Annotated in this window: 51 protein-coding genes and 8 pseudogenes (1 of these 59 running past the window's edge); 25 read left to right on the forward strand and 34 right to left on the reverse strand. The window is 56.9% G+C overall.

The features are described 5' to 3' along the window. On the forward strand, positions 1-381 hold a 381-nt coding region (locus tag GSQ77_RS26995), incomplete at its 5' end, for an SDR family NAD(P)-dependent oxidoreductase (protein ID WP_158906857.1). Positions 382-1,356: 975 nt separating this feature from the next. Here GSQ77_RS26995 and GSQ77_RS27000 read toward each other — a convergent pair. Beyond that, positions 1,357-2,469, reverse strand: coding sequence for an FUSC family protein (locus GSQ77_RS27000; RefSeq protein ID WP_158906859.1), 1,113 nt, complete (start codon positions 2,467-2,469; stop codon positions 1,357-1,359). Between the two features lie 205 nt (positions 2,470-2,674). Here GSQ77_RS27000 and GSQ77_RS27005 point away from each other — a divergent pair. Beyond that, positions 2,675-2,773 (forward strand): annotated as a pseudogene (locus GSQ77_RS27005) (IS6 family transposase); the annotation flags it as partial. A gap of 13 nt (positions 2,774-2,786) precedes the next feature. Here GSQ77_RS27005 and GSQ77_RS27010 read toward each other — a convergent pair. The 8 genes and pseudogenes from GSQ77_RS27010 to GSQ77_RS27045 all read right to left on the reverse strand — a co-directional run bounded on the left by GSQ77_RS27010 (position 2,787) and on the right by GSQ77_RS27045 (position 10,531). Then, positions 2,787-3,395 carry an NIPSNAP family protein gene (locus GSQ77_RS27010; protein WP_158906861.1) on the reverse strand — a complete coding sequence of 203 codons (609 nt, stop codon included), beginning with the start codon at positions 3,393-3,395 and terminating at the stop codon, positions 2,787-2,789. A gap of 137 nt (positions 3,396-3,532) precedes the next feature. After that, positions 3,533-4,999 (reverse strand): aldehyde dehydrogenase, encoded by a 1,467-nt coding sequence (locus tag GSQ77_RS27015; protein ID WP_158906863.1) that lies wholly within the window; start codon positions 4,997-4,999, stop codon positions 3,533-3,535. Between the two features lie 98 nt (positions 5,000-5,097). Next, positions 5,098-5,514 carry a cupin domain-containing protein gene (locus tag GSQ77_RS27020; protein WP_158906865.1) on the reverse strand — a complete coding sequence of 139 codons (417 nt, stop codon included), beginning with the start codon at positions 5,512-5,514 and terminating at the stop codon, positions 5,098-5,100. Further along, positions 5,514-6,758 carry an alpha/beta fold hydrolase gene (locus GSQ77_RS27025; protein WP_254067843.1) on the reverse strand — a complete coding sequence of 415 codons (1,245 nt, stop codon included), beginning with the start codon at positions 6,756-6,758 and terminating at the stop codon, positions 5,514-5,516. Before GSQ77_RS27025 ends, GSQ77_RS27020 begins: the two co-directional genes overlap by 1 nt. Positions 6,759-6,850: 92 nt before the next feature. Continuing rightward, positions 6,851-6,970 (reverse strand): annotated as a pseudogene (locus GSQ77_RS27030) (carboxymuconolactone decarboxylase family protein); the annotation flags it as partial. 24 nt (positions 6,971-6,994) lie between these two features. Continuing rightward, positions 6,995-7,702, reverse strand: a complete 708-nt coding sequence (locus GSQ77_RS27035; protein WP_158906867.1) for a GntR family transcriptional regulator — start codon at positions 7,700-7,702, stop codon at positions 6,995-6,997. Between the two features lie 521 nt (positions 7,703-8,223). Next, positions 8,224-9,075 carry a shikimate dehydrogenase gene (locus GSQ77_RS27040; protein ID WP_158906869.1) on the reverse strand — a complete coding sequence of 284 codons (852 nt, stop codon included), beginning with the start codon at positions 9,073-9,075 and terminating at the stop codon, positions 8,224-8,226. A gap of 382 nt (positions 9,076-9,457) precedes the next feature. Beyond that, positions 9,458-10,531 (reverse strand): Gfo/Idh/MocA family protein, encoded by a 1,074-nt coding sequence (locus GSQ77_RS27045; protein ID WP_158906871.1) that lies wholly within the window; start codon positions 10,529-10,531, stop codon positions 9,458-9,460. A 224-nt stretch (positions 10,532-10,755) separates the two neighbouring features. On the opposite strand from GSQ77_RS27045, the gene GSQ77_RS27050 reads away from it, so the two are divergent. The 4 genes from GSQ77_RS27050 to GSQ77_RS27065 are packed head-to-tail and all read left to right on the forward strand — an operon-like array spanning position 10,756 to position 14,125. Further along, on the forward strand, positions 10,756-11,355 hold the full coding sequence (locus tag GSQ77_RS27050; protein WP_158906873.1) for a nuclear transport factor 2 family protein: 600 nt from the start codon (positions 10,756-10,758) through the stop codon (positions 11,353-11,355). Next, positions 11,355-12,434 carry a maleylacetate reductase gene (locus GSQ77_RS27055; RefSeq protein ID WP_158906875.1) on the forward strand — a complete coding sequence of 360 codons (1,080 nt, stop codon included), beginning with the start codon at positions 11,355-11,357 and terminating at the stop codon, positions 12,432-12,434. The genes GSQ77_RS27050 and GSQ77_RS27055 overlap by 1 nt, the downstream gene beginning before the upstream one ends. A 9-nt stretch (positions 12,435-12,443) precedes the next feature. Further along, entirely contained in the window at positions 12,444-13,316 is an 873-nt protein-coding gene (locus GSQ77_RS27060) for a dioxygenase (protein WP_158906877.1), read from the forward strand. Positions 13,317-13,327: 11 nt separating this feature from the next. After that, positions 13,328-14,125: a sugar phosphate isomerase/epimerase gene (locus GSQ77_RS27065; protein WP_158906879.1), complete on the forward strand. Its 798-nt coding sequence runs from the start codon at positions 13,328-13,330 to the stop codon at positions 14,123-14,125. 5 nt (positions 14,126-14,130) lie between these two features. Here GSQ77_RS27065 and GSQ77_RS27070 read toward each other — a convergent pair whose 3' ends face one another. Further along, positions 14,131-14,943 carry an IclR family transcriptional regulator gene (locus GSQ77_RS27070; protein WP_254067844.1) on the reverse strand — a complete coding sequence of 271 codons (813 nt, stop codon included), beginning with the start codon at positions 14,941-14,943 and terminating at the stop codon, positions 14,131-14,133. 156 nt (positions 14,944-15,099) lie between these two features. Between GSQ77_RS27070 and GSQ77_RS27075 the strand changes: the two genes are divergently transcribed. From GSQ77_RS27075 to GSQ77_RS29710, 5 genes and pseudogenes are all read left to right on the forward strand, one after another. Next, positions 15,100-15,921, forward strand: coding sequence for a sugar phosphate isomerase/epimerase (locus tag GSQ77_RS27075; RefSeq protein WP_158906881.1), 822 nt, complete (start codon positions 15,100-15,102; stop codon positions 15,919-15,921). Positions 15,922-15,944: 23 nt separating this feature from the next. Beyond that, entirely contained in the window at positions 15,945-16,820 is an 876-nt protein-coding gene (locus GSQ77_RS27080; protein ID WP_158906883.1) for an alpha/beta fold hydrolase, read from the forward strand. A 28-nt stretch (positions 16,821-16,848) separates the two neighbouring features. Beyond that, positions 16,849-18,231 carry an aromatic acid/H+ symport family MFS transporter gene (locus GSQ77_RS27085; RefSeq protein WP_158906885.1) on the forward strand — a complete coding sequence of 461 codons (1,383 nt, stop codon included), beginning with the start codon at positions 16,849-16,851 and terminating at the stop codon, positions 18,229-18,231. Between the two features lie 2 nt (positions 18,232-18,233). Then, positions 18,234-19,109 (forward strand): alpha/beta fold hydrolase, encoded by an 876-nt coding sequence (locus GSQ77_RS27090; RefSeq protein ID WP_158906887.1) that lies wholly within the window; start codon positions 18,234-18,236, stop codon positions 19,107-19,109. Positions 19,110-19,190: 81 nt separating this feature from the next. After that, positions 19,191-19,511 (forward strand): annotated as a pseudogene (locus GSQ77_RS29710) (alpha/beta fold hydrolase); the annotation flags it as partial. Here the strand turns inward: GSQ77_RS29710 and GSQ77_RS29320 are convergent. The 5 genes and pseudogenes from GSQ77_RS29320 to GSQ77_RS27120 all read right to left on the reverse strand — a co-directional run bounded on the left by GSQ77_RS29320 (position 19,502) and on the right by GSQ77_RS27120 (position 24,092). Further along, complete coding sequence (locus tag GSQ77_RS29320) at positions 19,502-20,356, reverse strand: CoA ester lyase (RefSeq protein ID WP_158906889.1); 855 nt, start codon at positions 20,354-20,356, stop codon at positions 19,502-19,504. The pseudogene GSQ77_RS29710 and the gene GSQ77_RS29320 overlap by 10 nt on opposite strands. A 3-nt stretch (positions 20,357-20,359) precedes the next feature. Next, entirely contained in the window at positions 20,360-21,556 is a 1,197-nt protein-coding gene (locus GSQ77_RS27105) for a CaiB/BaiF CoA-transferase family protein (RefSeq protein WP_158906891.1), read from the reverse strand. A 19-nt stretch (positions 21,557-21,575) separates the two neighbouring features. Next, the gene (locus tag GSQ77_RS27110) at positions 21,576-22,430 is read right to left on the reverse strand and encodes a MaoC family dehydratase N-terminal domain-containing protein (protein ID WP_158906893.1); all 855 of its coding nucleotides are present in this window, start codon (positions 22,428-22,430) and stop codon (positions 21,576-21,578) included. Between the two features lie 86 nt (positions 22,431-22,516). Continuing rightward, positions 22,517-22,874, reverse strand: a pseudogene (locus GSQ77_RS29870) (electron transfer flavoprotein subunit alpha/FixB family protein); the annotation flags it as partial. Positions 22,875-22,919: 45 nt separating this feature from the next. Continuing rightward, complete coding sequence (locus GSQ77_RS27120) at positions 22,920-24,092, reverse strand: acyl-CoA dehydrogenase family protein (RefSeq protein WP_158906895.1); 1,173 nt, start codon at positions 24,090-24,092, stop codon at positions 22,920-22,922. A 109-nt stretch (positions 24,093-24,201) separates the two neighbouring features. Here GSQ77_RS27120 and GSQ77_RS27125 point away from each other — a divergent pair, with 109 nt between their 5' ends. Continuing rightward, a complete protein-coding gene (locus GSQ77_RS27125; protein WP_158906898.1) occupies positions 24,202-25,131 on the forward strand; it encodes a LysR substrate-binding domain-containing protein in 930 nt (309 codons plus the stop codon). A 205-nt stretch (positions 25,132-25,336) separates the two neighbouring features. Here GSQ77_RS27125 and GSQ77_RS27130 read toward each other — a convergent pair. The 3 genes and pseudogenes from GSQ77_RS27130 to GSQ77_RS27140 all read right to left on the reverse strand — a co-directional run. Further along, a pseudogene (locus GSQ77_RS27130) lies at positions 25,337-25,546 on the reverse strand (ketopantoate reductase C-terminal domain-containing protein); the annotation flags it as partial. A 295-nt stretch (positions 25,547-25,841) separates the two neighbouring features. Further along, entirely contained in the window at positions 25,842-26,813 is a 972-nt protein-coding gene (locus GSQ77_RS27135; RefSeq protein WP_158906902.1) for a carbon-nitrogen hydrolase family protein, read from the reverse strand. Positions 26,814-26,871: 58 nt separating this feature from the next. Continuing rightward, positions 26,872-27,291, reverse strand: a complete 420-nt coding sequence (locus tag GSQ77_RS27140) for a VOC family protein (protein ID WP_158906905.1) — start codon at positions 27,289-27,291, stop codon at positions 26,872-26,874. Between the two features lie 106 nt (positions 27,292-27,397). Between GSQ77_RS27140 and gcvA the strand changes: the two genes are divergently transcribed. The 4 genes from gcvA (at position 27,398) to GSQ77_RS27160 (ending at position 30,856) form a co-directional block, all read left to right on the forward strand. Continuing rightward, positions 27,398-28,321: a transcriptional regulator GcvA gene (gene gcvA / locus GSQ77_RS27145; protein WP_158906907.1), complete on the forward strand. Its 924-nt coding sequence runs from the start codon at positions 27,398-27,400 to the stop codon at positions 28,319-28,321. A gap of 280 nt (positions 28,322-28,601) precedes the next feature. After that, positions 28,602-29,138, forward strand: coding sequence for a TetR/AcrR family transcriptional regulator (locus tag GSQ77_RS27150; RefSeq protein WP_254067845.1), 537 nt, complete (start codon positions 28,602-28,604; stop codon positions 29,136-29,138). A gap of 67 nt (positions 29,139-29,205) precedes the next feature. After that, positions 29,206-30,060, forward strand: a complete 855-nt coding sequence (locus GSQ77_RS27155) for a DMT family transporter (RefSeq protein WP_158906911.1) — start codon at positions 29,206-29,208, stop codon at positions 30,058-30,060. A gap of 46 nt (positions 30,061-30,106) precedes the next feature. Then, positions 30,107-30,856: an alpha/beta fold hydrolase gene (locus GSQ77_RS27160; RefSeq protein WP_158906913.1), complete on the forward strand. Its 750-nt coding sequence runs from the start codon at positions 30,107-30,109 to the stop codon at positions 30,854-30,856. Between the two features lie 63 nt (positions 30,857-30,919). Here GSQ77_RS27160 and GSQ77_RS27165 read toward each other — a convergent pair whose 3' ends face one another. The 4 genes and pseudogenes from GSQ77_RS27165 to GSQ77_RS29720 form a co-directional block, all read right to left on the reverse strand. Next, positions 30,920-31,264 carry a glycosyltransferase family 9 protein gene (locus GSQ77_RS27165; protein ID WP_216854960.1) on the reverse strand — a complete coding sequence of 115 codons (345 nt, stop codon included), beginning with the start codon at positions 31,262-31,264 and terminating at the stop codon, positions 30,920-30,922. A 9-nt stretch (positions 31,265-31,273) separates the two neighbouring features. Then, positions 31,274-31,609 (reverse strand): annotated as a pseudogene (locus tag GSQ77_RS27170) (YadA family autotransporter adhesin); the annotation flags it as partial. Positions 31,610-31,723: 114 nt separating this feature from the next. Then, positions 31,724-31,828: pseudogene (locus tag GSQ77_RS29715) on the reverse strand (hypothetical protein); the annotation flags it as partial. Between the two features lie 116 nt (positions 31,829-31,944). After that, positions 31,945-32,130, reverse strand: a pseudogene (locus GSQ77_RS29720) (LysR family transcriptional regulator); the annotation flags it as partial. Positions 32,131-32,669: 539 nt separating this feature from the next. Between GSQ77_RS29720 and GSQ77_RS27180 the strand changes: the two are divergent. The 3 genes from GSQ77_RS27180 to GSQ77_RS27190 all read left to right on the forward strand — a co-directional run bounded on the left by GSQ77_RS27180 (position 32,670) and on the right by GSQ77_RS27190 (position 36,438). Continuing rightward, positions 32,670-33,995, forward strand: coding sequence for an MFS transporter (locus tag GSQ77_RS27180; protein WP_158907071.1), 1,326 nt, complete (start codon positions 32,670-32,672; stop codon positions 33,993-33,995). Positions 33,996-34,088: 93 nt separating this feature from the next. After that, the gene (locus GSQ77_RS27185) at positions 34,089-34,823 is read left to right on the forward strand and encodes an SDR family oxidoreductase (protein WP_158906917.1); all 735 of its coding nucleotides are present in this window, start codon (positions 34,089-34,091) and stop codon (positions 34,821-34,823) included. A 73-nt stretch (positions 34,824-34,896) separates the two neighbouring features. Further along, a complete protein-coding gene (locus tag GSQ77_RS27190) occupies positions 34,897-36,438 on the forward strand; it encodes an amidase (protein ID WP_158906919.1) in 1,542 nt (513 codons plus the stop codon). Positions 36,439-36,443: 5 nt separating this feature from the next. Here GSQ77_RS27190 and GSQ77_RS27195 read toward each other — a convergent pair whose 3' ends face one another. Next, positions 36,444-37,367 (reverse strand): LysR family transcriptional regulator, encoded by a 924-nt coding sequence (locus GSQ77_RS27195; protein WP_158906921.1) that lies wholly within the window; start codon positions 37,365-37,367, stop codon positions 36,444-36,446. A 117-nt stretch (positions 37,368-37,484) separates the two neighbouring features. Here GSQ77_RS27195 and GSQ77_RS27200 point away from each other — a divergent pair, with 117 nt between their 5' ends. Then, positions 37,485-38,360, forward strand: a complete 876-nt coding sequence (locus GSQ77_RS27200; RefSeq protein ID WP_158906923.1) for an oxaloacetate decarboxylase — start codon at positions 37,485-37,487, stop codon at positions 38,358-38,360. A 128-nt stretch (positions 38,361-38,488) separates the two neighbouring features. Here the strand turns inward: GSQ77_RS27200 and GSQ77_RS27205 are convergent, their stop codons facing one another. From GSQ77_RS27205 to GSQ77_RS27245, 9 genes are all read right to left on the reverse strand, one after another. Then, positions 38,489-39,076 (reverse strand): ANTAR domain-containing response regulator, encoded by a 588-nt coding sequence (locus GSQ77_RS27205; protein WP_158906925.1) that lies wholly within the window; start codon positions 39,074-39,076, stop codon positions 38,489-38,491. A 1-nt stretch (position 39,077) separates the two neighbouring features. Further along, complete coding sequence (locus tag GSQ77_RS27210) at positions 39,078-40,280, reverse strand: transporter substrate-binding domain-containing protein (RefSeq protein ID WP_158907077.1); 1,203 nt, start codon at positions 40,278-40,280, stop codon at positions 39,078-39,080. 136 nt (positions 40,281-40,416) lie between these two features. Next, entirely contained in the window at positions 40,417-41,466 is a 1,050-nt protein-coding gene (locus GSQ77_RS27215) for an ABC transporter ATP-binding protein (protein WP_158906927.1), read from the reverse strand. Then, the gene (locus GSQ77_RS27220) at positions 41,463-42,464 is read right to left on the reverse strand and encodes an ABC transporter ATP-binding protein (RefSeq protein ID WP_158906929.1); all 1,002 of its coding nucleotides are present in this window, start codon (positions 42,462-42,464) and stop codon (positions 41,463-41,465) included. Before GSQ77_RS27220 ends, GSQ77_RS27215 begins: the two co-directional genes overlap by 4 nt. 22 nt (positions 42,465-42,486) lie before the next feature. Further along, complete coding sequence (locus tag GSQ77_RS27225; RefSeq protein ID WP_158906931.1) at positions 42,487-43,401, reverse strand: ABC transporter permease; 915 nt, start codon at positions 43,399-43,401, stop codon at positions 42,487-42,489. A 3-nt stretch (positions 43,402-43,404) separates the two neighbouring features. Continuing rightward, positions 43,405-44,382 carry an ABC transporter permease gene (locus GSQ77_RS27230; RefSeq protein ID WP_158906933.1) on the reverse strand — a complete coding sequence of 326 codons (978 nt, stop codon included), beginning with the start codon at positions 44,380-44,382 and terminating at the stop codon, positions 43,405-43,407. Between the two features lie 64 nt (positions 44,383-44,446). Then, a complete protein-coding gene (locus tag GSQ77_RS27235; RefSeq protein ID WP_158907079.1) occupies positions 44,447-46,048 on the reverse strand; it encodes an ABC transporter substrate-binding protein in 1,602 nt (533 codons plus the stop codon). Positions 46,049-46,145: 97 nt separating this feature from the next. Beyond that, on the reverse strand, positions 46,146-46,982 hold the full coding sequence (locus GSQ77_RS27240; RefSeq protein WP_216854962.1) for an HpcH/HpaI aldolase/citrate lyase family protein: 837 nt from the start codon (positions 46,980-46,982) through the stop codon (positions 46,146-46,148). A gap of 489 nt (positions 46,983-47,471) precedes the next feature. Further along, positions 47,472-47,984 (reverse strand): winged helix DNA-binding protein, encoded by a 513-nt coding sequence (locus GSQ77_RS27245; protein ID WP_254067847.1) that lies wholly within the window; start codon positions 47,982-47,984, stop codon positions 47,472-47,474. Between the two features lie 352 nt (positions 47,985-48,336). On the opposite strand from GSQ77_RS27245, the gene GSQ77_RS27250 reads away from it, so the two are divergent. The 3 genes from GSQ77_RS27250 (at position 48,337) to GSQ77_RS27260 (ending at position 53,634) form a co-directional block, all read left to right on the forward strand. Beyond that, on the forward strand, positions 48,337-50,484 hold the full coding sequence (locus tag GSQ77_RS27250) for a hydantoinase/oxoprolinase family protein (RefSeq protein ID WP_254067848.1): 2,148 nt from the start codon (positions 48,337-48,339) through the stop codon (positions 50,482-50,484). Further along, on the forward strand, positions 50,481-52,136 hold the full coding sequence (locus GSQ77_RS27255) for a hydantoinase B/oxoprolinase family protein (RefSeq protein WP_158906935.1): 1,656 nt from the start codon (positions 50,481-50,483) through the stop codon (positions 52,134-52,136). The genes GSQ77_RS27250 and GSQ77_RS27255 overlap by 4 nt, the downstream gene beginning before the upstream one ends. A gap of 124 nt (positions 52,137-52,260) precedes the next feature. Further along, positions 52,261-53,634: an MFS transporter gene (locus GSQ77_RS27260; RefSeq protein ID WP_158906937.1), complete on the forward strand. Its 1,374-nt coding sequence runs from the start codon at positions 52,261-52,263 to the stop codon at positions 53,632-53,634. A 93-nt stretch (positions 53,635-53,727) separates the two neighbouring features. Here the strand turns inward: GSQ77_RS27260 and GSQ77_RS27265 are convergent, their stop codons facing one another. Continuing rightward, positions 53,728-54,648 (reverse strand): LysR family transcriptional regulator, encoded by a 921-nt coding sequence (locus tag GSQ77_RS27265; RefSeq protein WP_158906939.1) that lies wholly within the window; start codon positions 54,646-54,648, stop codon positions 53,728-53,730. Between the two features lie 119 nt (positions 54,649-54,767). Between GSQ77_RS27265 and GSQ77_RS27270 the strand changes: the two genes are divergently transcribed. Together GSQ77_RS27270 and GSQ77_RS27275 are read left to right on the forward strand one after the other, a co-directional pair. Further along, positions 54,768-55,733, forward strand: coding sequence for a gluconolaconase (locus GSQ77_RS27270; RefSeq protein WP_158906941.1), 966 nt, complete (start codon positions 54,768-54,770; stop codon positions 55,731-55,733). 26 nt (positions 55,734-55,759) lie between these two features. Then, positions 55,760-56,437 (forward strand): glutathione S-transferase family protein, encoded by a 678-nt coding sequence (locus GSQ77_RS27275; protein ID WP_158906943.1) that lies wholly within the window; start codon positions 55,760-55,762, stop codon positions 56,435-56,437. A 370-nt stretch (positions 56,438-56,807) separates the two neighbouring features. Here GSQ77_RS27275 and GSQ77_RS27280 read toward each other — a convergent pair whose 3' ends face one another. After that, on the reverse strand, positions 56,808-57,025 hold the end of the coding sequence (locus tag GSQ77_RS27280) for a M81 family metallopeptidase (RefSeq protein WP_158906945.1). 1,303 nt of this gene lie beyond the right edge of the window; only the last 218 of its 1,521 coding nucleotides appear in the window; the start codon falls outside the window, past its right edge — the gene reads right to left on this strand; it ends in the stop codon at positions 56,808-56,810.

A 57,025-nucleotide genomic window follows, 5' to 3' on the forward strand; every position in this document is an offset into this window, starting at 1 on the left:
GTCGCCGCGACAATGCCACCACCGAATGCCCCCGAATATTCGGCGTGCAAGGCTGCTATGAACGCAATGACCGCGTCGATGGCAAAGGCGGTGGCGACAGATGGAGTCACGGTCAATGCCGTCTCTCCCGGCACGATACACAGCTCGGCGCTAGATCACCGTTTCCGTGAGGTCGCTGCAGAACGTAACGTGGCGGACAAGGACGCGCCATGGGAAGTTATCGAACGTGCCGTCCTGCCGATGTTTGCGCAGGTTCCTGTTGGCCGCGTTGGCCGACTGGACGAAATTTCGGATGCCGTCGCCTTCCTCGCCAGTCCACTTTCTGGATACATTACCGGCATGAATCTGCGAATTGACGGCGGCCTATCGCCCAGCCTATAAAATCATGACGTTCTACCGTGAGTGCTCGCTTATTGGGGCGGATTCAACCGGTCGAGGCGGTCATTCCAGTGCCGTACGGCGACCGGCGGAATGGGATCGACAAAGCGCCATTTCCAATGCGGTGCTGAAACAATGTCGCGAGTGGCCGCTTTTGTTAAGGGTTGTTCGATGCCTGCCCTTGTCTGCTGCCGCGTAAGCGCGCGATGGCGCATGGGGCCAGGCGTTGGACAAGCCTCGAGGGAGGAAACCGCAGAGTGGACCAACGTGGCGTGAGGCTTGAGCGGCTAGCCTCATACAGCCCAAGGTGCTTATGCACGCGATAGCAGCAAGGACGAAACCGACAAAGGCATAGTTTCATTCGTCCGCGCTCTACTGAGGTGTCGCTGCTCGGCTCTTCCGCTTCCCGCACGCAGCGGTGGCTCGTGGGATGGCTTCGCCCGCTTATCCAGGCACAGGCCACGCAGCCCAGCGAGGTGTGTCCTTCCATGATGAACGCCTTGATCTCAATCATACGGTCCACGTCGCTGTGGAGTCTACGAGAGACGACACAGTACTATTACCTTACGTTGTCACATGGAAGGAATTACGTCGCGGCAACTGCAGCCGCCCGGCTTCTGGCCGACTGATCGAGATCAAGGACGAGGAGCATTACCGCCGTTTTCTGTCCATCGTAGACATACCGCCCTGTGAAACCCCTAGGACCGCTATCTTTCAATTCCCAATCCCCGAGTTGAAGGAACCGGAAGTCGTCGGGCGCATCCTTCTCTGCAATCTTCTTCAGCTCGGACAACACCTCCAGAGTCGACGTCCAGAAGTTGTACGTTACATGAAAGAGGATCGGGGAGGATGAGTACGAAAAGAGCTGCTGAAAATGCTGTCGCAACCTGATCAGTGTTGTCTTGTTGCTCGGCTTTGCCCTGCAGACAACTGCTTCGATCGCCGTGAGTTCAATAGCCTATGGCCATGGCTGAACATTTATCTCCGAGAACGTCTGAATTGACGAAATGCAAGGCGCACCGGTTCAAGCAGCACCATCCCGAAGGCAATACCGAATAGACGATACAGCCCTGGCTGGATATCTACATTGAAATAGGTATCCGGCACCAGTACCACCAGGAACGCCAGCGCGAATTGCGTCCCGACATAGGCGACCCCGAGCTTGCCGTTTTCCACATGGCGTCCGACGATGACGCCGATGCACACCGCCAGCGTCATGGCGAGCGGCGAGTCGTGGGAGACCATCAGTATGCCGGTGGCCAGCAGCCCGCCTATGCTGCAGCCGATGAAGCGGTGGATTAGCTTTGAAGTCGCAGGATGATGCGCGGCTGAGAGGCTGGCGACCGGTACCATCATGACCGCCAGGATGGTGGTGCTGGACTGGCTGAGCGCTTCGATACCGAACCAGGCCCACACCCATGGAATCATGGCAAGGGCGATCGCGCCCTGCATGGCATTGTGAAATGCAGCTTTATGCCAAAGCGGGGACTTCAGAATGAGCGCCTCCTGAACGGATTGGCCGCCCGGCCCCAGGAATTTTCGGCGAATCGAGACCGCCGAAACCGCGCTGACAAGCACGGATGCGCAGGTGCCGGCCGACACCTCGATGAACCGCGACCTGGCGAAGACGCCAAGCGCCTCGCCCGGATGTTCCATGCCGTCGATGAGCACCATGGAGAAGGTCAATCCAGCAAAGAGCCACGCATAGCCGCTGCGGCGGATCAGTGCGAAATACAGCGTCACGGCGCCGACTACGGCCAACGCGGTGCTGAGCAGGATCGAGGAGTGCATGATACGGTCCGCCAGCAGCCATGCCAGCGCTGCGCCGGTGGCGGTCCCCATGACCCGCAGGCTGCCGCGCTTCAGGCTTTCAGAAAAATCCGAGCGGATCACCATGTATCCGCTGAATGCAGCCCATCCAACATTTCGGACACCTATGAGATGGGCGGCGGCGATTGCCAGGAGGACCGATACAACGCATTCGCATTCGTCGATGATGCGAGGGCCTCGTTCGGGCCAGGATACGAAATCGCGGGCGATGCCCGCGTTGAGTACACTAAAATCATCGATTGCTTTTCTTGTCCAAGACATGCGGTCTCCGGTCAGCGATGCGGCATCCTCGTATGCAAGCTGATCCAGCTCATCGGTGGTTACGTAAGATCGTCTTGGCGGTGTGCCGAGAGGCGGCGCCGTGCCGAACCATTCCAATTGCAGAGCAGTTTTAGCGGGCACCCGAAGAATGCATCTCGACTAATTTGGCGGCGCTGCGTGCGGTAACACGCAGCGCGAGACACCCATCAAGGTTCGTCAAGTCAAATATTTGAACAACATCGTCGAGCAGGACCATCGGGCCATCAAACGCATCACTTGGCCGATGCCGGGGTTCAAAGATTTCGGAACCGGTGGCCTCAGCAAAGTGGTGAGTACTCTTCCGGAATGCAGATCGTTGATGTCGCCCTTGCAATCTGTTCCGGGCCGCCTTTCGGTGGCCACAGGCCGTCGGCATAGTGACGTGCGCGTAGCGCAACGCGTTCCTCCAGGCTGGAAAACCCCCAGATATGGGTGATCCGGGGCGGCCCATCCAGAGCATACATATTGATCACCAAATGGCGGCTGTAGTCGTGAGCGGGACCCATGGCCTGCTCCCATCCCGCCAGGGTCGGTGGCAAGCCACCGGGCTTCAGATGGTAGGTTCGGAATTCATAGAATCGCCCGAATGCCAGGGGCTCGACGTCGGGCAGAAAAGGGAAGCGCGCGTACCGCTCCATGCTCAATCGGCTGGACGGGTCATCGATACCGAATGGATGGGCGCTCATGAGCGCCCGCAGCCGCTCCCTTTCGAACGCCTCGGCGGTCTCGAAGCTTCGCAATAGCTTGATCTGAAAGAGCTCGCCGATCTCTGTGCGCCAAGCGCCCAGGAGCCGACCTTCCCCATCCAGAACCCAGTTGCGCGCCGCGGTAGAGACGGCGGTTTGTTCCAGCGGTGAGCTGGAAATCGTAGTCAGTTCATAGAGCATGATGTTCTCCTTGATAACGCGACTGTCACGTTGCGTTGAAGCTTGCGCGGACAGCCCGGTGAGTCAAAACAACGATGTCAACCCGCCGGCGGTTGCTTGCTGGACTGATTGACTAGCACGCCGAAGAGCAGGTCCATTTAGCCAATGACAAACGGATCGCGGCTCTTGCCGGAGAGTTCAATCCAGATCGCCTTGGTTTCCAGATACGCGTGAATGGCATCAGCTCCGTTCTCGCGACCAATGCCCGAGTCACCGAAGCCGCCGAACGGGACCTGAGGTGCCACGACACGATAAGTATTCACCCAGACCGTGCCTGTGCGAAGGCGCGATGCGACCCGATGGCCCTGGTGAATGTCCTTGGTCCACACGCCTCCGGCGAGGCCGAACTTCGTGTTGTTGGCAATAGCGACGGCTTCATCCTCCGAATCGAATGTGATCACCGACAGTACGGGACCGAATATCTCCTCGTTCAGCGACCGAGCGTCTGGGCGCAGCCCGGTCAGCACGGTCGGTTGAACGAATAGAGCTCCGAGCTCGGGGACCTGTTTACCGCCACATGCGAAAGTCGCCCCCTCGGCTCGAGCAGCCTCGAAATGTTCAAGAACCTTGGCCAGTTGGCGATCGTTGGCTAAAGGTCCCATCTCCGTAGTCGGATCGGTGGGATCGCCCAACACGATGGTCTGAGCTCGCGCCACAATCCGTTTGACCAGTTCGTCGGCAATCGAGCTGTGGGCGATCAACCTTGAGCCTGCCAAACAGGTCTGCCCGCTAGCCGCGAAGATGCCCGCAATCACTCCATTCGCGGCGGCCGCAAGATCGGCGTCAGGGAACACGATTTGTGCCGATTTACCGCCCAGTTCCAGCGTCGTTCGGGCGAAATTCTCTGCCGCGGCGTGCGCGATCGCCCGACCCACCTCGGTTGACCCCGTGAAGGCAATCTTGTTGATATCCGGATGAGTAGAGAGAGCCTTCCCCGTCTCTGGACCGACCCCGGTCACGACGTTTACGACACCAGGAGGAAAGCCTGCCTCGTGCGCCAGTTTTGCCAGTTCCACCGTAGACGCAGGCGTGTAGTCACTCGGCTTAATAACGGCAGTACAACCGGCCGCCAGCGCTGCCGCAAGTTTGAACGTGAGCAATAACAACGGCGAATTCCAGGGCGTGATCATTGCAACCACACCAACGGGAACTTCTTGTGTGTAGACAAGATAGTTTGACTTGTCGGTCGGAACAACCTTGCCGGTGACCTTATCGGCCATGCCGGCGAAGTAGCGGTACCAGTCCGGCAGCGCACGCATCTGCTCGGACATCTCACGCAGAAGCTTTCCGTTGTCTCGCGTCTCGATCTGTGCCAACCGCTCTGCGTCGCGCTCAATCAGTGATGCCAACTTCCACAGCAGCTTGCCTCGTGCCGGCGCGGTGAGTTGGCCCCAATCGCCTGTAAGCGCCTTGCGCGCCGCCTTGACGGCTGTATCGACGTCTGCTGCCGTGCCATTGGCAACAAGAGCCCAGGGCTCGCCAGTGGCTGGATTGAACGATTCGTACGTCTCGGCGCCTGGCACTGAGGCGCCATCGATGAACATTTGAACTTCGGTATTCGACATCTTGAATTTCTCCGGGGATGAGGGACGACCATGCTTGCGGCCAGTCACCGATGGAAGCAATGTCCTTGCTGAATTATCGTCTTGACCCGTTGCGGCGATTACTTGGGTGTGGCACCATTTAGACCGGCAACTCGCAGGCCATCTTCGTATTGCTTGTCGGTGACTTCATCAAGCCAATCGGTTGTGCCAAAGGAACTGGCCACGTGGGTCAGGACACTATCCGAGGCAGCTCCATGCCAGTGGATTTCACCGCCTTCGATCCAAGCGATGTCACCTACACTCAGCACCTCAGCCCTCCCGTCAGCGGTGACTACGAGACCACGGCCGTTCGATGGGATGATGAGCTGCCCCTTTTGATGTTTGTGCCAGAACGTTCGAGCGCGTGGCGCGAAGATGACGTTATTTACCGTTGGGTCTTGGCCTGGTTTGGATAACGCGTCGCCCCAGACACTGCCGGTGAAGTTCGTCGAGCGTTGCTCGCTCGGCAGGCCGGCTCTTCCCCGTATGATCAGCATCAGATTTTCTCCGTTCGGGTCTGGGCGATGGCATCGAACGCGGGATACAGGTACTTGCCGCAGCCAATAGGGTCCTCCGACATAGGAAAGTGGCCGCACCCCTTCATGACGATCAACTCACCGCCGAGCTGATTGGCCGCCTCCCGGCTCATTTCGACCGTGGCGGAATAATCGTATTCCCCCGTAAGAATATAGAGCGGACAGGTGGCCGGCTTGAGCGAGGCAGCGTGCTTCGGTAGATCGATAGAATAAAAGTGCGTGTCGCCCTGGTAGACACCCGGCCCTCCCTGCGCGTATTGCCAAAGGGTCTGTGCGCGCGGCCCCGCTGGCGACGACGGCGCGATCAAGCCTCTTTCCCAACTGACCATGAACGCTGAGTGATCGACGTCGAGGCGATTGGTCCAGTCGACGAAACGTCCCGGATTGCCGAGACCGCCCTCTAGCGCACAGACGCCGGCAAACTTGTCACTGTGGTTGCTAGCCAAATACAGACAGATCGCGCCGCCGATAGAGCAGCCAGTCAGAATAGGGTGATCGAGATCAAGGGCCGCAATGAATGCCAGTACGGTGTCCGCGTAGGTTTGGGTAGTCAACGCATAACGCTGGTCTTCCCAGTCGTCCGGTGGATCCGAGCGGCCGTGCCAGGGCAGATCGAATGCATAGAGGCGATAACGTGAAGTTAATTCAGGGTCTTCAAGCATGTGGCGGAATTGCCGTGAATCCGAGCCAGCGGTATGCAGACAGACTACGGGGACGCCTTTGCCCGCTGCTTCGAAGTAGATGCGTTGCGGCACGCCATTAACGTCGATGGTCATATAGCGCCCTTCGATCGGGCTGAGGCCTTTACGCAATGGGGGTGCCTTAGCCGTCGGCGAGCGTTTTCCTACCTGCGTTTCACGCAGCTTCTCAACGATACGGTCAAGGACTACAGTGGCGCGTGCCCAACTTGCGCGATCGCCACCGATCCGCTCGGCACCCTGCGTTGAAACGATTGCCCCCACGGAGGTGAAGCCGCGCGGAGGAACTGGTGCGCAAAACAATTTCCATTCTTCGCCGGTTATTGCGATCGAGAAATCCCAACTCGCGTTGATACCGACATCCGGAAGATAGTGAACGCCCTCACGGGTAATTTCAACGCCAAAGCGGACGTTGTCGATCTCAAGCAGCGCTCGACTACGATGAGGTGCGGGTAAGCCGGTCAACGTGCAAGCCTTCACCGCTTCTTGCACAAGCGAATGATCCAATTTCCGTGTCATTTGGTCTAGCTCCTTAATGTGGTTTGTATAAGCAAAATCTCAGCATGACAACATCGTGATAGAGGTTAGGCATCCTAATTTTACTGTTTCGAAAAACCCTGTAAGACGCCGCAGTACACAGCGCCCTGAAGTGGAACCTCGCGGATCTCTTCGGGCGTGCAGCCGTTTCTTAAGGCGTCGCGAAGGTGCAGCCGCAGATCATCAGAACTTTATTTGATGTACCCTTATTTAGGGTTCTGGCTTTTCGAAATACCCGTTTGTTCGCGATCTCTAAGTGTGGCAAGGGCAGCTTGCGCCGCACCCGCCACGTGGTCCTGACAGCAACGCCATGCTAAATCCTCGTCACCCGCGAGCAGCGCTGCGCCAAACACTTTCATTTGCGCAAGACTTTCCTTGTTCCGGTGTGGGCGGGCGATGCCGATTGAGCGTAACTGCATAGCTCGTACATGGATGCTTCTTAATCCGGCCGCCAACACACTGTTGTCTGCTCCGTCAATCAGGATCGAATAAAAGCGCTCTTTCGCGTCCAGCAAGCTTTCGAGATCTCCAGCTTCGTACACCTGGTCAAATTCGTCGACCACGGCATGTAGCGCCGCCCGATGTTGAGGGAGAGCGCGTCGCGCGAATTGCCTCGCCATATGGCCCTCAAGGACACCACGCGACTCATAAAGCTCTTCTGCGATTTTCAATGTAATAGGTGCAACAATCGGCCCTTTAACAGGCAGCGTGACGACAAGCCCCTCAGATTCAAGCTCGCGTAGTGCTTCGCGCACGGACGTTCGGCTTACCCCAGTCATCTCACACAGGTCGCGCTCTACCAGCCGCTGACCAGGCTCAAATTTTCCACGTGCAAACGCCTTGCGCAGCATGGCGGCAACTTGCTGACGCAACGGCGCCGCCGAGACAATCTGGAAAACGCGTGCTTCGGACATATTTTCCTCAATACAAGTCAGCAGTCGTTAATAGCGTAATACGGTAATATGCTATTAGCATAGGAGGCCAAACGACACTTAGCAAGGACCGTATTACGGTCATAAACTAGTGCCATATCATTTTCGCCGTTTTCCGGAAACTGGAAATTCCGCGAAACCCTTTCCAGGCACCGATTTCCGGACATGATTGGGTTGTAAGCCGGAACCGCAGAACTTTTGGAAATCTTTTCCGTTCAAATGATTACAGGAGATCAAGACCGGCGAGCATGGCTGCTTTTCCTCCTCATTTCAAAATCTCTTATTGTAGGTTTAACCAGTTGCGAGCGCGGCTCATCATGTACAGCGGCATGGGCTTCTTCTCCGCATACTTTGATATTCTAAGAAGTCTATTATTTATTAATTCGTTATACGAATCATAATTGGTTCACCGCCGCGATTTACTTGACGAAGTCAGCCTCACGGTGCTCCGCGAATAAACTGTCCGACGCAGCCGCAATTGCTGCGGCCAATAACGAGTGTCTTTAAAGGACGTTTCCGTTCCAGTCGAACGAATCGGGCAAGCCAAAAAACGACGCTGCTATCGGCATAGCGTGGTTCATCATGTTTCTTCCATGATGAACCTTGAGTCCGCGCGCGCGTGCGGACTCGAGCAGCGCGGTCATGCGCGGCTCCATGATCACATCGGCGACGACTGCATGGAACGGCAGTGCATCGACGGGAAATGGCAGGGTGTCGCTGGCGTTCAGTCCGACCGGTGACGCGTTGATGGCGATATCGATGTCCTTCATCGACGGCATACCCATTGCCAAACGCGCGCTGGACACGCTTGCAATTGAGCGTGCCAGTTCATGCGCGCGCCCTTCATCGACATCATTGACGGTGAGGCTCGCGATTTTCTCCATCCCCAGCGTCCATCCGATGCAACGGCCAACGCCGCCGCAGCCATGCAGATAGACATTGACACCCTCCAGACTCACGCCATCCGCATGCAAGCCCGCGAGAAACCCGGCGCCATCGACGTTGTCGCCTTCCCAAGTCCCATCCGCGAGCCGCCGCAGCAGATTTATGGAACCGATGCGCTGGGCACGTTGCGTCAACACGTCAGCATGGTCCATTGCTGCGAACTTGTGCGGCATGGTCAAGATCGCACCATCGACATTTTCAGTCGCCTTCAACCCTTTCATCGCCGTATTGAAGTTCGAAGCGGTCACGTCGGCTGGCAGCATCAAGGCGTTCACGCCGTAACGCTTGAAGAGCGCGCTCCAGACGACCGGCGCGCGAACATGCGAGATAGGAGAACCGAGGATATAGAAGAGGCGCGTCAGCGCGTCGACGGGTGAGTTGAGCGAATGTCTTTCATCTTTTATCGTCATTATCTAGTCCATGTTGGCATCGGATCTCTCGACCCGATGCAAGCCAGTCAGTGCGAGGTGACATTTTGTAGCATCGTACCGCTCCGGCGACTCTGGATAAACGCTGCGGCAATCGCAGTGCCGATCGGTATCGTGAGTAATACAAAAAGCTGAGCGAAGTTCCAGTGTCGAAGATTATGCTGCTGGGATTGACCGTGCTAATTCTCGACCGATTCGATGTTGTCGCGATGGGCTAGATCGCACCGACTACCTCAGATTGGAAAGTCGATCACGTCCAGCAGAAAGCCCCAAAGGGTCGCGTATCGAGGATGTATTCAACATTGAGTTGCTTGACAGCGGACCTCTACGTCCCTTTTTAATTTACGCTTATGCGTGCACCACTTCATGCAACGGCATCGTCTACTCTAAACCGGGTATCCGCGGTGATATCGATCCTTCGACCCGACCGCGCTGCCTCCACAACAGCGAGAGTTGTCGCAAGCGTCCGCGCGGCGTCGTACGCGTCGATGAGCGGTTCGGCCGCGCCGCTTGCGACATCGACGAAGTGGCGCAATTGATTTGCATAGACGTTCTCTTCTTCCACTGGAATGAGCTGGTCATGAATCCGGCGATGACGGCCTTTCTCACCGTCGTATGACCAAAGGGTTCGGTCGGGCAATGAAAGCGCACCGTCCGTGCCCGCGAAGAAATGTGTTGGCACCTGACGGTAATCGAAAAGCTGGCGGTCTTCTCCCGCTGCGGTATCCCAGCTCCACGGCGTCGCAGCGGTATCGGAGAGACTGATGTTCGCAACCGTTCCGTTATCGAGTTCAAGCGTGCAAGCAGCTGAATCCTCGACTTCATGCGCCCTGGTCTTGCTCGACGCTACCGCCTGAACCGAAACGACGTCTCCACAAAGGTGCCGAATCAGATCGATCTCATGGATCATGTTGATGAGAATCGGCCCACCTCCGGTATGCCGACGCCAAGGCACTGCAAAGTAAGCATCGGGTTTGTACACGAGACACATGATGTTTACGACCACCAGCTTGCCGATGCGTCCCTCGCCGATCGCCTTCTTTGCAGCCCGCACCATCGGGTTGTGCCTACGATGGTGTCCAACGAGCACCGGCACACGCGCATTGCGTGAAGCTTCGGCAAGCGCTCGCGCGGATGCAAGATCATCGGAAATCGGCTTCTCGATTAGCACCGGAATTCCGCGGTCGATACACGCCATTCCAACTTCCACATGCGTGCTGTTTGGCGTACACACAATGACCGCGTCGACATGCTGCGTATCGAGCAGCTTGCGATAATCTTTGTAAAGCGGCACTCCCAGCGTAGCGGCTTGATGTTCGGCTTCGGGGGATGGATCGGCTATTCCCACAAGCTTGCATTGATCACTATTTGCGATCTCCTGCATATGACGCTTGCCGATGACTCCCGCCCCGACTACCGCGATGCTGATTTCCGACATTGGCCTGATGCCTCCTCAAGAATATCTTGTATGTGAACGTGTTCTCGTACATGCATGTCGCAAGTTTAGAAACTAGATAAACAGGATGTCAACGCATTTTCCACTCGGGTTCACGTAGAGGAACAAACGAGGGTTTATCCCGAAATAGCCAAAACGCGCTTGACTCCACGCCTTATCGTAATCAATATGTGAACGTATTCACCCATATGAACTTAAGGACATCCATGAACGCTGTGATGCTTGACCGCCTGGCCATTCGCGAAGCAATCGATAACTGGGCCGTGTGGCGAGATGCCGGAGACTGGGACCGCTTCGCGAGACTGTGGCATCCGGAGGGCCGGATGATGGCTACCTGGTTTCAGGGGAGCGGACCTGAATTCATTCGCGTGACGCGAGAGGGTTGGGCACGCGGCGTCAGCATCCTGCATTTCCTCGGTGGTACGTCCATCGATCTCGCGGATACGCGTGCGATCGCGCAGACCAAGATGACAATCTCGCAACGCGGCGACGTAGAAGGGCTTCAATGCGATGTCGTGTGCACCGGGCGCTTCTACGATTTCTATGAAAAACTGGATGGCGAATGGCTGCTGCGCTTGCGTCAGCCGATTTATGAGAAAGACCGCCTTGATCCTGTCAAGACCGGTGTAAAGCTGGATCTCGATGCCGAAATACTCGGCCGCTTCCCCGAGGGTTATCGTCATCTTGCGTATATTCAGACGAAGATCGGCTATGCCGTCAAACGCGACATGCCCGGACTCACGGGCCCCGCCGTCGAGGCGCTCTACGCGCGCGGCCGCGCCTGGCTCGACACGGGAACACTGTGATGAGAGGACAGGTCGACGCTTTCACCTATGACGCGTTGCCGGCCCGCATCGTCATGGGTGCGGGAAAGCGCAAGGACGTCGCAGCGGAAGTCGAAAGACTCGGATGCAAACGTCCTTTGATTGTCACGACGCGCGAACAGGCGACGCTCGGCGACGACATCGCGCGACAGTTCGACGCCGGATCGACCGCCCTCTTCGCCGGTGCCACCATGCATACGCCCTGGGATGTGACCCAGCGGGCGCTCGACGCGGCTCGAAGCGCGCGCGCGGATTGCGTGATAGCAATCGGTGGTGGTTCGTCCATCGGTCTCTCGAAAGCCATCGCGTTGCGCACGAAACTGCCGCAGATCGTGCTGCCAACCACGTACGCGGGTTCCGAGGTGACGCCCATTATCGGAGAGACGCGCGACGGGCAGAAGCACACCCTGCGCACGTTAGAAGTGCTGCCCGAAGTCGTCATATACGATGTCGAGTTCACGCTGACTCTGCCCATCGCGCTGAGTATCGCGAGCGGTCTCAATGCGATCGCGCACGGAGTCGAGGCACTCTACGCGACAGACGCCAATCCGGTGACCTCGCTGATGGCGGAGGAAGGCATCGCGGCGCTTGCGGAGTCGTTGCTGCACATCGTCCAGTCACCTCATTCGGTGGAGGCGCGGCGTCTCGCCCAATACGGCGCATGGCTGTGCGGAACGTGTCTTGGAACGGTCCGCATGAGCCTGCATCACAAGATATGCCACGTGCTCGGCGGAACGTTTAACCTCGCGCATGCGCAAACCCATGCGGTCATGATTCCGCACGTCGTCGCCTACAATGCAAATGCGGCGCCACGCGCGATGACGAGCATAGCTCGCGCGCTGAATTCACGGCTCGCGTGGTCTGGATTACAAGAGCTCGCGGTCAAACTCGATGCACCGCGCTCGCTAGAAGCGCTCGGCATGCCTGAATCGGGCATCGATCGCGCAGTGGATCTGATCATGCAGAACGCCTACTCCAACCCGCGTGCGCCCGACGCTCCTGCGCTTGGCCACATGCTCCGGCTGGCATGGCAAGGCCTGCCGCCCGAGCCGACGAAATGAGGACGCACCATGCGAAACTTCAACGAAGACAACATCACGCAGGCTGTGCTCGACAGGCTGAGCAGCTGCGCGGACCCGCGCACGCGCCAGATCAGCGAGGCGCTCGTTCGTCATCTGCATGCCTTTGTGAAAGAGATCGAACCCAGTGACGCGGAATGGGCGAGCGCCATCGCGTTTCTCACCGAAACCGGCCAGACGTGCTCTGATACGCGGCAGGAGTTTATTCTGCTGTCGGACACACTGGGTGTCTCCATGCTCGTGGATGCAATCAATCATCGTTTCGATGAAGCGGCCACGCAAACCACGGTGCTCGGTCCATTCTATGTGGAGGAAGCACGCGACTTCCGGCTCGGCGCCGATATTTCCCACGAGTCCGGCGGCCCTGCGCTGATCGTCGAAGGTACGATCGAAGATGTGCGCGGTGCTCCGATAACGGGCGCGTTGATCGAAACCTGGCACGCCGACGATCGCGGCTTCTACGACGTTCAGCGCGACACCGGCAAGTCGGCACTCGACATGCGTGCGCGCTTTCATACCGACATGAACGGACGCTTCTGGTATCGATCCGTCGTGCCCGCTGCCTACCCTATTCCGAACGACGGCCCCGTGGGCAAAATGCTGGACGCTCAAGGACGGCATCCTTTTCGTCCCGCGCATGTACATTTCAAACTGAGCGCGCCGGGGTTCGAGACCATCGTGACGCATGTCTTCATCGATGGCGATCCGTATCTGGACTCGGATGTCGTCTTTGGCGTGAAGGATGCCCTGATCACGAAGCTCTCACGGATAGAGGGACGTGTGAGCCCCGGCGGACACGAAGTCGAATCAGGCACGTCGTTGATCGCGTACCGGTTCGTTCTCCCAGACAAAACCAGAGGCTAGCGGAAGGACTCGTGCATAAGCTTTCCTTGCATCACCTGACCATGCTCGACGCGCACCCGCTGCAGCTCGTCGACGCCGCGCATGCTGGCGGATTCGACTACTACGGATTGCGCGTCGTCGCGCCGACTGCGGCGGATACCATCATCGACGTGGCACATGATCCCGTTCTTATGCGGGAACTGTCGGCACGAATGGAAGCGACTGGTGTGCGTCTGCTCGATATCGAAGCGATCTGGTTACAGGCCAGTACGTGTATTGAAGACTTGCTTCCGGCCCTGGAGGCAGGGCATCGCCTTGGCGCGAAGCATGCGCTGGCCGTGGGCTTCGACGACGACCGTGCTCGCCTCATCGACAACTTCAGCGCACTGTGCGAAGCCGCCGCACGCTTCGAAATGACCGTCGGCCTCGAACTGATCACCTATTGCCCTGTCGGCACGCTAGACGATGCGCTCTCGCTAATCCGTGCAAGCCGTCAGCCGAATGCGCGCATCCTGATCGACACACTGCAAGTGTTTCGGTCCGGCGCCAGCGTGGAGGACATCGGTAATGTAGAAACACGCCTTATCGAATACATTCAGATATGCGACGGCCCGCGCGCTTCGCCTGCTTCGGTGGATGAGCGGCGCACGGAAGCGCGCACCGCGCGCCTGCTGCCCGGCGAAGGCGAACTTCCATTGCACGAACTATTGGCGAAGCTGCCGGCCGACCTGACGCTTGCCGTCGAAGCGCCGACGCGAGAATTACGTGGCCGTCCATTCGATGAACAGGCGCGCACGATCATGGAAAGGATGCAGCGCTTTCTCGCCTGAGCGCGTCACTCCGCCAAATACTGGCGCTGTATTCGTGCCGCCGAAGTCGTAAGAATGGCGATTGCCCGCTCGCCAATCTCTTTCGAATAACGCACGGCTGGAATTGCGAGATTCAACGAACCGAGCGGAAAGCCGCTTGCCGACAGGATGGGCGCCCCGACGCCCACGATGCCCGGCGTGTACTCTTCCGAGGACTGCGCAAAGCCTTTCTTGCGCACGTCTTCCAGCGCCGCGAGCAAGGCTTTCTTGGAGGAAATTGTATTCTTCGTGAAGCGCTGGAACGTGACCGCGCGCATGTATTCCTCACGCATCGCGTCGGGAAGATAAGCAAGAATCGCCTTGCCGCCGGACACAGCATAGAGCGGCGCGAGATCGCCAAGCCGCATGTGCGATTGCAGGCGTTGCTGACTAATGACCGTGGCGACGACTTCGACCTGCTCGCCCTTTAATTGATTGAGCGCGCACGATTCCGCGGTCTGTTGCGTGATGTCGCGCAAAACCGGTTCCGCGCAGGCGATCAGGCTGCGCCTCTGATTTGATTGCTGCGCCAGCTTGAGAATGGCGTCGCCAAGCTTGTAGCCTTTGGTTTCGGCCACGAAGCGCAAGTAGCCACGGTCCGTGAGATTGCGAATGAGCTTGGTCAAGCTGCTCTTTGGGATATCGAGCGCCGCGGCTATTTCCGCATGCGACATTTCACGACCCCATTGAGCCAAAAGCTCAAGCAGGTCGAGGGTACGATCAGCCGACTTCACGGTACTCGCCGTCTCGACATCGTTCGCGCGCATGGTCTTCTGGTCCTTATTCATATGGGGGAACATGGTATATCTCGCCCGGTAAATGTCAAGCAGGCCGGGCTTCGGCCAAGCAGTTCGGCCAAGAATTGTCAGATAACGCTTGTTCCTTTAGTAGAACACGTTCACAATCGGATTAACAACTATTACTTCAATGAACGACCATTTACACGCGAGGAGAACATGGAAAAAATCGCGCAAGGCTATGGAGGCAGCACCTTCTCATTCATGTGGCAAGACACAGCACTCGCCGCATTGCGGAAGATGCAAAAGCTGGACTTGAACAACTTCGACGTGCTGGTCGTCCCCGGTCATCTCTGGCCCGATGAGCTTTCCGCAGCGGAGAGATCCGGCTTGGCAGGCACCTTGAGAAACGAAGGCATTCGCATCGAGTCACTCAATCTTCCGGCGCTCGATCTCAACCTTGTCAGTCGCGTCGAAGAATTCCGGCGCTACTCCATCGACCTGTACATTCGCACCATGCAACTCGCCTCCGACCTCGGCGCGGGTGCAGTAGTGGTAGTTCCCGGAAGGGTTTCATCTCTGTTCCCGCCGCCCAGTAAGGATTCGGAGTTGTTGCTTAGGGACAGCCTGGAGCAGCTTCTCCGGGTTGCCGAGCGGCTCGATCAGAAAATCTTCATCGAGCTTCATCCCCAAACGCCTATTCCGACCACTGACGCAATGCTTGCCTTTCTCGACGGGCTCGCTCATGAAAGGCTTCTGATCGCCTACGACGTCTCGAACGCTGAATTCGTCGGAGAAGATCAGCCTGACGCGATCAGGCGGTCCGGCAATCGCATCGGGCAATTCCACCTTTCCGACGGTACACGCAGCCAGTGGCGCCATGACCGCATCGGCCTTGGAACGGTGCGCTTCGATGAAATCCTGAGCGCAGTGAGAGAAACTGGAGTCTCCGGAACCTTAATTCTCGAGATCATTTCCTCGTCGCCACTGGAAGATTTAAGCGCGTCAGCCGATGCGCTCAAACGCAGCGTTATCGACTAACCGAATTAACGGACCTTACTTCCATGCGTTTTTCTCAAGATGCTGTCCAAATCCCCTCGTCGTTCGAGCATCGGTCCGCAATCGTGAACGATGTCAACCTGCACTATGTGATCGGTGGCAAGGCGCCGGGTTCCGCGCCGCTGATGCTCCTCATTCACGGCTTCCCGCAAAACTGGTGGTGCTGGAATAGCGTCATCGCCGAACTGGGAGAGCGATATACCGTCGTCGCGCCAGACCTCAAGGGCGTTGGCTTGTCCGACAAGCCCGCGTGCGGATATACGAAGCGCGAGATGGCCGCCGATCTCCACGCTCTCGTCGAGAGCCTGGACGGAGCACCCGCGCATATTGTCGGTCACGATATCGGCGGGATGATTGCCTACGCTTACGCAACCCGCTATCCGGCGCGTTCGCTCACGATCATCGATGTGACCATTCCAGGTGTCGGCGATTGGGATCAGGTGATCGCGGATCCACGTGTCTGGCATTTTGCCTTTCACCAAAACCGCGATCTACCTGAAGCCTTGATCGTAGGCGGCCGAGAGCACGTGTACATCAGCTCGTTTATCAATCAGCAAACATTCCGCCGGGGCTCGATCTCTCTCTCGGACATCAGCGAGTATGTCGAGGCGTACAAACAACCGGGTGCGTTTCGCTCGGCCATGGAGATGTACCGCCAGTTCCCCCAGGACGCAATCGACAACCGCAATGCAGGACGACTTCCCGAAGAGCTCCCGGTGCTCGCCATTGGCGGCGAAAAGCGCTGGGCTGGCCGGGTCGGTGAGCGGCTCGGCACCGTGTCATCGAACGTGACGAGCGTATCGATTCCAGACGCCGGGCATTTTGTCGCCGAAGAGCAGCCGGGGCACTTCATCGACGCGATGTTTCAGTTTTGCAGGTAAGTAAACTAAAAAATAAAGGAGACTTAGCGTGGAAGCCGAATCGAAAATCGACATCAAGACATTCCTGGACCACCGGCCGTTGTGTGCCTTCCAGATCCGCGTCGTTCTATTGGGTTTGCTGGTGCTGATCCTTGATGGAATGGATACCACTGCCATGGGGTTCGTTGCGCCGGCTCTCGTTGCCGACTGGAAGCTCGCACGCGTTGCGCTGTCGCCGGTCTTCATGAGCGGGCTCTTCGGCCTCGCCGTCGGTGCGCTCACAGCAGGCCCGATTGGCGACCGGCTCGGCAGGAAAGCGGTAATCGTCTCATCGGTTTTTTTGTTCGGCATCTTCAGCCTTGCCTCGTCCTTTTCGAACGATCTATGGACCCTGGCGCTGCTGCGGTTTCTGACGGGACTCGGTCTGGGTGCATCCATGCCCAACACTGCAACGTTGGTATCGGAGTATGCGCCCGCAAGGCATCGCAATCTGATGATCACGCTCGTGTATGCAGGCTTCGCAATCGGCGGCGCGATCGGCGGCGTCGCGAGCAACGTCCTCATCGAACTATCCGGTTGGCGCGCCGTTCTCTTCGCTGGTGGCGTACTGCCGATCGCAGTCGGCTTGCTGATGATTTTCGCGCTGCCGGAGTCCATTCGATTTCTTGCAACACGTCATGACAACAGGCTCGCGGTTCAACGCATCATGCAGAAACTGGCGCCCGGTGTCCTGCTAGCCAACACGGTCATCCGCACCTCGGACGACATCGCGGGCAGCGGTAGAGGCAAGGTGGCGATCATCGTTGGGCGCGGGTATATCGTCGGAACCGTGAGTCTATGGATCGGCGTGTTCGCGACGCTTTTTACACTCTACCTCATCAATAGCTGGCTACCGCTGATGATCAAGGATGCAGGCATGAGCCTGAGCGACGCATCGTTGATCGCGACGCTTGGCCAGGCTGGGGGAGCACTGGGTTCGCTGGCGGTCGGCTGGTGCATGGACCGTTATTCGCCTCACAAGGTGCTCTGTGCAACGCATGTCGCCGCCGGACTTTGCGCGCTGTGCATCGCGGCCACCGAGCGCACGTTCATCGCCACGAGTCTGCTCGTATGCGCGATGGGTTATTGCATGAACAGCCTGAACGTTGGCTATGTCGCCTTGGCCGCGCGCTTTTATCCCACTTCCGTCCGCGCAACGGGTACAAGCTGGGAACAGGGGATAGGCCGGTTCGGCGCCATCAGCGGTGCGGCTATGGGTGGCGTACTGCTTGCGACAGGCTGGAGCTTCAATGCCGTGTTTGGCGCGCTTTGCGTGCCGATGGCGATCGGCATGGTCGCCGTTTTCATCAAGAGCATCTTCGCGCCCGATGTCGCGTCTGCCGACATGCCAGCGTCGAGCATCGAAGATATCGTCACCTTTGCACGAGAATAACGATGACCCAAGAAAACATTTCGTTTCGCTCTCATCGTCTGCATGATGGACGACTAGCCTATCGTCGCAGCACGGCGGCCAGCGCGAAACAAACCGTGCTACTCCTGCATGGTTGGCCGCAAACATCCTGGGCGTGGCGGCATGTCATACCTCTGCTGAGTCAGCAGTTCGATGTAATCGCGCCCGACCTCCCCGGCTTCGGCGATTCCTCGAAGCCCGAGTTCGGCTTCGACAAGAAGACCATCGCGCGCTGGCTTCATGAACTGGTCGAAGCGCTGGGTATAGAAAAGGTGGCGATCGTCGGTCACGATCTGGGCGGTCACGTCGCGTATGCGTACGCCGCTCAGTGGCCGGAAGCGGTCAGCCATTTCGTGTTCGTTGAAAGCAGTCTTCCTGCGTTCGGACAGGAAGAAGCGATGGACGTATCCCGCGGCGGAAGCTGGCACTTCGGCTTCAACATGGCCGGCGACATATCAGAATCGCTCGTCGAAGGCCGCGAGTTTCTCTTCGTGAATCACTTCGTGCGCCGGGAGACTGTTGGCGTGTTCGATCCCGATTCAATCACCAACGACGACGTCAACGTCTATGCTCAGGCCCTCGCGCGTCCAGGCGCCTTGCGTTGCTCCTTTAGTTATTACAGGACTTTGCCGCTCGACCGGCAAGACAACGTTATCTGGGGCAAGACGCCGCTTTCGATGCCCGCATTGAGTATCGGCGCGCAATGGGGTTATGGACCGGCATCCGCTAAAACGCTTAGGCGTGTCGCGGCGAACGTGTCGGAGATCATCATTGACGAATGCGGTCATTACGTTCCTGAAGAGCGGCCTGTTGAATTCGCCAAAGCGGTGAACGAATTCATATCGAGCGAAACTACCTAGTCAACACTGCAAGGATGAGATATGGACGCCGCGGATTTCGACACAAGGTCGTTCAGGTAGAAGACATCAAGTCACACCGTCATTGTGCCCGACCTGCGAGGTGCGGGCCATTCTGACTGTCCTCAGGGCGGTTACGACAACGCGACCATGGCCGCCGACATTCACGAGATGATGCATGTGTTAGGTTTCGAACGTTATGCGATATGCGGACACGATATCGGTGCAATGGTCGCGCTCGCGGTTGCTTGCAACTATCGTCAGGCAGTGACGCATCTCTGCCTGTTTCCAGTAGCCGACCCCTTCGGTTCGAAAATCTCCCTGCGCTTTAACAGGTTAGCTCGGGCGTCGAGTCAAACTTCGGCCTACACAGCCCATTTAGGCGCCGGAAGCGGTTATTTTTGTGCGCTTGCGACAATCGCTTGGGCCGCGCGGATCACGGGCAGATCGACCATGCGGCCGTCCAGACTGAAGGCTTCGCCGCCGTGCTTGGCCGCTTCTTCGAGCACGCGGCGTGCCCAGACCTGCTCGGCCTCGGTATGGCCGAAGGCATAGTTCACCTCCGCAACTTGAGCCGGGTGTATGCACAGCTTGCCGCCGAAGCCGAACGCGCGCGCGCGTCGCGCATCGGCTGCCAGACGCTCAGCGTTGCTTGTTTCGGTGGTCACGCCGTCGATGGGTGCGGGCAGCCTGGCGCGGCGCGACGCGACCACAAGCGCATTGCGCGCAAATGCCAATTCAGGCTCCTCGCTTGTTGCATGCATGCCCAAGTCGAGCTGGAAATCCAGGTGGCCGAAGGCTAGGCGCACGACCTGGGGCTCTCGAGCCAGCGCATCGGCCGCGTCGAGGCCCGTTAGCGACTCGATCAATGCCACGATGCGCGCCGCGTCGCCGAGCGTTTTTGCCATGCGGCGCAGCGCGCCGACATCCTCAGCCTTGGGCAGCATCACCGCCACGCCTTGGGAAGTCCAGCCACGCAGCAGCGCGATGTCAGCCTCGTGCCAAAGGGTGCCGACGGTGTTCACGCGGACCACAGTGCGTGCCAGTTGTGCGCGCGTCATTCGCGGCAGATGTTGCGCGAGTTGCTCGCGCGCGCTGTCCTTGCTGCCCTCGGCTACCGCGTCTTCAAGGTCGATGATGATGCAATCTGCGCCCGAATCAAGCGCCTTGACGAAGCGTTCGGGCTTCGTGGCCGGCACGAATAGCAGGCTGCGCGCATGGCGCTCGTAAATACCAACGGTCGCGGACATGGCTCAGGTCACTCCGTCGGCTTGCAGCTTCTCGATGTCAGCATCCGAGCGACCCAGTTCGCGCAGAATGGCCGCGCTGTGTCCGCCCAGCGCAGGCACTGGATCCATGCGGACATCGAAGCTGCTCACGTTAGCGGGCGGCAGCATTGCCTGGAGCTCACCGGCGGGTGAACCGATTGTGCTAAAACGCTGCCGCGCGTGCAGTTGCGGATGCGTCCACAAATCGCCGACCTGGTTGAGCGCGGCGTTAGCGATCTGAGCTTTATCGAGACGCGCGGTCACAACCTGCGCCATGAGGCTGGCAAAAGTCTGCTCGATAACTACCTTTAAGGCTGCGCGGTTTTCCACGCGGCGAACGTTGGCGTCAAAGCGCGGGTCGACCGCGAGTTCAGGCCTGCACAGCACGATGTCACAGAACAGCTTCCACTCGCGCTCGTTTTGCAGGCCTAGCATCACCACCCGGCCGTCGCCCGCCTTGAACGGACCATAGGGATAGATGGTGGCATGGGCTGTGCCGTGGCGTCCAGGTGGCTCCTGGCCGTCATACGCGTAGTACATGGGAAAACCCATCCATTCGCCAAGCGCTTCGAGCATGGAGACCTCGACATGCGAGCCTTCGCCGCTAATATTTCGCTGCAGCAGCGCACTCAAAATGCCCGTATAGGCATACATGCCCGCCGCGATGTCGGCGATCGAGTTGCCCGCCTTGCTGGGCTCATCGTGCGTGCCCGTGATCGAGAGAAAAGCCGCTTCGCTCTGGATCAGCAGGTCGTAGGCCTTTTTGTCGCGATAGGGGCCGTCGGCGCCGTAGCCCGAGATGTCGCAGACGATGAGCCTTTTGTGCTTCGGGTGCAGCGTCTCGAACCCCAATCCCATCCGTGCGGCCGCGCCGGGCGCGAGATTTTGCACCAGCACGTCGGCCTGGGAGATCAATTCGCCTAGTACTTCCTGGGCCGCTGGTTGCTTCAAGTCTAGCGTCAGGCTTTCCTTGGAGCGGTTGGTCCAGACGAAGTGCGAGGCCAGCCCACGCGTACGATGGTCGTAGGCACGCGCGAAATCGCCGACGCCAGGACGCTCGACCTTGATGACGCGCGCTCCAAGGTCGGCGAGCTGACGTGTGCAGAACGGCGCAGCAATCGCGTGTTCCAGCGTGATGACAGTGAGGTCGCTGAGCGGTCCCTTGCGGTTTGATTCTGGCATGGCTTGTCTCGTCTCGGTATTATTCAATTTCTGCGCTGGCCTGCATAGCCAGTTGGCCCTCGGGACCACGCGCCCACAGGCGTGCCGCCCCGCCTTCGAGCTTGCCGTTGACCGTGAACGGCGCAGTGTCGAACAGCGGGCTGACGGCCTTGAATTCGAAGCTGCGGATGGCTTTTTCTGGATGAGTACGGCACAGCTCTTCCATCAGCAGTGTGGCGATCAGCGGCCCATGCACCACGAGGCCAGGGTAGCCCTCTTCCTGCATGGCATAGGGACGGTCGTAGTGGATGCGGTGGCTGTTGAAGGTCAGCGCCGAATAGCGCATCAGCAGCACCGGGTCAGGCCGCACGGTGTGGCAGAACTGCTCGTCGGCGGGCGCCGCAATAGGCTGAGGCGCAGGCGCGCCAGCCGCCGGCGCGTCGCGGTAGACGATGTTCTGCTCTTCGCGAATGGCGATTCCCTGGGCGTCGCTAATTTGGTGCAGCACTGTCACAAATACCAGCCCGCCGCTGCGCCCCGACTTGCTCTGTATGCTCTTGATCGTGGAGATACGCTGTATCGGTTCGCCCATCGCCAGCGGACGCAGAAATTGCAGCTGCCCACCGGCCCACATACGCCGCGGCAGCATAATGGGGGGCAGAAAACCGCCGCGCGTAGGGTGGCCGTCCGGGCCGATGTTGGACTGTCGCTCACTAGGCAAGAAGTACAGCCAATGCCACAGCGGCGGCAGTTGAGAAGGCAGCGCGCCGGCATCGGCTATGTCCAGCGTGGCTTGCATAAGGCGCACAGGTGCTTGCGTGATCAAGTCCGTTCGCTCATCGCTGCGGCCGACCCACGCCTCGAAGGATGCTGGGCTTTCAAGACTAGTATGCATCGCGCTCTACCCAAGAAAGGATGACAACCGCCTCCAGCGCTTACTTAGTTAGCGCTGGAGGCGCTCTTTTTCAATCGCTTCCGGTACTACAGCGCCTTGACCAGTTCGGGCACGGCCGTGAACAGATCGGCTTGAAGTCCGTAGTCAGCCACGCTGAAGATCGGTGCCTCCGGGTCCTTGTTGATTGCTACGATGACCTTCGAATCCTTCATCCCGGCCAAATGCTGGATTGCACCCGAGATACCGCAGGCGATGTACACCTGCGGCGCGACGGTCTTGCCCGTCTGGCCCACCTGCAAGTCGTTCGGTGCGTAACCGGTGTCGGCCACGGCTGACACGGTTTCAGATTGCAGCGCTGCCGCCGGTGGCGCTCGCAGCGTCAAAGGCCGTTGTGCGCTAGGCGATGACGGCAATGCTGTCAGTGCTTTGCACAGTGGCAATCGCTTTAGGGCTACGAGAATTTTCATTATTCAGGATTCCTTTGAAAAATCAGTAGGACCGGGGAAGTTGAAGCACATGCTCGGCCACATGTCCAAGAATCATGTTGGTGGAGATGGGCGCGACCTGGTACAGGCGCGTTTCGCGGAACTTGCGCTCCACATCGTATTCGCAAGCGAAACCAAAGCCGCCATGCGTCTGCAGGCAGGCGTTAGCGGTTTCCCAACTGGCCTTAGCGGCCAAATACTTGGCCATATTGGCTTCGACCCCCGCGTTCTGGCGCGCATCGATCTTCTGACAGGCACGCCAACGCATGAGGTTAGCGGCCTCGAGTTCAATGAAGCACTCAGCGAGCGGGAACTGAATACCCTGGTTCTGACCTATGGGGCGGCCAAAAACATTACGCTCGGTCGCATAGTCACGTGCCTTTTCGAGGAACCAGTAGCCGTCGCCAATGCACTCCGCAGCAATCAATGTGCGCTCAGCGTTCAGGCCGTCAAAGATCACTTTCAGGCCCTTGCCCTCGGTGCCAAGCAGCGCATCCTCAGGGAGCTCCAGGTTGTCGAAAAACAACTCGTTGGTCTCGTGGTTGACCATGTTGAGAATGGGACGCACAGTGAGCCCGTTGCCGATGGCTTTGTCGAGTTCGACGATGAAGCACGAAAGGCCATCGCTCTTCTTTTGCACCTGCTCGAGCGGCGTCGTGCGGGCGAGCAGGATCAGCAGGTCGCTGTGCTGCACGCGTGAGATCCAGACCTTCTGCCCGTTGACGACCCAGCGGCCGTCTTTTTTCACAGCCGTAGTCTTGAGCTTAGTGGTGTCGCTACCCGTGGTGGGCTCGGTCACGCCCATGGATTGCACGCGCAGCTCGCCCAAAGCGATGCGGGGCAAATAGCGCTGCTTCTGCTCCTCCGTGCCACTAAAGACGATGGTATTCATTACATACATCTGACCGTGGCAAGCGCCCGAATTGCCGCCCGAGCGATTGATCTCTTCCATGATGACCGAGGCTTCAGCCATTGACAGTCCCGAGCCCTCATATTCCTGCGGAATCAGCGCGGCTAGCCAACCGGCCTTGGTAAGAGCATTGACGAATTCCTCGGGGTAGCCGCGCTCTTCATCAATCTTCCGGTGGTATTCGGCCGGGAATTGATTGCACAAGCTACGTACCGCGTCACGGATCTCCTGATATTGATCGGGGGCAGAAAAAATGGAAGCGCTCATGAATGAAGTTTCCTAAATTGCTTTAATTGACTCATAGTAATATTTAATGATTTTAGAGAATAATAGAATTATTTGATGCAAACATCAGTTTTCGGTATCGAGGTGTCTGATGGATCTCAAGCAACTGCGCGCCTTTGTCACTGTGGCCGAAACCGGCAACGTCACCCGTGCATCCAGCCTACTAAATCTTGTGCAGCCTGCAGTGTCGCGTCAGCTGCGCCTGCTTGAAGAGGACATGGGTACAGAGCTGTTCGACCGCAGCCGTCACGGCATGCTGCTCACGCCATCGGGCAAAACAATGCTTGAATACGCGCGTCGCATACTCAACGAGGTGGCGCGTGCCAAGGCTGAAATCCAGCCGACCGAAGGGCCAGTCTCTGGCATCGTAAGCATTGGCCTGTTGGCCAGCACCTCGGACCTGCTGGCCACGTTACTGGCTGGCGAGGTGGCGCGACGACATCCGCACATCCGCCTGCGACTGACTATCGGCTACGCAGGCCATCTACAGGACTGGCTCGAAGCGGGGGACTTGGATGCCGCCCTGCTCTACGGGCAAAAGCAAACGCCCGCGCTGCACGTGAAGGCTCTCCTCGAGGAGAACCTGTGGGTGGTAGCCAATCCAGCCGCGGGACTGTCGCACGCGCACCCGGTCGCGTTGTCGCGCGTCGCGCGTGAGCCTTTCGTCCTGCCCGCCGCGCCGCAGGGCCTACGCGCCATGATCGAACACGCGGCGACCGAGGCCGGCGTGACGTTGCGAGTCTTTGCCGAAACCAACGCGCTGAGCGTGCAGAAAGAGCTGGTCGTGCAAGGTCACGGTTGGACGATTCTTCCTGCCGTGGGTGTCACACAGGAGGTCGAACAGGGCCTGTTGTGTGCGGCACCTCTGGCATCGTCGGGCCTGCAGCGCACCATCGTGCTGGCGGTGCCTAGCAGTCGCCAGGCCACAGCGCCCGTGCGCTGTGTTGTCGCTGCGCTGCTGGACTGCGTCAAGAGCACATTCGAACAAGGCCGGTGGCCCGATGCGAACTGGTTGGGTTAAACAATCTTCTGCAACCGCAAATCGGCGATGGCATGCACATCCATTTCGATACCGGACAGGATCACATCTGTGTGTTCTACAGTCCGATCTCTTCGGCCACCCTTTAACTTCGAAGGCCCGATCAATGAAGGCAAGATAGGCCCCGAGCCGATGCGTTCTTTCTAATGATGCCTTCGCCGCCGATCATCGGCCACTGTACGAACGCTCACGGTTTAGAACGAACGCTGTTCACCGCGCGCTGGCGAAGCAAGTCCAGGACGGCGTCGCAGAACGGCTTAGGCCCCCCGAGCTTACGACCGAGTTCGGGAAAAACCCCGAGGATGGGCATTAACTCGAGCGACCGCGACGCTTCCAAATCCTGCAGCATTGAGGTCTTGAACGCGCCGAGCTTACGCGTGCTCTCGATGCGCTCGGAGCACTCCAGCTGCCTTGACATCATCGAGGCAGCCCGCAAGCACAGGTAGGGAGCTGCTGCATGCGAGTGCGAACCGGGAAAGTGTAACGAAGCGATTCATCGGTGTTCTCCTATGCCGAAAACAACTTGCCGAACACGATCAGGCTACTACCGATACTCAACGATACTGCGTGGCGAAACTTGGTGGACATGCGTGTCTCCGCTGTTTCGTGAGGAATTCTGTGTCCGACGGGCAGACATATATCTTACGTGAGGCGAGCAATCCTGCGTAATTGCAATGAGCGCGCCGCCCGCATCAATCTTCAAACGACGCAACATTTTGCCGGCGCCGGTCCACCACCAGCCGCGTTACGTCCGGCCGGGAATAATGCCCGGCCTGATCGAGATTCTGCCGTTCGCGTCGAACTTCGTTGCGATCCAAAGTCGCCACCAGCAAGCATTCCGTGCCGACCGAGGGCGGGATCACCCATTCGCCATTGGGCGCGGCGATGCACGAGCCGCCGTTGGCCAGCACCTCAGGACAATCTGCGAGAATCCGGTCCAGATGCGGGGTATCGGCGGGAAAGTCCTCGCGGCGCATCAGGGCCGATATGGAAATCGTGTAGCTGCGCCCTTCCTTTGAAATGAAACGCGTGATGTCCTCGGTATTGCGCAAATTGCCCGGCCATAGCGCAACGTGCAAATCTTCTCCTTGGGCATAGAGTGCGGCTCGCGACAAGGGCATCCAGTTTTCATAGCAATTCAGCCCGCCCACCGTAAAGGAGTCCAGCGCATGTACCCGCAATCCGTGGCCGTCGCCTGGTGACCAAGACAGACGTTCTTCATACGTCGGCATCAGCTTGCGATGCACCGAGCCGATCACGCCGTCCGGCCCGATATACACCCGTGAGCAATACACGCTGTAGCCGCCGCGATCCTGCGGCCGCTCAATGCAACCCAGCATGACCGCGATGCCATGCTTGGCCGCAGCTGCGCATACGGCGTCCAGATGCCCTGCTTCGATCTGCACCGCCTGCTCGAGATAGTAGGCATGGATATCTTTCTGGATCGACGAATTGAAGCGCGCGCCATCGGTCAGCTCCAGCCAGAACGGATAGCCGGGCAACAGTGCTTCGCCGAATGTGACCAAGCGGCATTGCTGCTCGGCGGCGCGGCCGATGTAGTCGATTATTTTTACAAGCGTTGCTTCGCGGTTCAACCAGACTGGCGCAATCTGGGCCAGGCCGACGGTCAGCAAATCCTGGTTTTGGGTAGACGTGGACGACATGTATTTCCTTCCGGTGAATGGCGGAGCCGACAAGACGCGCGCGGCTCGTGCATGAGAGTTACTTTACGAACAACTGGCCTGGATCGAAGAACGATTTGAACTCAAGGGCATTGCCGGCCGGGTCCAGGAAAAACATGGTCGCCTGCTCCCCAGCCTGGCCCTTGAATCGAATGTATGGCTCGATCACGAATGCGACGCCGGCCGCCTTGATCTGCTCGGCGAAAACATGGAATTCATCCCAGTCTAGCAAGACGCCAAAGTGAGGCACCGGCACGTCGTGGCCATCCACCGCGTTGTGATGCTGCGTGATTTTTTCCGGGGCGAGATGGGTGACGATTTGATGGCCGAACAAGTCGAAATCGATCCATTGTTCACTGGACCTACCTTCGGCGCAGCCCAGCACGGTGCCGTAAAAATGCCGTGCCTTGTCCAGGTCATCAACCGGGAAGGCGAGATGGAATGGGTTAATTTTTCTCATGAATACGTACCTTCGTGGAGCAAATTGGGCAGCAGGAACCCTATGATAAACTGCTCCAGGCAGGTTCCTGCAAACGATAATTACGCACCATGAATGAGATTAACTCATGCCAACGGTAGTCCCGGGTGACCGCCGCCTTCCTTCGCTTAATGCAGTACGCAGCTTCGATGCGGCGGCACGCCATTTGAGTTTTACGCTCGCAGCGCGCGAACTGTGCGTCACGCAGGGGGCGGTCAGCCGCATGGTGCAGACGCTGGAATCCGAACTCGGTGTCGCCCTTTTTCTACGCATGGGGCGCAATCTGGCATTGACGCCCGCTGGCGCGGCTTATCACCCCCACATTCTGGAAGCGCTCGACCGTATCGCTGCGGCAACGCGCTCGATCAAGCATATGGATGGCGGCGGGGTTCTGTCGATCAGCGTGTTGCCGACATTCGCGATGCGTTGGCTGGTGCCGCGCCTGGCCCGGTTTCAACAACGCCATCCCGACATCCTAATTGACATCACGACCAACGAACGTCTGGTTAATTTTTCGACCGAACCAATCGATATTGGCGTGCGCTACGGCTTGGGCCAATGGCCAAATACCGAGGCGACGCTATTCATGCATGAAGATGTCGCAGTGTTCTGTGCGCCATCGCTGCTGCAGCGCGGACCACCCCTGCGCGCACCGGCCGATCTGGCGGCGCATCGGCTATTGCAGCACAGCACTCGCGCCGGTGCGTGGGGACAATACTTCGCCGCCAACAACCTGCCGCCACCCGATCTTAGTCAATCACCTGGATTCGAACATTTCTTCATGCTGATCGAAGCGACTGCAGCAGGGATGGGTGTGGCCCTGCTGCCGCAATTTTTTGCTGCAGATGAGCTGGCATCCGGGCGGCTGGTACAGCCATATGAAAAGACGTTGCGCAATGAGCAGGCGTATTACATCGCGCATGCGCCAGGTGCGGGGCGTACACGCAAGATTCGCCTAGTGAAGGAATGGTTGCTGGAAGAAGCGCAGTTGATGGATTCAAAACGTCAGTAGAATCATGTTCAAACGTACCGAGCCGGGTTTGGTGAGGGCACTAGTGGCCGGCAGTGCCGAACGCCTGGGCAATGTGTTGGCACCGAGGACGCAAGGCAAGGCACCTAACGCCTGGACTTTTGTAGCCTTTCATTAGGCATGTGAGGTCCTTTGCCACGAGTCGGGCTTGAATTTAAAGACCAATTGGTCTAGAATTTGCTAGATGGCACAACACACTTCTGTCCCCTCGCCGCGTGGTCGCCCTCGAAGCTTCGATATTGACGCCGCTATCAAGCGAGCGATGGACGTCTTCTGGTCGAGCGGCTATCACGGCACGTCGCTTCCTGATCTTCTGGAGGCGACAAGGCTTTCGCGGGGCAGCCTCTATGCCGCGTTTGGAGACAAGCATGGGCTTTTTCTACGTGCCCTCGACCGCTATATCGAAGACGCACTGGCTCGACTCGATGCCGAACTCGATTCGCAAAGGAGCGCGCTGGCGGGTCTGCGTGCCTTTCTCGCGGGGTATGTCGATCGCACGAGCGGCATCAACGGTAAACGCGGCTGTTTGGTCGTGGCGACGGCGATGGAACTATCCGCTCAGGATAGCGAAGTAAATTATCGAATCGCCAAATTCTTCCGGATATTGGAGGCGCGACTGACTGCCGCGTTGACACGCGCGCAGGAAGCTGGGGAGTTGGCCGAAGCCGTCGAACCAGCAAGTACCGCGCACTTGCTGGTCTGCCTTGTCGAGGGTCTGAGGGTGGTAGGCAAGACCTCTCCGGCTCGCGCCACGACGCAGGCTATGGTTGAAACGCTCCTGGACCGGCTCACGGGCTAAGACGTTAAACGACACCGATCTGTTTTAGCACGCTTATTTATGGACCGAATGGTCTTGAAGGTATTTAATGTCCCCGATTCAGATCGTTTGTGCTGTGCTTGTCCCCTTGCTCTGGGGCTATCAGTTCGTGGCCATCAAGCTCGGCCTTGCGGAGTTTCCGCCGCTCTTCTTTCTTGGGCTACGTTTTCTGGCTATCGCACTGCTGCTCATTCCATTCGTCGCCAGACCCATGCGTAAGCAGCTAGGCCCGATCCTGGCGATATCCGTATTTCTCAGCGCCCTGAACTTCGGTTTGTTCTATATCGGCCTTGGGCTCGGGACGGGAACCGTTACGGCTGTTGCTTATCAACTTGCCACGCCTTTCATCATTCTCCTGTCGTGGCCAATGTTGGGAGAACGACCATCGTTGCGCACTGCAGCCGGCGTATTGCTTGCTTTCATCGGCGTTGTCGCGGCTTCAGGCGGCATATCGGTGAACGCCATTGCTGCCGTGCTTGTCGCCGCGGCGGCTTTCGCCTATGCGGTCGGCAATGTCCTGACCAAGCGCTACGGCCCGTTCGACTCATTGATGTTGGTGGCATGGATGTCACTATTTACGGTGCCCCAGGTAATGATCGCCTCGTTCGTACTCGAACGCGGCCAATTAGCATCCTTTGCAACGGCAGATGCATATGGATGGCTGGCGCTCGTCTATACCGTGCTGATCGGCGGGATCGTCGGGTTTGGTTTGTGGTTCTGGCTCATTGCCCGCTGCTCGATGGGCCGCATTGCGCCATTCGGTCTGCTGATGCCGGTGTTCGCGACAATGTCGAGCGTATTGTTCCTCGGTGATCGACTGACGCCGATGCTAGTCGTCGGGGGGCTGGTCGCCCTCGGCGGCGTCGCTGTTACACAGCATAGACCGGTAGCCCAAGCGGCTTGAGCGGCGTATCGAATTTTTTTAATCTTCAACGAAAAGAGAAACACTGATGGCGACATATGTTCTGGTGCATGGAGCCTTCCAGGGCGGCTGGATCTATGCGCGGGTTGCGCGCATGCTTCGAAAGGCTGGCCACGAGGTTTACACTCCGACACTGACCGGGCTAGGGGAGCGTTCCCACCTGGCGAATCACGCGATCAACCTGGATACGCACATCCAGGATATCGTCAACGTTTTCAAATACGAAGACCTTACCGATGTGATCCTCTGCGGCCATTCGTATGGAGGATTGGTGATCACCGGGGTGGCAGGAGAAATCGGTAATCGTATTCGCACGCTTTTCTACCTCGATGCCTACGCGCCTGCAAAGGGGCAATCCCTACTGGGCATCACCGGAGCGGGAATGTCACTTGCCGTTCTGGAGCAGGCAAGCGGGAACGAGGGGATGATCCCGCCGATTCCATCTGCCGTATTTAACGTGAATGTCGCAGATGCTCCCTGGGTTGACGCGATGTGCGTGCCACAACCGCTAGCGTCCTTTGTACAAGCCGTGCGAGTCGGTGCGGAATCGGTTCCCGTCGCTAACCGTACCTACGTGTTCGCGACAGCCAATGGTGGGGATTGGTTTGTCTCTACCCATGCGCGGCTGAAAGACGATCCCCGGTGGAAGGTGCGTACAGTGGCGTCGGGCCATAACGTCATGCTCGATAGTCCTGATGAGCTAACGTCGCTATTGCTGGAAGAAGCACCTGGCCCCCTCGGCGATCAAGGTACCAGCATGTTTCCAGCGCGTCTGTAACGTGGGTCGCAAACCGTCAACGTGCAGAAAGCAGGTTGTGCAGACCTTCCTTCGATCAATTATTTAAATAATTTTTGGCGAAAATTTAACGAGTCCCGGCCGATGCTCAGTGACGGCTTCAAGATCCCGTGCGATCTGTTCCAAAACCGGAGCCCATTGACCATGTTTTTGTTGCCGATACAGGCGAATGGAGGGATACCACGGACTATCGCTGCGCTCGGTCATCCAGACCCAATGTGGGTTCACATCCAGTAATACCCATGTCGGCACATCGAGTGAACCGGCCAGATGTGCCGCCGACGTACACACAGTGATCACCAGATCCACGCTCTGGAGCAAGGCAGCCGTGTCATCGAACGGACTCAATTCACCGGAATGATCGATCACGCGCAAGCCCTCGTTGCGCATGGCTTGCTAACCTTGATAGCTCCCCATACCAATTCCGACCGAGAGGGTCTTGCCTTGATCAACCTCAGGAATCATGGTCAACGCAGTAGCGGCGGCGATACCGGAGTAGGCGGTACGCGCGACTGAGTTCACAGAATCCTGCACGCTGTTCAGCCGCGACATATTGACCGCATCGGAAGGATTTACGCCTGGCGCCACGTTGGTGATGGTGCGCTCATTGCCCGGCGAGCCCACCGATACCGAGTTCGCCTCGCTCGCTACCGAGCCCGCGCCGGGCGCCACTGAATTTGGCGCCGACGCTACCGCGTTGGCGCCCACTGCCGACGAACCGGACCGGTTGATTAGAGGTATATTTATCTCAACTAGTATCTCGATGTCGTCAGAAAGCGGATAAAAATAAGGTGCAGTAAGTACCATTGCAAAATCAAATTCTCCTTCTACCAGTCCACCAATTAGAGCATCTCTCCCCCAGACCTCGCTTACCCTCACTTGTACATTTGGCATCTTCTCGCGAAACCGCAGCAACACGTCAGGAAGAACTGTACAGGCAATGACGGAAGACACAGCGATAGAAACCGCCCCCCCCTTTCGCTCTGTAAGCGCGCCATTTCTTCGCCCACTCGATCCAGGTCTGCCGGAATTGCACGACCTCGACGATGCAATAAAGCGCCAAGTGTCGTGACTTCCACGCCCTTAGTCTTGCGTATTAACAGTGATCCGCCGTAAATCGTTTCCAGTTCGCGTATGGCCATGGAAACAGCCGGTTGAGAAATACCGAGCATGGATGCTGCCCGGTGAATACTTTTTGATTCAACAACAGCAACGAACAGACGAAGCTGTTTAATTTTCATTGTCTTGTTATACATGTCGCGCGAGCTTTATATTTTGGCCAGACTTCAACCTAATACTAAGAAGCCTAATCACGCTTCGGTTTGACGGACTGTAAATAACGGCGCTTTCGCGCAACACGGCGTAACAATCGAGCCGGTTTGAATTCATCGCGTCCTCAGCCCTTGATAGCCGACAGCGCCCTCTTTCGAGACGTCCATCCCCCTTTGCGCCGCACGGACACGGTTGTCGCATCTGTCTCGCTCATCAAATGGATGGCGCCGTGCGCCCTTCGTGGAGGATGTCGTCATCTGTTAGTCCCGGTAAAAGTTCACCGTCTCGTCATGGCGGTGGTGGCGAACCGTACTAATAGTATCGATTTTCAAGCTGAGTTAGCTCCTCCGTAAGAAGAAGCACATCGATCATATGGGAAGGTCGACGTCAACACCGGTCGATGATTCCCACCGCGAAGCAGCCGACGAAGTGTTGCTCAAAAAGCACCCCAGGGCAGCGAATTTTGATCTTGCCGCGCAAATTTTGCGAAGACACCATGGGCTCACTTTATCTGGAGGGCGATATGTCGGTTGTTAAAAAAGACATGACAAAGTCGAATGCGCACACACTGCATTCGAAACTGGATTGGCGAATCTTGCCCTTTCTGTTGATCTGTTACACGCTCGCGAATCTCGACAAAATCAATGTCGGATTCGCCAAATTGCAAATGCAAAGCGACTTACATTTCTCTGACGCGGTATACGGTCTAGGCGCCGGCATTTTCTTTCTTGGCTACGTCCTTTTCGAGATTCCAAGCAATCTACTGATGCCGCGAATAGGCGCGCGCAAGACCATCAGTCGCGTGATGATTCTCTGGGGCTTGGTTTCCGCCAGCATGATGTTTGTTCATAACTCAACATCTTTCTATGTCACGCGGTTCCTACTCGGCGTCTTCGAGGCGGGCTTCGCCCCGGGGATGATCTTTTACCTCGGCTATTGGTACGGTCCCAAACGTATGGCACAGGTCATCGCGATCGTGATGCTGGCCGGCCCCATCGCCGGGATCGTCGGCGGCCCTGCATCCACATGGCTGATGACTCGCTTCAACGGCAGTGGTGGTCTGCCTGGATGGCAATGGATGTTCCTCGCGGAAGGCTTACCCTGCGTGATCCTAGGGTTCTTGTCGCTGGTGGTTCTGTCCGACCGGCCAGCCGAGGCCAAGTGGCTAAACGCAGAAGAAAGAGCACTGATCGAGGCCGAGTTATCGGTCCCATCGCAACGGCATCATGTGTTTTCGCAAGTCGTCCGGGATCCGCGCATCTACTTGATGGCAATAAGCTATTTCTGCCTTATCTGCGGGATATTCACAGTGAGCTTTTGGTTGCCGGCGATCATCAAGTTGGATGGCGTTACTGACACGATGGAAATCGGCTTTTACTCGATGATCCCGTATATCGCCGCGGCTATCGCGATGTTTCTGATCGGCCGCCGCTCAGACCGTCTAGGCGAGCGGCGCTACCACAGCGCGGTGGCTGCGGTCATAGGGGCCTTGGCCCTCGCAGCAGCAACCTACAGCACGGGCCATCTGGCCTTGTCGCTGATCTTTATGTCAATCGCAACCGCCATGATCTGGTGCGCCTATACGGTGTTCTGGGCGATACCCTCCGAATACTTGAAAGGCAGTGCGGCAGCCGGGGGGATTGCATTGATCAATACCATAGGTTCATTCGGCGGCTTTTTCAGCCCCACGATCATCGGTTGGGCTCATACCGCTACGGGCACGATCGACGCGGGGCTCTATGTCATGGTGGGGATTACCGCTCTGGGCGCAATCCTGCTTGTTGCGAATAAATTTCCGCATGTCAGAAACACGCCCCCTCTTCGCTCCGCCCTTTCGAGCGAAGGTTAATTCTGTGGCCACATCGATACGCACGTCCTGGACGGATGCACTTCATCCGCCGCGGCGTGACCCGCATGAACTGAAGTGAAGAAGGAAAGATCCATGAATGCAGTAGAGAAAGTCATCGCCATTACAGGCGCCAGCAGCGGCATAGGCGAAGCGAGCGCACGCCTGCTCGCAAAATCGGGGGCGACGGTCTTTTTAGGGGCACGCCGCATCGACAAACTTGAGCAAATCGCCGCCGAGATTGTGGGCGCCGGCGGCAAAGCCCATGCTCACGCCCTCGACGTCACCAGTCGAAGCAGCATGGACGCCTTCATCGCCGCCGTGGTGCAGCGTACTGGCAAGCTCGACGTACTGGTGAACAATGCCGGCATCATGCTGCTCGGTCCTCTGGACGAGACCGACCCCGATGAATGGGATCGCATGGTGGATGTCAACATCAAGGGCGTGCTCCATGGCATAGGCGCCGCGCTGCCTGTGATGCGTCTCCAGGACCACGGCCATATCATCAACGTGGCATCGATTGCAGGACATCGCGTACGCGCCGGTGCCACAGTCTACTGCGCGACCAAACACGCCGTGCGAGCCATCTCCGAAGGATTTCGCCAAGAAGCCGGCCCCAAACTGCGCTCAACGCTGATCTCCCCTGGCTTGGTCAGCACCGAACTACCGGACCACATCACCCATGCTCAATGGGTCAGCGATTCAAAGAGCGCTTATGAAATTGCCATCGGCGCCGATGTCATTGCCCGTGCTATCGCCTACGCAATCGAACAACCGAGCGAGGTCGACGTGAACGAAATTGTCATTCGTCCCACAGCTCAATCCAGCTAACGTCCGACCACCTTTGTTGCGAAGTTCGCTGTGAAACTGACTATCGCGTTGGCCCATTCGACTTTACATTTCTATGAATATCCAAACACAAGCAAACGATTTGACGGAATTGACGATAGACGAGATCAATCGCCGCTTCGCAGCGAAAACCCTTACCGCAGAGCAACTGACACGGGTACATCTCGCGCGCGTGGCGGCGCTCAATCCCTACTATAACGCCATCATCTTTGAGCATCACGGAGCACTTGAAGAAGCCCGAGCAATCGATGCGAGAAGGGATCGTGGAGAAAAACTCGGGCCGCTGGCGGGCATCCCCATCGTCGTCAAGGATACGATGGATATGGCGGGATATCCGAGCACGGGCGGATGGACACTTCTTTGCAGCAAGACCGGCGGAGTCGATTTAATGCCGGCAACCGACTCGCCCGTCGTGCGTCGAATGCGCGAAGCTGGGTGCGTGATCCTGGGCAAGACCAACGTACCCATCTTAAGCGCAACCGGTACACATGCCAATAATAGTTGGGCTGGCCCGACGCTCAACGCGGTGGAACCTACGCTGATGCCGGGCGGTAGCAGTGCCGGCACCGCAGCGGCTGTGGCCACACAGATGGCCGTGGTCGGTCTGGCCGAAGAAACCGGCGGCTCGATTCAGAACCCTGCGGCGGCGCAAGCCCTGGTCGGGATCAAGCCCACCTTCGCACTTGTTGCCAACACGGGTGTCATGCCGTTAGCCGGCAGCACGCGCGACGTCGTTGGCCCCATCGCCCGGACCGTACGTGATGCAGCCTTGGTTCTGGATGTGCTGGCCGGCTATGACGCAGCGGATCCGAAAACGGTGGCGGCTGTCGGCAAGCGGCCCCGCGGCGGCTATACCAGCCTGCTCGATATACACGCGCTTCGTGGCAAGCGGCTGGGTCTATATGGTCCGGGATGGCGCAATCGTGCTCTATCAGAGCAAACGCAGCACCACTATGCTCGCGCGCAAGGCGAACTGGAAGACCGCGGTGCGATCTTGATCGCCGACCCCTTCGCCGATAGCGGCTTCGCGGACCTGGGCCACCCGGCAGCAGGTACAGACCATTTCGACGCACGTGGGATGCAATGCCTACCGTACGACATGCAAAAGTATCTTGAACGCATGGGTCCCGACGCCGCCATCAAAACATGGTCTGAATTCATCGCAGTCGCGTTAAAGGAAGATCCGTTCGGACCCGACGGCGTGCTGCCTTTTATGCATAGTCTCGACGGGTTCGCGACCGCTTTGGCGGATCCCACCACGAATTCGACTGTAGCGGCGTTCTTCGAGTTACGCGAAAGCTATCTGGCGTGCTTCAACGGCGTGATGGAAAGATACAGTCTCGATGCCCTGGTGTTCCCGCAATTGCGCGACGAATTGCCAGCGCGCGACTCCTCCGATAGCCTTCACGAGACGACCGTATGCGAAATCAACATCGCAGGTCTTCCGGGGGTCACCGTGCCGGCCGGCTATTATGCGTCCGGCTGCCCGTTCGGTCTAATTCTGGTCGGACGACAATGGGACGAAGCGGGACTGCTCGCGATGGCATATGACTATGAAAGCGCAACGCGCCATCGTCGGGGGTATCCACACACCTAGACCGATCACGTGGCCTCGGAGGTCGCAAACATTGTCATGCGGGAACTGATCCAGCTCAATGCTTCGCCCGCGGCGACGCCCAACGGCCTGCCACGCTTGACGATAAGACACGCTTTCGCACCGGCGAGCAATGGATGCTCAATCGGTAGTGCGACCAGTTCTCCGGTCGACAGCTCGCGCAGCGAAGTATAGCCGCCAATGACCGTTGCGCCCTCTCCGCCCAAGGCAAATTCACGCAATACCGATAAGGAGTTGGTCACCAATGCAGGCTTCAACTCGAAGTGCTCGGCGTAAGCGAGCAAGGACATGATCTGCCCTAGTCCGTTGCTGGTTGGCATGATCGCGAGCGAACACGCGAGCATCTCCGCAACAGTCACGGAACTGCCGCGGCGTGCAAGAGGATGATCGGCACGCACCAGCAGCGTGACCGGCTGCGGGGAGCTGTTTTTGAAGACGATATCCGAGCGGATCTGCGGATTGAACGCGAGTCCGATATGTGCGGTGCTCGATGCCACCTTCTCGACGATGTCGCTGACCGGGAGGACATCGACCTTGACGCTGATACCTGGATACGCAGCGCAAAATGGCGCGACGACCTGTCTCATCAAGTCCACCACATAGCCTTCGCTGGTGGCGATGTGAACGGCACCAACCTGGAGGCCGCGCAAGGCAGACAAGCGGTTCTCGAACTGTTCCTGATTGGCCTCGAAGCCGCGCCAAAACTCCAATAGATGCTGCGCCGCTTCTGTTGGCCGCAGTCCGCGCGCGTGTCGCTCGAAGAGCACCACATCGAGCTCTTCCTCGAGTAATTGGATCTGTCGGGTGATGACCGAAGGAGACGTATTCAAGCTATCCGAAGCGCGCCGGATCGAGCCATGTTGGCACACTTCAAAGAAGTAGCGTAACCGGCGCTGATTGAGTTCACGCATAGACAGTCCAGATTGAAATTGAGCCACGTTGCTTACCAAGCAACACAGGATGATGCACTTTGATCTTGTTGCCTCGCGATAGCGAGGTGACCATAGACGCTTCGCTAAGGGGGAAAAATGAAGTACATGAATCTACGGGCGCAACTGCGCAAGCGGCTCGCCGAGAACAGGACGCTGGTTGCACCTGGCGTCTACGATGCTCTGTCCGCCATGCAGGTTGAGCTGGCCGGCTTCGAAACCGTCCATGCTGGCAGCTATTCATTCGCATCATCGCTTGGACTGCCTGACGTCGGCATCTTGAACATGACGGAACTGTGCAACAAGGTTCGCGAGATCTCCGAGGCTGTGTCGATCCCCGTGATCGCAGATGCCGAGAATGGCTTTCATGGCCCCGCCGCCATCGCACGCGTGGTACGCGCCTTCGAACAAGCCGGTGCATGCGGGATTCATATCGAGGACCATCTCAGCGGCAAGCATACGTCGGAGCCTAAGCGCGTCGTACCCTTGGAACAGGCGGTTCAAAAAATACGCGCCGCAGTGGCCGGGCGTGAAGATCCCAATTTTCTCGTCATCGCCCGCACAGATATCGCGTCGGTAACGAATCGGGTCGCCGATGTGGCTGAGCGGATGCTGGCGTTTGCCCAAGCCGGTGCCGATGCAGTGATGCCTATCGGCTTGACGCTTGAGCAATTGGGTGAAATACGTCAACGCATTCCTGCACCTGTCGTGATCGTGAACACCAACGGAGATTCGCTTGAATCTGAACGCGCGGCTGGGGCTGATATCGTGATCTATCATAGCTTCTGCGTCGACGCGGCGACATTCGGGATTAAACGGGCCTTGCAACGTTTCACGGAAACAAAAAATATTCGGTCCTTGGAAGGCAGCGTCTCTTCGCATCTGGAAATGGAGGTCTTACTTAATTACGCAGAGTACGATCGTCGCCGACAATGCCACGCTACGGACATCGCGCTGCCGACACTAATGAGCTAACCGTCACACAGTGACCAATGCAAAGGCAGGATTCACGCTGCCATCTGGCTACACTTTCCGCGGCAAGAGTAGTCCTGGTAGGTAAATAGCACGTGGAAAAGCGAGTCGATCCGCGGGCAGACTCGCGATTATTTACTTTGGCCAGTCCGCTTCGTTTCGGCCAGTTCTATGCTCATTTGCTCGAGGCTCAACTGCCGGCTCATGGCAAGCGTTCGTAGCGAGACGTAGGCTTCGTCTTCGTTGAGACCGAGATCTTTCATCAGAATCAACAAAGCCGAAAACACAAACTTGCGCGCTGCGAGTCGGGCTTCCAGTTGTCGAACCCTATCGTTCAGAGTTTGGCTCTGGCGGTAGGTCCTTAGCGAAAGTATGCAGGCTGATAGCACACCTTCATACTTGACCGGCTTACGGATGTACCCGGAAGGCTCCTGGTTGATTACCCATTGCAAACGGGAAGGTGTCTCGGTGCCAAGCACAGCGATGCGCGGCAAATCCGGCCATTGCGGTTGCGAACTATGATGAACCGCAGAGGTATGGTCGCTGTCGAACATCAAAATGTCGAACGCTGCAAGCGCACGAAAATCAGGAAAATCCTGGAGGAAAATGCCCTCGATACCCAATCTGCGAAATTGCTGCTCAAGATTGGTCTGATCTTTACTCTCACAGTAAAGCACGCCGATTCGAATTCCTCGCAGCGACAGCGTCGGCTTTTTCAAGCTATTCTCCCGAGGCCATGTGCCTGGCGGGCGGCGTCATCCCTGTGTTGCCGCCAACCTCGGAAAGATCCACCCAGGTCAAGTAAGGATCAGGTTTGATCGGCTCCGGTGCCGACCAGAATATCTCGAACTGACCATCCGGACGGCATCGCCCAAGCCTGGGCGTCAAGTAGCTGTGGTTGTTGTCGACGTCGATACGCACCTTCCCTTGCGGCGCCGCTACCGTCTCCCCATAAGCCGCGGTGCGCACCGAAGAAGGTTCGTCGGAGCCGCATGCATCAATGGCGCGAGTCAGAAACACGCCGATCAGATAAGCCGCCTCAGTATCCACTGACGGAGAACTTGCAACGCCGAACCTGCTGCGATATTGACGTAGGAAAAGGCGATTCTCCGGGTTATCGATGGACTGAAAGTAGACCGAAGAGACCAGATATCCTTCCACTGCATCCGCGCCTACGAGTTGTACTTCCGGCTCGCATAAGGTAAGGCTCAATTTCGCCACATCGCCAGAGCCGAGAAAAGCGTGGGAACGGGATGCCTCTTTCCAGGCGGCATAGAAACAATATGCAGATTCACCGACCAATGTATTAAGTACGATAGCCGGTCGTTTTTCGATGATGTCTGCGATGATCGCGCCGACATCGCGCTCCCCGATCGGCAATAGCTGCGCGCCAACCACCGAGCCGCCCTTATCCTGGATCACTTCACTGGCAATTCTATGTATTTCCCATGACCATACATAGTTGGAGCCGACGTTATAGATATTGGCGTCGTGATGGCTGACAACGTGATTGATGAGCGGTATGACGTGCTGGTTCGGCGCGGCGCCAAGATAGATGACATTTGCGCTGCTTTCGAATCCTTCGTAACGTGGCGAATGCCACAAAAGTGCATTGGCGCCCTCTATGAGAGGCAGGATCCGCTTCCTGGATGCCGAGGTGTAACAGCCAATCACATGCCGAAGACCGAGTGTGTGCAGCATTTCACTGCACATCGAATAATACTGATCCAAATCGCCACCCGGGTCGCGAATAATCGGCTCGATGACGAAGTCCAGCGCTTCATTTGCATTGGTCTGTTCAATCGCCAGTAACACCCCATTCAACATCTCGCGACCAATAGCACCATAAGTGCCTGTCAGCGAATACAGTACGCCCACCGAAATCACAGTCTTTTTCAGCACCGAATTTTTATGCTTGGTCATACTCACACGCAACTCCTGTATCGCAACCCGGCACCTTCTGCCATCGCGAAAATTGACTGAGCGCAGCACAGCCATCGTTGGATCAAGACCTTGGATGTCGCAGGCGACACGTCTGCGACTAATGGAACGTCTAAGTCTATTCGTTCAAATGACATGCCGAGAAATGCCCCGGTGATACTTCTTTCAGTGGCGGTTGATTCTGCCCACAAAGCGGCACGGCATGCGGGCAACGCGGATGAAAATGACAACCTGGCGGCGGCGCCAGAGGCGACGGAATCTCCCCACGGATAGCTGCGTAACTTTTTTGGACCAGGGCGATACTCGGTGCTTCCGCCAGCAGAGCCTGCGTATAAGGATGATTCGGATTGGCGAATAACTCGTCCGTGGATGCCGATTCGATTACCCGCCCCAGATACATCACGATTACGCGGTCGCTGATATGTTTGACCACCCCCAAATCGTGGCTGATAAACAGATAGGTCAACGCCAATTCGTCACGCAGGCGCATGAATAGGTTCAAGACCTGCGCCTGTATCGACACGTCCAGCGCCGCCACCGATTCGTCGCACACAATAAATTTCGGGCGTACAGCCAGTGCCCGTGCAATTCCGATACGAGCGCGTTGACCTCCTGAAAACTGGTGAGGAAAGCGCCGGTATGTGCCGGGATCGATACCCACACGCGTCAGAGTTTGCTGCACGTAATCTTTTTGCTCATCTCTCGACACGAGCTTATGGACGACAGGAGCTTCACCGACGAGATCCAAAACCCTTAGCCGCGGATTGAGAGATGCGTACGGATCCTGAAAAATCATTTGTATTTCCAACCGAGCGCTGGCGCTGATGCCCGCAGCGCGTCCATAGTCGCGCCCCCTCCAGGTCCGCTCGCCGCCACTAGGCGAGTCAAGCCCGACAACGATTCTGCCTAGCGTTGACTTTCCGCAGCCTGATTCACCTACCAACCCGACCACCTCGCCCGAACGTATCTGCAAACTCACCGAATCGAGCGCATGGACCACTTCTGAGCGTGACTTTACACCCAGCAGGCCGGCCACTTTGACGGCAATATCGCGACGCTTGATAAACCTCTTCGAGATATTTTTTAGCTCGAGCAAAGCGGGTTCGCTCTGAGAGGAAGAACTTGCAAGCACGATGTGGTCGCTCGCATAAGAAAGCGTATCGTTCATGCGAAAACCTCCTCATCTTGCGTCAGTGGATGAAAGCAGCGAACACTACCCTTGTCGCGACGCGATTCAAGAGCCGGAGTGGTCTCGCATTGCGCCGTCGCGAATTCGCAGCGATCGCGGAATGCACATCCGCCGGGAAGATTGACCAATGAGGGCGTCATGCCAGGGATCTGTTTCAGGGGCACTCCGCGGATATTCGCGGACGGTGTGGATCTGATCAGCCCTTGCGTATAAGGATGGCCGGGCAACTCCAGAATTTGTCGTGTTGATCCCGATTCGACAATTTTGCCTGCATACATCACGCTGACTCGGTCTGCCAGCTCGGAGACAACCGACAAATCGTGGGTAATCCAGATCAGCGCAGTTCCTGAATCCCGACAGATTTTCTGCATTTGGAACAGAATTTGGCCTTGTATCGTCACGTCCAGCGCGGTGGTCGGCTCATCCGCAATAATCACGTCGGGCTTATTAAGAAGCGCGATGGCTATCACCACACGCTGCCGCATGCCACCTGAAAACTGGTGAGGATAGGCGGCCATGCGCTGCTCTGCGGCAGGAATACCGACGCTCTGGAGCGCCTCCACCGCGCGGCGGTAAGCTTCCTTTTTACTGACACGGTTGTGCGCCCGCACCGTTTCCATCATTTGGGTGCCGATCTTCAATACCGGATTCAAGGTCATCATGGGATCCTGAAAAATCATTGCAATGCGATTCCCCCGAATGCTGCGCATTTGCAAATCGTCAAGCTGGCGAAGATCGACGGACTTCCCATCGGCGCCGGTCAATTCGATTTTCCCGCCCACCACTCTCCCCGGCCGTTCCACCAGACCGAGGATAGAAAACCCGGTCATCGACTTTCCCGAACCCGACTCACCTACCAGACCGAGTATTTCACCCGGCTCGACGAACAACGATACGTCGTTGACAGCGCGTGCGATCCCGGCCCGCGTGACAAATTCGGTTTGCAGATGGGAGACCGCTAAAGCTACTTTTTTCATGATAGCGCTCTGTTGATAGTCTTCACTGCAACTTCAGGCGAGGATTCAAAATGTCCTTGAGCTGGTCAGCCACCAGGTTCAGCGACACAATGGCGATCACCAGTGCTACACCGGGAAACAACGATATCCAGTAATCCCCTGACAACATATATTGCTGCCCATTCGCGATCAGCGATCCCAGTGACGGCTCAGTCACTGGCACGCCCAAGCCAAGGAAAGACAGCGTCGCTTCCAACGTAATAGCGGATGCCACCTGGAGCGCCGCAATGACAATCAGCGGAGACAGGCAATTGGGTAGCAGATGTTTAAACATCTTTCTGGTAGGCGACAAGCCGAGACAAGCGGCCGCTTCCATATACTGTTTCCGACATTCGACCAACGCCGAGCTGCGGGTCGTGCGGGCGTAATACGCCCACTGCACGGCCACTAGAGCGATAACGATATTACCGATTCCCGGCCTGAGGAAAGCGAGCAAAATGAGTGCGAGCAACACGGGCGGGAACGAGAGCTGAATATCCGCGATCCGCATGATGAGCGCATCGATCCGCCCACCAACGGAGCCGGCGATCAACCCCAGCACGCCGCCAAATATCAGCGCCACTACCGTACTGAGTACCCCTACTCCCATGCTTATTCTCAAGCCGTACAAGATCGCCGAGAGAATATCCCTACCCTGTTGGTCGGATCCAAGCAGGAAAATCACACCGGTCTCAGACCTGCCTCCCGGCGCAATCCTTGCATCGAGCAAATCCAAAGTGGCCAGATCGTAAGGATTCTGCGGCGCAAGCCAAACCGCGAATAGGGCTGCTAACACCACCGCCACCAGCATGATCAAGGCGATGGTTGCAATCTTGCTGCGCATGTACTCATCGATCAGGCGGCGCAGTTCCGAGGGCTCGACTTTCAAATCAGCTCTTTGTTTATATGCAGCAAGCATGTCCTAACCTCCGGTGTCAGATATGTCGATCCTTGGATCGAGCACGCTATATAAAATGTCGACAACAAGGTTGGCCAGGATAAAAATCGTCACGACGATCATCAGGTAACCCAGAATCACCGGACGATCGAGCACCTGAATGGAGTCGATAATCAACTTACCCATGCCTGGCCATGAAAAGATCGATTCCGTCACGATTGCGAAGGCAATGATCGAACCGAATTGCAATGCAATCACGGTGACCACCGGGATCAAGATATTTTTCAACACGTGTACACACACGATCCTCGTCCCGGACAACCCTTTGGCACGGGCAAACCGAACGTAGTCTTGCAGCAGCGCCTCCTGCGTACCCGCGCGTGTTAGCCGGATCACCATAGCAATATTGACGAGCGCCAAGGTGATCGCGGGCATGACCAAGTGGCGCAAGCCATCGAGCGTGAGGAAGCTCACCCTCAAACCCAGCAGATCGACGGTCTGCCCGCGCCCAGCGGAGGGCAACCAACCCAGCTTCACCGCGAACAGCATGATGAACATCAAGCCGACCCAAAAAGTAGGGAATGAAAAACCCAGCACCGACCCCACCATGATGGTTTTTCCCACTAGCGAGTTTGGCTTCAGCCCTGCCCACAGTCCAAGAGGGATACCCAATATGATCGAGAGCAGGATCGCGAAAATTGCGAGCTCCATGGTTGCCGGCATACGTTCGAAAATCAGTTGCCCGACCGGGGCGCCTTGCGCGAACGAGGTGCCCATATTTCCGTGCAAAAAATTCCACAGGAAATGCAGGTATTGTTGCCACAGTGGCTTATCCAGCCCAAGTTGGGCGATGGTTCTGATTTTGTCTTGTTGATCCGCCTCTGGGTTGATCAATAGATCGACCGGATTGCCAATCGCAAAAACACCGCAAAAGACCAGTAGCGACATGATAAAAAGCACACTGACACTTTGTATCAGTCGCCGAATGATGAAAGTCAGCATTGTTTTCTCTTTTTGCCCGTAGCGATCGACAAACCACAGAAGCAACGGTCAGAAGCCACAGATCCTAGTTCGCGGCGGACGACGTTTTGAATTTCCAGGCATAGGTACGTTCGTCGGTACGCGGTTCGTAGACAATGCCTTTTTGCGTCGCCCAAGTCGTGAATTGCTGATGAATCGGGATGATCGCTCCATCATTGATGGCAATCGCCATTGCATCCTTAAGGAGCTGCTCTCGCTTGGCGTCGTCGACGGTAGTCAATGCCAAGTCGAGCTTTGCGGTCATTTCCTTGCTGCAGTAAAGGCTCCAGTTCTGTGTGCCAAAGCCCTTCTTGCTGTCTTCACATGCGAGCAATGCCCTTAATGGCGAGCTGGCCTCGACCGAACCCCAACCCAGCAGGCCGATCGAAAAATCGTGTTTGGCGCCGCGCGATGAATAGGTCGCCATCGGCATCGACTCGACCTTGGTAACGATTCCAACATGCGTCAGGTTTTGCGCGATTGCCTGGGCAATTTTTTCATCGTTGGTGTAACGGTTATTGGGTGTGTCGAACGTCACCCCAAAGCCATCCTTATATCCCGCGTGTTCCAGCAATTTTTTCGCACCCGCCGGATCGTAAGGAACCACCTTTAGATCTGCGTTGTAGCCGAATGCTTCAGGCTGCACGAGATTATTGGTAGGTTCAGACAGGTTTTCCATCAAGCGTGACTTGATCGCATCCCGATTGATTGCCATGCTAATTGCGCGGCGCACGTCGGGGTTGGTCAGCGGACTGACGGCCAGAGGTTGGCCGGCTTTGTCTGTGACAAACGGAGATGCCACTCTTGAAGTGTCGACATACACGTAGATCGTACGCTGCGAGACTTTCGAGTACACAGACAATTTTGGATTTTTCAGCGCCAGCGCCAAATCGGGTGTGGGCACATTCTCAATCGCCTGGACGTCGCCTGCCAGTAATGCAGACATGCGCGACGCATCATTGGGAATGAACTTCAAGGTCACGTTTTCCCATTCGGATTTAGGACCCCAATAGTTGTCGTTGCGACGCAGCGTTACCCGGTCATCCCTGCGATAGTCGACGAACTTATACGGCCCTGTGCCTATCATGCCTTTTCCGCTGGAAAAATCTTCGCTACTCAACCCCTGCGTTGCCTTTTTCGAAATAATAAGAATATTGACCAGATCGACGGGAAGCAGCGGGTATGGGGTTGCTGTGGTCAGTTGGATGACCGACGGGCTGATAATTTTCTTGCTGACGATAGATTTGGTAAAGACATCGAGTTTCCCCGGGCTATTCAGGATGGTGGCCGGTCGGTCCAGGGACCATGCCACATCTTCTGCCGTGAGCGGCGAGCCATCGTGGAAGGTCACGCCCGGGCGCAAATGGAATTCCCATGTTGTATCGTTCACCAGTCGCCATGAATCGGCCAAACCAGGGACAATATGACTGCTGGCGTCGAGCTTCACCAGCGATTCGAAGATGTGTTCGGACACGTTGATATTGGCTTGTGCGTAGTAAAAATCCGGATCCATCGATGTCGGTGGTGAACTAAGCGCCATCGTGAAATCGGCGGCATAGGCGACCGAAAAAAACGGCAATGAAATAGCCGCGACGAGAATGCATTGCCGAAGTTCTTTTTTCCAAAAATTTCGCAGACGTTTCACCATGTCCTCCTGGACGGAATAAGTCAGTTTTTGAGTCGCTTCCCGAATAAACCCCTGCGGCACCAGCTTCACCAGCGAGCGCAGTACCTATTGCCTGAGTTCACCGATGACCGAGTGCGGCGACGCATTGCCGGTACTTGCTGATCAACTCAAGGGCGCGCTGGGTAATAATTGACGTGTCGGTGGCTATGCCGATTATTGCGATTCCCTCTGCCGCCCGCGCTCTGTATTCGTTTTCATCGGTAGTCAGATAACCCGCCGGCATACCTATTTTTTTCAAGGTCGCGAGAATTCGGCTGACACAGGTTTGCACTTCTGGGTGCCCGGCATGGCCCAGGTGGCCCATCGATGCGGCTAAATCGGCGGCGCCGATAAAAATGCCATCGACCCCCTCCACGGCAGCAATCTCTTCGAGATTGTTCGCGCCTTCCACTGATTCGATCTGCAGCAACAGACATATTTCACGATGCGCCTCGGCACCATAGCGTGAGTTGAGTCCATACAATGAAGCACGTGAATTTCCCGACACGCCGCGTATCCCGTGAGGTGGATAGCGGGTCGCCCTCACGACGGCCGCAGCCTGGTCCGCAGACCGTACATCAGGGATCAATATCGTTCGAACACCCACATCCAACAGACGTTTGATCAATACAGGGTCGCCGTGGGCCGGCCTCACAATCGCACTGGTACGTGATCCGTTCAGTATCTGTAACTGCTGCACGACGTCGCCCAGTTCGTTAGGTGAATGCTCGGTGTCGATAAGAATCCAATCGAATCCGCATGCCGCGAATAGTTCTGTCAACAGGGCCCCGCCCAAACTTGAGAACAGTCCGAGTTGCGGGCCGTCGACCAGGCGCAGCTTGAACTCGTTTCTTGAACTATCTGAGCCAACGGTGTTGGTTCGCATAATTGCCTTGGTAAGTGAACTTGCTGCCATATAAAGAGAATCGGCATCACATCAATCAAAAAGATGACTGAAATTTTCAGTACTCCAAATCTATCGTCATTCTTCTGTAAAAAAGTGCGTGTGCGGCTATTTACTCCAAGATCATCGGGCTCAGTTTTCTACCGAAACGCACCCAACATAAATTTTCCGGAGTGTCGATTCGAAACTTTCGGCTCCGAAAACGCAAAAGCCCCGCGCTCTGAAAGAGTCGGGGCTTCCTTGCCGTCGCACAGTATCGTGCCAAAATTGTAGTTACGTACAGCTAGGCGAAAAATTGCCAGTCCAGTCAGCTAAATTGGCATCGTTGCCAATCCGAGGTACAGCCGCCTCAGCTCACAACTAGATGATGGACGAGCGATTCCGTGTATTGCGTGGCAAGCTTAGCCTAAAAAAAAATGGTTGAGTAGCATTGCTACAAAAAATTTTCAGGCGCCTTAATTTCAGCCAGCCGACAGAAGAGACCGACGAACAGCATGACTTTTACGGCAACGACGATGCCGTTCGCGCTGCCTGTTCATATAACCCACTCATGCGCCCCAAAAAACGCGCGAGCTCCTTGAGCTGCGGATTCACCTCTTCATCGACATTGCTCATGAGACACAATTCGCGCACTTCCCGGTACTTCTCGATAGCGCTCTCGCCTGCGTCGGTGGTGCGATACAACACCTCCTTCCCGACCTTCTCTCCTATCGCAAGCCCGGCTGCCATTAGTTTCTTCAATGAATAACTCACGACGTGGATGTCGTCCAGATTCAGCGTGAAGCATATGTCAGCCAGCTTGCGATTGTGCGCGCGGTGCTTCAATTGATGCAGCACGATCACATCGATGAAGCTGAGATCCTTGTGGCCACTGGCTGCCGAGCCTCGTACCAGCCAACGGCTAAAGGCGTTCCAGCAGACAATCATGCCAAATTCAAACTCGCTGAGCTCCGCACTTCTTGGCGAAATGAGATGCTGAGACAAGACCAGTGCTTTTTTTGAGCTATCGGACATAGGGTTTCTCCCAATCATAAATCGACGTTGACATAAGTAAATCGTCAGGATATCGTCAGCATCAACCTGACGTAAAGCCGCTAATAACACCAACGTTTGTATGATCGCATGTTTTCACGCCCCGCTGCCGACGCAGACGAATTCGTGCCACGCTCGCTCGCTTTGCTGGCCACCCATGTCGGGACCGCCGCGGCGCCTCTGCCGGCGGTCCGGACCTGCAGTGGGTTGGGACCATCGTAGCGCGCGTAGATGAGGAACCCTGTCCGATAGATGCACCGACATGGATATGCACGGCGGAAAACCCTGATTAGCAGTACTAATTTAAGAAACCTTCAATGCAAGCGAGAGAAAAATGAGTGAAGAGTATCCAGACCAACGTCCGGCAGTAACGAGCCCCACGCACGCCATGCAAATCAGGCTTTCGGTTGATATTGGGGGAACATTCACTGATGTGGTGCTTGAGGTGAACGGCTTTCTGAGAACCAAAAAGGTGCTGACCACCGTCAAAAAACCGGAGCATGCGGTAATCGAAGGGGGACGCGCAATTTTGCGCGAGGCCGGCCTCGGTTTCTCCGATATCGACGTGTTTGTACACGGCACCACATTGGCTACCAATGCCGTGCTTGAACGGCGCGGCGCCCGTACGGCGCTGATCGCCACCGAAGGTTTTCGCGACATTCTGGAGATTGGGACAGAGGGCCGTTTCGATCAATACGATCTGCAGATTGAAAAGCGTGCCCCCCTCGTGCCGCGCTCGCTCAGGTTGACGGTCCCCGAACGTATCAATGCCCAGGGCGATACCTTGCTGGATCTGGACGAAGATGCGATAGCCCGGCACATCACCTTTTTGAAAGAGAAATCGGTTGAAAGCCTGGCGATATGTTTTCTGCATGCCTACACCAATGCATCGCACGAAAAACGCGCAAGAGATCTGTTCGCAAAGGCACTCCCGGGGATTGCCATCTCGATCTCCAGCGAGGTGTGCCCGGAAATTCGGGAGTTCGAACGCACTTCGACCACGGTAGCTAACGCTTATGTGCAGCCGCAGATCGCCGATTATCTCGGGCGTATGCGTTCCAAGCTTACGGAAGAGCGCTTCCGAGGTGTGCTCTATCTCGTCACCTCGAACGGCGATCTAACGTCGCTGGAGACAGCTCGGCGATTCCCCGTGAGGTTGATTGAGTCTGGCCCGGCGGGCGGCGCGATTTTCGCAGCGGACATTGCAACCCGAGCTCAAGAGCGCAGCGTACTGTCTTTCGATATGGGTGGGACCACCGCAAAAATCTGTTCGATCCAAAATTTTATTCCTGACCGCGATCGCGTCTACGAAGTGGACAGAGCGGCACGTTTTCAAAAAGGAAGCGGCTTGCCCTTACGCATCCCGGTCATTGATTTGGTGGAAATTGGCGCTGGCGGCGGCTCTATCGCGGGCGTCAATCTACTCAAGAGCGTCACGGTCGGTCCGCAGAGTGCAGGATCGGAACCTGGGCCCGTCTGTTACGGCCGCGGAGGCGAACTGCCCACCGTGACAGATGCGGATGCGGCGCTCGGCATGATGGATCCTGCTGCATTTGCCGGGGGAGCCGTCCCTCTGGATTTGCATGCAGCGCGCCAGGCCCTTAAACAACACGTTGCCGAGCCTTTGGGTATGTCTGCTGATATGGCTGCCTATGCCGTATACGAAATGGTGTGCGAAAGCATGGCCAGCGCGGCTCGGGCCCACGCCATCGAAAAAGGACGCCCGATCGAGCAGCACACGCTCATCGCATTCGGTGGCGCAGCCCCGTTGCACGTCGCGCGAGTGGCAGAAAAACTGAATATCGCACGTATCCTTATTCCGGGCCACGCCGGCGTCGGCTCCGCCGTCGGCTTTCTGCGCGCGCCGATTTCATACGAAATCGTGCGCAGTCGCCATATGCTGTTGGCCGCGCTCAAGGCCGATGAGATCTCCGACCTGCTCGATGAAATGGCACGAGAGGCTCATGCGTTGGTAGAAGAAGGCGCTCAAGGCGCTGCAGTGACGGCCCGGCGCACCGCATTTATGCGCTATGTGGGCCAGGGGCATGAAATTGCAGTCTCCATCCCGGACCGCCGCCTAAGCGCAGATGACGGGCTTGAGCTCAACGACGAATTCGAACGCGCGTATTCAAATCTGTTCAACCGCGTCATCCCCGGCGCTGCCAAGGAAATCCTGAGCTGGTCGGTAGTGGCATCCACGCAAGCGCCCAAGCATATGCCACCTGCCGCGCCGCATGCTTCGTCGCCGTTGCCGCTGTCTGCGGCAAGTTCGCGCGCTTACTTCGATGGGAAGTCGGGTGAGTTTATCGACATACCGGCGTTTCTGCGGGAAGACATCCGCGTTGGACATCTAGTGTGCGGTCCAGCTCTCGTCGTCGAAAAAGAAACCACAACCTTCGTCTCGGCTTCCTTCGAGGCACGTATAGACCATCAGGGCAACATCCTGCTGGAACGCAAACTGACTTCAGAGGTGACACGATGAGCCGTAACGACGCAAGCTTGACCATAGACTCCCAGATGATGTGGCATCGATTGATAGCTATCGTTGAAGAGCAAGCACAGGTTTTGCTCCGTACCGCATTCAGCCCCATCGTGCGCGAATGCGGGGACCTGTCCGCAGGGGTCTTTGACACGGCAGGCCAGATGCTGGCCCAAGCCATTACCGGCGCACCAGGTCATGTCAATACCATGGCCGATTCGGTTCAGCACTTCCTGCGCAAATATCCTTTGCAAGCTATGCAACCCGGAGATGTGTTCATCACCAACGATCCGTGGATGGGAACGGGGCATCTGAACGATTTTGTTGTCGTCACACCGTGTTTCAAGGGTGGTAAAGCTATCGCCTTGTTTTGCTGCACCAGCCACGTCATGGACATCGGTGGCCTGGGGTTCGGCCCGGATGCATCGGATGTGTTTATGGAGGGTTTATATATCCCCATGCTCAAACTGTTCGATCGGGGTACGGTCAATGAAACATTGATGTCGATGATTTGTGCCAATACCCGGCAACCGCTGGAGACCGAAGGCGACACTTATGCACTGGCAACCTGCAACGGGGTCGGTGCGACACGTTTGCTGGAAATGATGGATGAGTTCAAGTTGGAATCGCTGGATGCGCTGGCCCACTACATCCTTCACCATTCCAGAGCCGCGGTGCTCGAAGAAATACGTAAATTGCCCAAAGGCACATGGCGAAATACCATGACCATCGATGGCTACGACACGCCGATTGACCTGTCAGCTAGCGTGACTGTCTCCGACGCCGGGATTCACGTGGACTACGCCGGCACTTCAGCGCAATCCACGCATGGCATCAATGTACCGCTGAGTTATGCAACGGCTTACACCATGTTCGGGTTGGCGTGCGCAGTTGCCGGGAGAATTCCCAATAACACCGGATCCCTGTCAGCCTTCTCCGTATCGGCCCCGCCCGGCTCGGTATTGAATGCGCTCAAGCCGGCTCCTGTGTCGACGCGCCACGTGATCGGTCAAATGCTGCCCGATGTGATGTTCGGATGTCTGCGGCAGATGAGCCCGGATCGTGTTCCGGCCGAGGGTGCTTCGTCGGTTTGGCTGATTACGATGCGCGGCGAGACGACGGACCCCAATGCAGGACGTTACGGGTTCACGCTGGGCTTCACAAGCAACGGCGGTACTGGCGCACGAAATGGACGCGACGGCATGTCGGCTACCGCCTACCCCACCAATCTTTCCGGCACGCCTGTGGAGATCGCGGAGACCCAAACGCCACTGATCTTCTGGCGCAAGGAGTTACGCGAAGGATCAGGCGGAGCCGGTAAAACGCGTGGCGGTCTGGGTCAAGTGATCGAAGTCGAATCCGCCTGCGACAAGTCCTTCGAAATTCTTGCCTCCTTCGACCGAATCCAGTTTCCGCCGCGCGGGCAGGATGGAGGACAAAACGGTGCCTCAGGGTTCATCGGATTACAGTCGGGACGCACGCTTAAAGGCAAAGGAAATCAAAAAATCGAGCGGGGGGAACGATTGATCATCATGACCCCCGGGGGAGCCGGCCGAGACGATCCCAAAGCGCGCTCCCGGGAGTTCGTCAGCCGCGACCTCGAGGACCAGCTCATTTCTGCAGCAACAGCACACACGGTTTATGGCGCAGCTTGAGCGATCGTATGCCAGATACCCAGCATGGCCCTCGTTGATTTTGATTTTGCGTAGTCGCTACGCATGCCGGGACATCCGCCCGGATGCAGGCCGCTTTGCTCACAATTAGCCTAAGGATACTGAAATGGACACTGAATTTTCCGGCAAGCAGCCTAACGTCGCGTCCCGGCTGGAACGGCTTCCGCTAAGCCGCTATCAGCACGTCATATTTTTAATCATAGCGACGGCATTTTTATTCGACACGATGGATACGGCTGCCTTGGCCTATATGCTGGGCACCATCAAAGCGGATCTCGGCATCACGACAGCACAAACTGGCCTGCTGGCAAGCGCCAGTCTGTTAGGCATGCTGGTGGGAGCCGCGGCAGCTGGGATCTTGTCGGATAAGTATGGGCGCAAACCCATCTTCCAGTTCAGCATGGTTTTGTGGGGTGCGGGCAGCTTATTTTGCGGACTCTCGAATACCTACCTCAGCCTCATGGCCTCGCGGGTTTTGCTGGGCGTCGGGATGGGAATGGAGCTGCCTATTGCACTGACATTGGTTGCGGAGTTTCTGCCGACTCGTTTGCGTGGACGTTATACCGCTGTGCTCGAAGGATTTCTGCCAATCGGATTTATCGCAGTGGGTCTCCTAGTCTACTTTCTCATGCCCGTGCTTGGCTGGCGCGGCATCTTCATCGTGATGGCAATCCCGGCGTTGTTCTTGCTGGTCATCCGCCGGGTCGTGCCGGAGTCGCCGCGTTGGCTGGAGGCAACAGGGAAATATGGCACTGCCGAAACCACCATGGCCGCGATTGAAAACCACGTTATGAGAGCGCTAAGAATCAAAACCCTTGCGGCGCCTGTAGAAGGTGTCATCACAATCGGGGCCGATGTCGAAGCAGGCTGGCTCGCATCAGTCAAGGATCTATGGTTGCCGGAATGCAGGACGAGAACCGTGATGCTGTGGATCGTATGGTTCTTTACCTTGCTTGGCTTCTACGGGTTGACCTCATGGTTGGCGGCCCTACTGCAACAAGCCGGTTACGCAGTGACCAAATCCATCCTGTACACGGTCGTCATGTCTTGTGCCGGGATTCCTGGATTTATGTGCGCAGCATGGTCTCTTGAGAGATGGGGGCGCAAACCTGCTGCGGTCTTCTTTTTGCTTGGCAGCGCGGTCTTTGCTTTTATCTACGGTCAATGCGCGGGCCATCACCTTGCCGTAGCGGAACTGATTGTTTCCGGGCTGTTGCTACAATTTTTCCTGTTCGGCATGTGGTGTGTCATATACGCCTACACTCCAGAACTCTATCCGACGCGTTCACGCACTACGGGTTCTGGAATGGCGTCTGCAATCGGTCGAATTGGTTCAATGATAGGCCCGTTCGGTATTGGTTTGATTCTTCCCGCCATGGGTCAGGATGGTGCATTCGGCATCGGCGCAGTGTGTTTCCTGATATCCGCTATCAGCATTGTCTTGTTGGGCGTTGAGACCAAAGGCGTACCGCTGACTTGATCGGCCGTCGAGCGGCTCTTGATCGGCTACGACCCACGGCAGCAGTCCGTCGATGCGGTTGACCGTTCAGAGATGCGTATAACGCGATGGGTTCTACGACTGCGGCAAATCCCAGTATGGTCCGGTTCCGATATGTTCGAGAATATGTTCCAAAAACAAGCGCGCCCTCACCACATGAGAGCGACCGGGGAGTCGGACAGCGTAAATTGCAATTGCGTCCTTCACTCCTTTGTCCTCAGTTGGCGGAAATAGCGACACCAGCTTGCCGTCTTGCACTAGCTCGCTAACCATCCAGCTTGCCAAATGGACAATGCCAAGCCCAGCGACCGCTGCCTCAAGTAAGGTCTCGGTATCGTCGCATTGCAGCCTTCCGCTGACGGGCAACGGTGCACCCCGGTTCAGCCCAGGGAAAGTCCACCATCCGGGTGGCGTTGGCTTAGAGGACACCGTCAGGCATTCATGATTGACGAGTTCCCTGGTGTCGACCGGACGCCCCGCAGTTTTTAAGTACGCTGGCGCCGCGCAAACCAGACGCCGCAACGGCGCGAGTCGAGTCGCTACCAGTTCGCTATCGGCGAGACGTCCTATCCGGATGGCGAGATCGACCCGCTCGACCGAGAGATCAACGATTTTATCGCTCAGTCGAAGATCGACCTTCATAAGGGGATAGGCTGCCAGGAATGTCCTGACAGCCGGCGCGACGTGGCGTCGCCCGAATGCCGTTGGTGCTGTGATCGTCAACAAGCCACGTGGTTCGGCCTCGCCGTTCGCGAACAATTCGCGCGCCTCGTTGAGTTCTGACAACACGCTGCGAGCGGTCTGCAGGAAGTGCTCGCCGGCATCGGTCAGCACCAGTTTTCGCGATCCGCGACGGAACAGTCGCACGCCTAACTCTTCCTCCAGTCCGTCGAGTCTGCGCGTCACCGATGACACCGCAACGTCGAGTTCCTGCGCCGCTTTCGAGAAGTTGCCGGCGTCGACAATCGCAACGAAAACGTCTAGATCTTTGAGCATATCGTTTTCTTTCAATTTGCGTTTATTGCAAATTCAATTTGCATTTAAGCCTATTGTTTAGCAATTTAAGCAAAAGCACAATAGCGCATCGACACAGGGACAACGCCGAAAGGAAAACGATGAGAACGCTCAATTCACAGATCAGCATGCGCAAGAGTCTGCTTAACATGGCAGTCGGCGCCGCTGTACTTGCATCCAATGTCGCGATGGCCGGCGATATTCATTTCACTGCCGATCAACTCTATGCGGAAAGCTTGACATGGTCCTCGCAGCAACACGTGTTCATGGTGGGTTCGGTCAAACATGGCACTGTAGGTAAAGTCGGTACCGACGGAAAATACACACCGTTCATTCAGGACACGCGGCTGATTTCAACGCTCGGACTACTTGTCGACGATAAGCGCAACGTGCTCTGGGTAACAAATTCAGACCCGGGTGCCGGTGACCGCTCGGCCGAAGCCACGCGTGGCAAGTTGGCTGCGGTCGCAACCTTCAACGCAACAACGGGAAAGCCGCTGGCCTACTACGATTTATCCAAGCTCAATCCGGGTGCGCATTTGGCGAATGACCTTGTCCTCGACGCCAGCGGCAACGCGTATGTGACCGACAGTTTCTCGCCAGTCGTCTATCGTGTCGACACGGATGGCCATGCGTCGGTCTTCGCGCAGGATCCGCGTTTTAAGACTGGCGACGGATTCAATCTGAACGGCATCGCGATACACGACGACTATCTGCTTATCGGTAACTACAACTCGGGCAAGCTTTTCCGGGTGGACATTAAAGATCCTTCGAAGGTTGATCTGGTGAACATCCCTGAGGCAATAAAAGGAGCAGACGGCTTCCATTTGATCGACGGTCAGCATCTGGTGGTCGTGCAGAATGCAGGCACCGATGAAATCGTCGAACTACTTTCCAAGGATAATTGGCGGACCGCACAAATCGTACGGCGCGAAAAGAGCGAAGCTTCGATGCCGTCGGCTGCGGTCGACGCAGACGGCAAGATCTACGTGCTGAATTCGCGCATTGACACCTTGTTCAGACAAGGTGCGCCAAAGGTTAGTGATTTCATCTTGCAACAATTTTAAATCACCAAATACTCCGAGCATCTCAAATGTTAGACTTCTATTTCCACCCGACGCCGAATGGCACTAAAGTAGCGCTCCTGCTTGAAGAACTGCAACTGCCATACGCGTTAAAGCTCATTGATATTTTAAAAGGTGAGCAACACGATGCTTCGTATCAGAAGATCAATCCGAATGGCAAAGTCCCTGCCATAGTTGATGATGGCATTACTATTTTTGACTCTCACGCGATACTGCTGCATCTTGCCGAGAAACACGGCAGGTTCATGCCTTCAGAGGCGAGCGAGCGCGCTGCAGCACTGTCTTGGCTCCAGTTGGTCGCCACCGGTCTGTCACCATTCTCAGGTCAAGCCGTACACTTCTTGCACTACTCACCGGAGCCGGTGCCGTATGCGCGCAATCGATATCTTAAAGAAGTAGAGCGGCATTATCGGGTGCTCGATAAGCGACTTTCCGAAACGCCATATCTTGCTGGTCGCAGTTACTCCATCGCCGACATCGCGCTCTGGGGCTGGGCGAACTCCGCAGACTACATCTTTGGGGAGCGCGGTGTTTCCGACTACTCGAATGTTAAGCGCTTGGTCGATGAAATCTCCGCTCGAGAGGCGGTCGAACGGGTCAATGCGTTAAAGAGCAAGCTAAAGCTGAAGTCGGAGATGGACGAGGAAGCGCGCCTCGCAATGTTCCCCCAAAACCAGTCGGTCTAATGAGGCGAGCGACCTGCTCAACGCGGGTCGCAACGTCAGTAAGGTCATCGCGTTATACGCATCTCCGAACGGTAATCGCCGAATGCAGAAAAACATGTTTAGGAAGTTCTGAATAACGCGATTTCCAGTTCGGCTGACGGCATCGATCAGCCGGACGGCCACGATAACCGGCATCCTGTGCACAGGGTCAGAGTTTTGTTGATTGGGTTGCCAGCTTGTTTTCGCTATCGAGCTCTTGAGTCACAAAGCCTTCATGGGCGGTAACGCGACCTGCGATGTTTGCATATAACGCTTGTCGGACCAAGCCACAGAAGCGTTGGCAAATCCACCTCGCACATGAAGCTGCCCTGCAACACCGAGCCAAGCAAGATCATTGGCTTGGCGTATCGCTGCCCACGGGTACAAATGGAGATCCCATGGGCCGGGTACGGATGCCCGGCTCCAACCGGGTCCATGGTAGGTCTGCCGGGTCTGCGGTCATCGGGCCTGGGGCCTTGGCCACCAACACCGCATGTGCCATCGCCTGAAAATCTGCACGGAAATGCACCGAGCTTTTGTTCACCAGGATCTTCATGGCTTCGGGTTCGA

Origin of the sequence: Burkholderia sp. L27(2015), from assembly GCF_009765705.1 — a bacterium.
Lineage (GTDB): Bacteria > Pseudomonadota > Gammaproteobacteria > Burkholderiales > Burkholderiaceae > LMUX01.

Bases quoted from the DNA above. Each gene is read 5' to 3' on its own strand.
- GSQ77_RS27000 (WP_158906859.1), bottom strand. From the start codon at position 2,469: ATGTCTTGGACAAGAAAAGCAATCGATGATTTTAGTGTACTCAACGCG.
- GSQ77_RS27010 (WP_158906861.1), bottom strand. From the start codon at position 3,395: ATGCTCTATGAACTGACTACGATTTCCAGCTCACCGCTGGAACAAACC.
- GSQ77_RS27015 (WP_158906863.1), bottom strand. From the start codon at position 4,999: ATGTCGAATACCGAAGTTCAAATGTTCATCGATGGCGCCTCAGTGCCA.
- GSQ77_RS27020 (WP_158906865.1), bottom strand. From the start codon at position 5,514: ATGCTGATCATACGGGGAAGAGCCGGCCTGCCGAGCGAGCAACGCTCG.
- GSQ77_RS27035 (WP_158906867.1), bottom strand. From the start codon at position 7,702: ATGTCCGAAGCACGCGTTTTCCAGATTGTCTCGGCGGCGCCGTTGCGT.
- GSQ77_RS27040 (WP_158906869.1), bottom strand. From the start codon at position 9,075: ATGACGATAAAAGATGAAAGACATTCGCTCAACTCACCCGTCGACGCG.
- GSQ77_RS27045 (WP_158906871.1), bottom strand. From the start codon at position 10,531: ATGTCGGAAATCAGCATCGCGGTAGTCGGGGCGGGAGTCATCGGCAAG.
- GSQ77_RS27050 (WP_158906873.1), top strand. From the start codon at position 10,756: ATGAACGCTGTGATGCTTGACCGCCTGGCCATTCGCGAAGCAATCGAT.
- GSQ77_RS27055 (WP_158906875.1), top strand. From the start codon at position 11,355: ATGAGAGGACAGGTCGACGCTTTCACCTATGACGCGTTGCCGGCCCGC.
- GSQ77_RS27060 (WP_158906877.1), top strand. From the start codon at position 12,444: ATGCGAAACTTCAACGAAGACAACATCACGCAGGCTGTGCTCGACAGG.
- GSQ77_RS27070 (WP_254067844.1), bottom strand. From the start codon at position 14,943: ATGTTCCCCCATATGAATAAGGACCAGAAGACCATGCGCGCGAACGAT.
- GSQ77_RS27075 (WP_158906881.1), top strand. From the start codon at position 15,100: ATGGAAAAAATCGCGCAAGGCTATGGAGGCAGCACCTTCTCATTCATG.
- GSQ77_RS27080 (WP_158906883.1), top strand. From the start codon at position 15,945: ATGCGTTTTTCTCAAGATGCTGTCCAAATCCCCTCGTCGTTCGAGCAT.
- GSQ77_RS27090 (WP_158906887.1), top strand. From the start codon at position 18,234: ATGACCCAAGAAAACATTTCGTTTCGCTCTCATCGTCTGCATGATGGA.
- GSQ77_RS29320 (WP_158906889.1), bottom strand. From the start codon at position 20,356: ATGTCCGCGACCGTTGGTATTTACGAGCGCCATGCGCGCAGCCTGCTA.
- GSQ77_RS27105 (WP_158906891.1), bottom strand. From the start codon at position 21,556: ATGCCAGAATCAAACCGCAAGGGACCGCTCAGCGACCTCACTGTCATC.
- GSQ77_RS27110 (WP_158906893.1), bottom strand. From the start codon at position 22,430: ATGCATACTAGTCTTGAAAGCCCAGCATCCTTCGAGGCGTGGGTCGGC.
- GSQ77_RS27120 (WP_158906895.1), bottom strand. From the start codon at position 24,092: ATGAGCGCTTCCATTTTTTCTGCCCCCGATCAATATCAGGAGATCCGT.
- GSQ77_RS27125 (WP_158906898.1), top strand. From the start codon at position 24,202: ATGGATCTCAAGCAACTGCGCGCCTTTGTCACTGTGGCCGAAACCGGC.
- GSQ77_RS27135 (WP_158906902.1), bottom strand. From the start codon at position 26,813: ATGTCGTCCACGTCTACCCAAAACCAGGATTTGCTGACCGTCGGCCTG.
- GSQ77_RS27140 (WP_158906905.1), bottom strand. From the start codon at position 27,291: ATGAGAAAAATTAACCCATTCCATCTCGCCTTCCCGGTTGATGACCTG.
- gcvA (WP_158906907.1), top strand. From the start codon at position 27,398: ATGCCAACGGTAGTCCCGGGTGACCGCCGCCTTCCTTCGCTTAATGCA.
- GSQ77_RS27150 (WP_254067845.1), top strand. From the start codon at position 28,602: ATGGACGTCTTCTGGTCGAGCGGCTATCACGGCACGTCGCTTCCTGAT.
- GSQ77_RS27155 (WP_158906911.1), top strand. From the start codon at position 29,206: ATGTCCCCGATTCAGATCGTTTGTGCTGTGCTTGTCCCCTTGCTCTGG.
- GSQ77_RS27160 (WP_158906913.1), top strand. From the start codon at position 30,107: ATGGCGACATATGTTCTGGTGCATGGAGCCTTCCAGGGCGGCTGGATC.
- GSQ77_RS27165 (WP_216854960.1), bottom strand. From the start codon at position 31,264: ATGCGCAACGAGGGCTTGCGCGTGATCGATCATTCCGGTGAATTGAGT.
- GSQ77_RS27180 (WP_158907071.1), top strand. From the start codon at position 32,670: ATGTCGGTTGTTAAAAAAGACATGACAAAGTCGAATGCGCACACACTG.
- GSQ77_RS27185 (WP_158906917.1), top strand. From the start codon at position 34,089: ATGAATGCAGTAGAGAAAGTCATCGCCATTACAGGCGCCAGCAGCGGC.
- GSQ77_RS27190 (WP_158906919.1), top strand. From the start codon at position 34,897: ATGAATATCCAAACACAAGCAAACGATTTGACGGAATTGACGATAGAC.
- GSQ77_RS27195 (WP_158906921.1), bottom strand. From the start codon at position 37,367: ATGCGTGAACTCAATCAGCGCCGGTTACGCTACTTCTTTGAAGTGTGC.
- GSQ77_RS27200 (WP_158906923.1), top strand. From the start codon at position 37,485: ATGAAGTACATGAATCTACGGGCGCAACTGCGCAAGCGGCTCGCCGAG.
- GSQ77_RS27210 (WP_158907077.1), bottom strand. From the start codon at position 40,280: ATGACCAAGCATAAAAATTCGGTGCTGAAAAAGACTGTGATTTCGGTG.
- GSQ77_RS27215 (WP_158906927.1), bottom strand. From the start codon at position 41,466: ATGAACGATACGCTTTCTTATGCGAGCGACCACATCGTGCTTGCAAGT.
- GSQ77_RS27220 (WP_158906929.1), bottom strand. From the start codon at position 42,464: ATGAAAAAAGTAGCTTTAGCGGTCTCCCATCTGCAAACCGAATTTGTC.
- GSQ77_RS27225 (WP_158906931.1), bottom strand. From the start codon at position 43,401: ATGCTTGCTGCATATAAACAAAGAGCTGATTTGAAAGTCGAGCCCTCG.
- GSQ77_RS27230 (WP_158906933.1), bottom strand. From the start codon at position 44,382: ATGCTGACTTTCATCATTCGGCGACTGATACAAAGTGTCAGTGTGCTT.
- GSQ77_RS27235 (WP_158907079.1), bottom strand. From the start codon at position 46,048: ATGGTGAAACGTCTGCGAAATTTTTGGAAAAAAGAACTTCGGCAATGC.
- GSQ77_RS27240 (WP_216854962.1), bottom strand. From the start codon at position 46,982: ATGGCAGCAAGTTCACTTACCAAGGCAATTATGCGAACCAACACCGTT.
- GSQ77_RS27245 (WP_254067847.1), bottom strand. From the start codon at position 47,984: ATGTCCGATAGCTCAAAAAAAGCACTGGTCTTGTCTCAGCATCTCATT.
- GSQ77_RS27250 (WP_254067848.1), top strand. From the start codon at position 48,337: ATGAGTGAAGAGTATCCAGACCAACGTCCGGCAGTAACGAGCCCCACG.
- GSQ77_RS27255 (WP_158906935.1), top strand. From the start codon at position 50,481: ATGAGCCGTAACGACGCAAGCTTGACCATAGACTCCCAGATGATGTGG.
- GSQ77_RS27260 (WP_158906937.1), top strand. From the start codon at position 52,261: ATGGACACTGAATTTTCCGGCAAGCAGCCTAACGTCGCGTCCCGGCTG.
- GSQ77_RS27265 (WP_158906939.1), bottom strand. From the start codon at position 54,648: ATGCTCAAAGATCTAGACGTTTTCGTTGCGATTGTCGACGCCGGCAAC.
- GSQ77_RS27270 (WP_158906941.1), top strand. From the start codon at position 54,768: ATGAGAACGCTCAATTCACAGATCAGCATGCGCAAGAGTCTGCTTAAC.
- GSQ77_RS27275 (WP_158906943.1), top strand. From the start codon at position 55,760: ATGTTAGACTTCTATTTCCACCCGACGCCGAATGGCACTAAAGTAGCG.